Here is a 57671-nt window from a genome sequence, read left to right on the forward strand (position 1 = left end):
ATACCTGGGCTGATGATGTTGCAGATGGGATATTATGTATAAGTGATGAGACGAAAAGACAGTGTGAAATATTTGGCTTTGGCCAAAAAAAAGGCCTTAAAGTTATCCCAACCATTTTGCCGAATGGATTTGAAAAACAAAAAATAAATTGTGACGATGATTCAATCTGCAAAACTGTAATTTTAGCTGCACCTTTCGATGAAAGAAAAGGTCTAAAATTAATACCTGATTTAGTTAATAGTGGTGATTTTACTAAATTGATTATTTTTGGAAGGCCACGCTGTGATCTAAAACTAGTTCAAGATTTTTATGAAAAAATAGATTTGAATGAAATTGAGTGGTGGTTTGATATCTGTACTGAGAAGCAAATAGAACTGTATTCTAGATCACAGCTTCTTATATTTCCATCGATTTCTGAAGGCCTTGGATTACCTATTCTAGAAGCCTATGCATGTGGTGTCTCTACTTTAGTTTCTGATACTCAGCCACTGAATCGATTAGTGTTTGAAGGTGATCTACTAGATAAAGAATTAGTTAAAGCTAGACAGCAAGTGAGGCAAAGATCTAATGAACGTATAGATAAGATTAAGTTTTCAACGCATGCAAAAAAAAGATGGGGCTCGAATAATTTGATTAAATGGGTTGAAGATTATGATATTTGATGTCGGTGCAAATAATGGTTTATTCTGTCTTGAAGTTGCAAGAAAAAAACCTGATATAATACTACACGCATTTGAGCCTAACTCTGAGTTGTATAGGCACCTTTGTACTATAAAAAATAAAGAGAATCTGAGTAACTTACATATCCATAAATTAGCTATTTCAGACTACACCGGTAGCGGCAAACTGAATATAAGTGATTCAGCGGATAAAGGTTGCTCTAGCTTGTTGGATTTCAATGAAATAAATATAAAAAATGATAAATACTGGCGTAGTAGAACTGATTTGAAATATAGTCATACAGAAGAAGTTTCAATAATAACACTTTCGTCATTTATAAAAGAAGAGAGAATAGATGTAATTGATTTTATAAAAATCGATGCTCAAGGACTCGACCTGTCTATTTTGGCCTCTAGTGGTATATACCTTGATATAATAAAAGCTGGAATGCTTGAAGTACCATCTGTAGCATCAAACTCACTGTATGAAAGTGAATCACAAGATATTCATAAAGCATTAAATTTTTTTTCATCCAATGGGTATACTATAAAAGCAATAAAGCCAAATGACATGGCTTGTAATGAATTTAATATATTTTTTACAAAAAATCCTGAAACTTGGTTTGACATGATCAATGAACTTGGATTAGTTGGAATTGATATTTTTGATGGTAAAAATTACTGGCATCACCATAGCCGCTATATGAACTATGATGAAAGTGAGGTTGAGTCTAGATTAAATAAAAGAATTATAAATTTAAATGAAGAAGTTGAAAGATTGAATAATAGAATACTTGAGTTAGATAAAGAGATTCTTAGATTAAGTAGAATATAATTATTTATAAAAATGGTATCATAGAGTTATATTGATTCATTCGTCGATTTCTAAATAATTTTATATTAAAGAGTATGTTATTTATTAATCTCTCCTATGAATTTATTTTTCTAGTTGGAGTTTCTAATTGATTGTATTGTCGCATCGTGGTTACTGGCTAAAAAAAAATGAAAAGAACACCTCTATAGCTTTCGAGCGAAGTTTTTCTTTAGGTTTTGGTGTTGAAATTGATGTTAGAGATTGGAAAGGTAAGTTAGTTATATCACATAACCCTCCATTGAATGAGTGTATGTCATTTCAACAATTTCTCGATATCTATACGAGCTTCGAGGCTAGGCCGAAAATAGCTATTAATATTAAAGCAGATGGCTTGCATGATTTACTTGAAAAACAATTACAGCAATACGAAATAAATAATTATTTTCTCTTTGATATGTCTGTTCCTGACGCTATTTTATATCTGAATAAAGGGATGAATATATATACTAGACAAAGTGAGTACGAAGAAAACCCATCTTTTTTTGATATGTCTAATGGTGTATGGCTTGATGAATTTCATAGGCATTGGATAACTAATCAGTCAATCATTAATCACCTTAATGCAAAAAAAAAGATATGTATTGTCTCACCAGAATTGCATGGTAGAACCTACAAAAGTGAGTGGGAGCATTATAAAGAATTAGAGCTAAGAATTGGTAAGAATAAAATGATGATTTGCACTGACTATCCCGAAAAAGCTGAGGATTTCTTCAATGCCTAAAATTAAAGCTGTTATTTTTGATATGGATGGAGTGCTTATAGAGGCTAAAGATTGGCACTATGAAGCTCTAAATAAAGCTCTCAGTTTATTTGGTATGGAAATTAGTCGTTATGATCACTTAGTTACATACGACGGTCTACCAACAAAGAAAAAGCTTGAAATGTTAACTACCGATAGGGGATTGCCAGCTAAACTGCATAGTTTTATTAATGAGATGAAGCAGGTTTATACTATGGAGCTTGTACATACTAAGTGCAAGCCTAGTTTTCATCATGAATATGCACTAGCTCGATTAAAACAAGAAGGTTATGCTTTATCTGTAGCATCAAATTCGATCAGGAATAGTGTCAAAGTGATGATGGAAAAAGCATCATTACTTCCATATCTTGATTTCTTTTTGTCTAATCAAGATGTTGAGTTTGGTAAACCTGACCCTGAAATCTATACACGTTCTATCCAAAGGCTAAATTTACAACCTGAAGAATGTTTAATAGTAGAAGATAACGATAATGGTAAACAAGCAGCAAAGGCAAGTGGTGCCTGGTTGATGGAAGTAGGTGATGTACGAGAGGTGAACTATCCAAATATTATGAACCATATTATGCGCATACAGGGGTAGATTATATGCTCAATGTTCTAATCCCAATGGCTGGAAAGTCACAGTATTTTCCAGAAAATGAATACCCATTTCCTAAGCCACTGATTGAAATAGGCCATAAAACAATTGTTGAGTGGGTTGTGGAGAATCTTTCTACGGCTTCTAGTAAAGTTCAATTCATTTTTGTGATTAACACTGCTGATTGTGTGAAATTTCACTTGGACAGTACATTAAATATAATCACCAATGGGCAGTGTAAGATTGTTAAAATTGGTGAAGAAACCCGTGGTTCAGCTTGTAGTGCGCTCATGGCTATTGATCATATACCGAGAAATGAACCACTCTTAATAGCTAATAGTGATCAATTGTTTACATTTTCAATTTCAAAGGTTATTGCTGAATTTTATAAATCTGATGCTGGAGTTGTCACATTTGATTCAGTTCATCCTCGTTGGTCATATGTTAGGCTAGATGAAGAACGACGTGTTGTTGAGGCTGCTGAAAAACACCCGTTAAGTCGTCATGCTATTGCAGGATTATACTATTTTCGCTGTGGTGCTGATTTCATAGAAGCTGCAATGCAAATGATTCGTAAGGATGAAAGTGTTAATGGAAGTTACTTTATCGCACCTATTCTCAATCAAATGATACTGTCTGGTAAAGAAATTAAAATGTATAAGATAAGCAATGATACATATCACACTTTTTATACCCCAAAAAAGATAAAAGAGTACGAGAATCTTCAGAAAATACTATAAATAGAAAAACAATATGAAGACTGAAAATCTTGAAAATATGATTAATGGTTGGTTTATAGGTGATTTTGAACCAACATTAATCAAAACAACTGATGTCGAAGTGGCTGTAAAAGAATATTCTAAAGGCGACAATGAAGCCCTGCATCATCATAAAATAGCAACAGAAGTTACGGTAGTTATGACGGGACGTGTGAGAATGAATGGTAAGGAGTATGAGAAAGGAGATATTATAGTTGTTGAACCAATGGAAGCAACTGATTTTGAAGCTCTAGAGGATTCATTAACAACGGTTGTAAAATATCCTGGTGCGACTAACGATAAATATGGAGGGTATCCTAAATGATTAACGTTGTTATACCAATGGCTGGTGCTGGTAGTCGTTTTGTCAATGCTGGGTTTATTAAGCCAAAACCTTTTATTGATGTAAATGGTAAACCTATGATTATCCGTGTTTTAGAAAATATTAACTTACCTAATGCTCGGTATATCCTCATCGCTCAAAGGAAACATTTACAATCTGAAGTTGATGTGGTTAAGGAAATCAAAAAAAGGTTTCAGGCAACATTTGTAGAAATTGATGGGCTTACTGAAGGCACAGTTTGCACAGTTTTGCATTCACGTAAATTGATTGACAATGATACACCTTTGCTAATTGCTAACTCAGATCAGTTAGTTGATTTTGAACCACAAGCTTTCGTTTCTGATTGTATTAGTCGAAATCTTGATGGATCAATACTGACCTTTGTCGATAAAACACAAGATTCAAAATGGTCATTTGCCCGTATTGATCAGGATGGTCTTGTTCAGGAAGTTAAAGAGAAAGAAGCAATTTCAGAGTTTGCAACAGTTGGTATCTACTTCTTTCGTAAAGGTGGTGACTTTATTGATGCTTCTATTTCCATGATATTGCATCAAGATCGTGTAAATGGGGAGTATTATACTTGTCCTACTTATAATTATTTGATTGCTGAAGGTAAACGAACTGGAATATTTAATATTCCACCTGATGCAATGCATGGAATTGGAACTCCTGATGATTTACAAATTTTCTTGAGTAAAACTACTTGATTTACTGATTTTGCTTTTCTCTTCGCAAAGAGCTTCACGACCTTGGTTTTAACAGAATGATAAATATAGATACTGCAGTATTGCTAACTTATTCCATATAACTAAAAAAAGTAACTAAATCTTTATTATGACTACAGCTCTGATCACTGGCATAACAGGTCAAGATGGTGCCTATCTTTCTCAATTTCTCTTACAAAAAGGCTATAGAGTTTACGGCACCTACCGGCGTACATCATCCACTAATTTCTGGAGGCTTGACGATGTTGGTGTTCGTAACCACCCAAATTTAAACCTGCTTGAGTATGATCTCACTGATTTGGGTTCAAGTGTTCGTCTGTTAGAGCAAGCTGAGCCTGATGAAATCTATAATTTGGCTGCACAAAGTTTTGTAGGTGTTTCGTTTGATCAGCCTATTACAACAGCTCAGATTACTGGAATAGGCCCAGTAAACATACTTGATGCAATACGGATAGTTAATCCAAAAATTAAATTCTATCAAGCATCAACTTCTGAAATGTTTGGGCTGGTTCAAGAGGTGCCTCAGTCTGAAATTACTCCGCTTTACCCTCGCAGTCCCTACGGTTGCGCTAAAGTTTATGCACACTGGATGACCATTAACTACAGGGAAAGTTTTGACATTTTTGCAGCTAGCGGAATCTTATTCAATCATGAATCGCCACTACGTGGGCTCGAATTTGTTACCAGAAAAATAACAGATGGTCTTGCGCGTGTTAAGCTCGGCAGGCAGTCGCATATAGAGTTAGGCAATCTAGAGGCAAAGCGAGACTGGGGCTTTGCTAAAGATTATGTTGATGGGATGTGGCGTATGTTGCAGGCAGATGAGCCTGATACTTTTGTGTTGGCTACCGGAAGAACTGAACGTGTTAAGGACTTTGTTGAGTTAACATGCAAAGCACTCGATTATCAAATAGTATGGGAAGGAAATGGTGTTGATGAGGTTGGTCTGGATGCTAATACTGGAAAAACAATAGTCAAAATAAATCCAAAATTTTACAGACCTGCTGAAGTTGATTTGCTGATAGGTAATCCTGATAAAGCAAAGAAAGTTTTAGGCTGGGAGGCTCATACACCATTAGAAAATCTATGTGCAATGATGGTTGAAGCTGATATGAATCGGGTTGAAAAAGGCGTTTCTTTCTAATGCGTACGGCTCTAATAACAGGTATAACCGGGTTTACAGGGAGCTATCTGGCTGCTGAGTTGTCAGCAGCTGGTTTCGATGTATATGGAACCTCTTTCCGTAAAAATAAAGCACTTGATAATAAAATATTTAATGTAGATTTGTGTGATATTGATACATTAAGAGACTTGATTGTTAAAGTATCACCCGACGTAGTAGTACACTTAGCTGCAGTCTCTTTTGTTGATCACAAGAACAAGGAAGAGATATATCGAACTAATATTATAGGGACGCATAATTTACTTACTTCATTGTCTGAAAATAAAAAAAAACCTGATTCCGTATTGTTGGCCAGCAGTGCTAATGTTTATGGTGATAATTCCCTTGGTGAGATTATTGAATCTACACAACCATCACCTATAAATGATTATGCTGTCAGTAAGTTGGCCATGGAATATATGGCTAAACTGTGGTTGGATAAGCTTCCAATTTTTATTGTCAGGCCTTTTAACTACACAGGGATAGGTCAGTCCTCACAATTCTTAATATCCAAGATCGTAGAGCATTACAGAAAGGGTGATGAGGAGATAGAACTTGGCAATATTGATATTTCTCGTGATTTCCTCGATGTAAGAACTGTAGCTGAATACTATCGAAGGCTTATTGAGATGGCACCAGTAGGAGAAACAATCAATGTGTGTTCCGGAAAGTCTATAAGCATAAGAGAGATACTGAAAATTATGGATGATATTACTGGCTATAAAATTAAAGTAAATACCAATAGTTCTTTAATTAGAAGAAAAGATATCAAGTGTTTATGTGGTTCAAATAAATACTTAAATGAACTAGTTGGAGACCATCAGAAAATATCACTTCATGAAACATTACACTGGATGTACCAAGGGAAATAATAATTTATGCGCGTTGGTATAGATGCCAGGTTACTCTCTGAACCATTAACAGGAATAGGACGATACACTAAAGAATTATCAGATAAACTGATGGATTACTCAAGTCAGCTTTACCTTTACTCTGCAAGGGATATCGATTCTCACAAGTGGGAAATAAATAATCCCAAAGTCAGGTCGGCTAACTTTCAGAGTCGTCTTGGGAGAATGTGGTGGTCACAAAGTTACTTACCCTACTGGTCTGCCAAGGATCAGGTTGATGTCTTCTGGGGAGCAACACACAGGATACCCCGTTATCTTCCAAGGAATATTGCACGTGTTGTAACTATTCACGACCTCGTCTGGAAACATGCGGGGAACACTATGCGGCCTTTAAGTTATGTTGCTGAGAAAATGTTGATGCCTGATACTATTTATTCAGCTGACCGTATTATCGCGGACTCCATCAGTACCTCAAAGGCAATTATCGATGAATACCCTGCGGTCTCAAAAAAAGTTCGTATTGTTTATCCGGGCACTTCCAGATTTCCTCCCCACCAAGAGTTCCAATCTTTAATAGTTTTTGGCATTGACCGACCCTATTTTCTTTTTGTAGGAACGCTGGAGCCAAGAAAAAACTTGTCCCGCCTTCTCAGAGCTTTTGCTTCTCTTGATGAAAGTATCAAAAAAAATAATCTACTCGTTATCGCAGGGGGAAAAGGCTGGGGGGGCGTTGATGCAGAAGCCTTAATTCGACGTGAAAATCTACAAGGTCAGGTTAAAGTCGTTGGTTATGTTGATGATGGCTGGCTTGCTACTTTATATAGTCATGCCCGGTTCCTTGCAATGCCCTCACTTTATGAAGGTTTTGGCTTGCCGCTAGTTGAGGCAATGTCATTCGGTGTACCTGTTTTAACTTCTGATACTTCTTCCATGCCCGAAGTTGCAGGTGAGGCCGGAGTTCTTGTTGACCCTTTAGATGTTGAATCGATTGCTTCAGGGCTAACGAAATTTTTTGGTGACAATCATAGAGACTCTCTGGCAAAAAAAGCTGAACAGAGTGCCAGCAGGTTTACCTGGGAACAATCTGCTAAACAGCTATGGGCCATATTTGATGAGGCCAGAAAGGAAAGGTTGGGTTCCTGCTGATGAAAATAGCTGTCATCCATGACTGGTTAGTAACGTATGGTGGAGCTGAGAAAGTTCTCGAACAAATATTAACCATTTTTCCTGAAGCAGATTTATTTTCACTAATTGATTTTGTTGAGAATGAAGAACGAGGATTTATAAAGGAAAAGATTGCAAAAACAACATTTGTTCAATCACTGCCATTGGCAAAGTCAAAATATCGCAACTATCTGCCACTTTTTCCAATTGCAATAAAGCAACATAAGTTGATGAAGTATGATATTGTGATATCCAGCAGTCATTGTGTTGCGAAAAATGTATCAATTTCCTCTGGTCAACTTCATATCTGCTACTGCTATACACCTGCTCGTTATGCTTGGGATTTAGAAAGTCAGTACCTTTCGGAATCTGGAATACACGGAATAAAAAAAATCTTTGTAGAATATTATTTAAAAAAATTCAGGTTGTGGGATAGAGAAGGTTCGAAAGATGTTGATTATTTCGTTGCTTGTTCAAATTATATTTCTGAAAGAATAAGAAATGCTTATGATAAAAATTCTTACACAATATACCCTAATGTTTCAGTCAATGACTTTCAATTATTTGAAGACAAACATAATTACTTTGTTACATGCTCAAGAGCTGTACCTTATAAAAAGATTGATCTAATTGTCAGTGCTTTTTCAAATATGCCAGATAAACGACTAATCGTCATTGGCGACGGCCCTGATTTTACAAAACTCCAAACAATTAAAACCCCAAATATCACCTTAATGGGGCATCAGCCATTCAATGTTCTAAAAGATACTATCCAAAAAGCACGAGCCTTCGTCTTTGCTGCCGAAGAAGATTTCGGCATTGCTCCGGTTGAGGCCATGGCTTGCGGAACGCCTGTGATTGCCTACGGTAAGGGTGGTTTATTAGAAACTGTAGTGAATAAAAAAACGGGAATTTTCTTTTACGAACAAACAGCTGACGCTCTTTCAAAAGCGGTGTTAGAATTTGAACAAACCCAACTGCTTCCACCGGCAGCTATCCGGGAACATGCACTTCAGTTTTCTTCTGAACGATTCAGAAAAGAGTTCTCGGAATTTGTGGCTCAATGCTGGAGTAAACATTGCGCTCTGAAATCTGAGCCTGAAGTTGAATAAAGTAAAGTCCCGTCCGGTCTGAGAATAATAAAAACATGCCCCAAGGATTCTCCCTAAGCCGCTCAAACCTCCCTGCCTTCCTGTTTATCGTCATGGATATCCTGATATCCTACCTGACTGCCAATACCGCTTTCTGGTTGAGGTTTGGATATGTTGAAACCAGCTTCAACTATCAGTCCCTGAGTATCATCCATGTGTTTTTAGTGCTAGGAGCCTCCGGTATCATGGGTGTTTACCAGTCCTGGAGAGGTCGCCCTTTGTCGTTCTACCTTGGCTCTGTCATTTTCAGCTGGCTAATATCTTTCACATTATTAGTCGCTTTTCTGGTCATGACTAAATCTACTGAGCAATACTCCCGCTTATGGCTCGGCTCCTGGATTGTCACATCGATGTCACTGAGTATTCTTTACAGAGTACTGGTTAATGTATTCTTGCGCTCGATTCGTATAAGAGGAAGAAATTCCAAGCGGGTATTAGTGATTGGGCGAGGCCGTAACTATGAGTCAATTATTCAGGATATGGGCCACCGTAACGAATGGGGCTATCGTCTTGATGTCTGCCTTAACTACGATCAGGTTTCAGAGGCCTCTGCACTTGTCGAGAAGCAGCTTCTGAAAGATGATGATTTCGATGAATGCTGGCTTTGTCTCCCGCTGAAGGACAGCGGTATTATAGAAGAAGTTATGTTTGCGTTACGCTTTCACACCATGGATATTCGTTACATGCCCGGTCTCAGGGATGTTGCCCTGCTTAATCACCGTGTTACCCCAATCGCCGGGTTCTATTCTCTGGACCTGAGTTGCTCCCCGTTAAATGAATGGACTTCGGTCATCAAACGTACTGAAGATGTCGTCTTGTCTCTGGTTGCTATACTCATTGCTTCACCGCTTATGCTGGTTATTGCCGGTCTGGTAAAAATTACATCAGATGGCCCTGTATTTTTCAAGCAAAGACGCTTAGGGGTAAATGGTGAACCTATTGATGTGTATAAATTCCGAACGATGCATGTACATAATGAAGTAGATGGAAAGGTAACTCAGGCTGTAAAAAACGACCGACGTCTAACGTCGATTGGTGGTTTTCTACGAAGAAACAGTCTTGATGAGTTGCCACAGTTTCTTAATGTACTGAAGGGGAATATGTCCATAGTGGGGCCAAGGCCTCATGCGCTTGTCCATAATGAGCAATACAAAGAGCTTGTTGATTCTTACATGAAGCGACACAAAGTAAAACCCGGAATTACCGGGCTGGCGCAGGTTAATGGTTTTCGTGGTGAAACAGACACTTTGGTAAAAATGCAGAAACGGGTCGAGATGGACTTAAAGTATATCAACTCGTGGTCAGTGACACTTGATTTAAAGATTATATTGCTGACCGTTTTAAAAGGTTTCTCAGGTACTAGCGCTTACTAAGGGGAGCGGTAAAACAGAACTTACCTCTGCGCTGAAAGTTTTGGGAAGTATAAAAGAGACTACGACTGCAATAAGTCCTGTCAGGATTGTCATTCCTATAATCAGTAACTTCTCCTGAAACAAATTCTCAAAGAGCTGAAATAAGTCTATTTCATCATCTCTGGGGTAAAACTCTTGATCCTGATGCATACTAACTTTCCATTTTAAGCTTTTATTTTTAGCAGATAATAAGCATTTTTTGGTAATTTGGTGTCCATTGTCGTTTATGCCATAAAAATAACAATGGCACAACTGTTTCTAGCGGTGTAGGGCAGCGTAAAGACTGTTGTAACAGCTCCAGCCAATGGCTTTTGATGCTATCCGCTGGAGCAGTTCTGATATTCCCCTGAATCAACACCTACCGACAATAATCCAAAAATGCTTCCTCGGTATTCTCAAACCCGGCTTCCTTAGCAAGCTCCCAGGGGCGTACACACTTTTTGGCCCGTTCACACCAGGAATAGCCTGCCGAACCAATACATCCATGTGCGTCTCTATCGGACCCTGGCATACCTTTAGAAGTGGGTTTGGCGGGCTGATTTGTGCAACACCCGGTAAGAAGAAAACCGGCAACACATAAAATGGAAACGGCCTTAACCATCAAAACATCCTCTTGAGTCAACTTCTCTATGCTTACAACCATGTAAGATCAGCAGCAGATGGTAAACTATATGACTACCAATACACGAGCCTGAGTTTTTATCCGTTCAATGTTATGGGTCCGTTCGGCACGATGCGCCCTGAAGCTGCTATAGTGATGCTTCGTTAAAAAAATAAAATGAACAAATGCAGTTACCTGTAACTCAGAGGCTGGTGCTGAGCCTTCTTTTCTCTACGATACTCGGCATGTTACCAGCAGCAACAGTAGCGAAGCCCTTACCTCCCACGAGTCATCCCTCTCATGGATTATCCCGGTTTGATGAGCTGAAGTACCCATCTGACTTCAAACATTTCGATTACGTTAATCCCAATGCCCCGAAGGGTGGCCAGATCAGCCTGTTTGTCCATGGAACCTTTGATTCCCTGAACCCCTATTCTGCCAAAGGGATAACGCCAGCCCTTGCCCCATCCTACAACTACATGCGCTATGGTTTTTCCGAGTTGAATGAACCCCTTATGGTAGGAACCGGCCAGTACAGCCCGTCAGGGGATGAGATTCAGTCGGCTTATGGTTTAATTGCCCGTTCGGTTGAATACGCTGACGATAATCGCTGGATCATCTTTCACCTGCGTCCTGAAGCCCGTTTTCATGATGGCATACCGGTCACCGCAGACGACGTGGTGTTTTCTTACCATGAGCTGAAAGAGAAGGGGCATCCCCGGTACAGACTGCAATTAGAATCTGTTAAAACGGTAGAAAAACTCGACGATCACAAAGTTCGCTTCACTTTTAAACAGGCCGGGACACGATCACAGCTGCTCAGAGTGGCAGAGCTTCCGGTACTGCCCCGTCATTACTGGAGCAAACACGACATCAGCAAGTCCACGCCGGAACCTGCATTGAACAGTGGACCTTATAAAATTACAGCGGTTAAGCCGGGCGTGTCTGTGACATTCAGTCGGGTTAAGGATTACTGGGGCAAGGATTTACCCGTTAATAAAGGGCGTTACAATTTCGATAAAATTACCCTCTGGTTTCATCGCGATTACCATATCGCGTTCGAATCGTTCAAAGCAGGCGGGCATGATCTGCACCTTGAAGTGATTGCTAAACACTGGAATACCGGTTACAACTTTCCAGCGGTTCGGGAAGGCAAAGTCAGGAAGAGAGTGATTCCTCACCAGATGGCTTATGGCAGTTCGTTTATGTTTTTCAATACCCGCCGCAAGCCATTCAACGACCGGCGGGTACGACAGGCCATCAGCCTGATGTTTGATTTTGAATGGGTCAACAAGTCTATTTTCTACAATGCCTATAAACGCTCACACAGCTATTTCCCCAATTCCCCTATGGCGGCAAAAGGCTTACCGGACAAGGCTGAAATGCAATGGCTTGACCCCTGGAAAGGGAAACTACCGCCTGATTTACTGACCCAGTCCTTTAAGCCCACCCAGACAGTCGGAAACGGCTCCATCCGGACTCAGCAGAAACAGGCATTAGCATTGCTGAAAGAAGCAGGCTGGGAACTCAGGGACAATACCCTCATACACCGGGAAACCGGCAAGCCCATGCGATTCTCCTTTCTGGAACAGGGTGCAGGCTCAGAAACCTATCTGCTACCGCTGAAAAAAAATCTCGGCACCATTGGCATCGAAATGAATCTGGTTCGGGCGGATGCTGCACAATATATCCGACAGGTCAGGGAGCATGATTACGATATGTTACTGCGTATATTGCCTCAGTCCCTGGCTCCGGGCGCTGAGCTGTTTGACTATTTCCATTCAGAACGGGCGGATGCAGAAGGCAGCCATAATTTAGCGGGCATAAAGCATCCGGCCATTGATGCGCTACTGGAAAAAATACCTGAAGCCAGAAGCAGCGCTGAATTAAAATCGTTGACCAGAAGCCTTGACCGAATCCTGCTCTGGGAACATTACGGTATTCCCAAGTGGTATTCTGACTCTATGCGAGTGGCGCACCGGGATGTGTTTGCCTGGCCAGAAAAAGCACCCATCTACACAACGCCTTTCAGTACTTGGTGGCGGAAGGATTTGCCAGTCAAGAATTAACCAAAGCGCAGGTCTTTCAATCGCACACCCAGCTCCAGCCCGGTGGCCAGTGTGGCAAGGCGTTGTGACAGCAAAGCCTGCTCTTTTTGCGCACAGACTTTTCCCGCAGCCCCTTTTGACTCACCCTGCTGAAACACCTGTTCCAGCCCGCCGAACTCCAGCATCAGCCTGGTTGCGCCCTGCTTGCCGACACCGCTGACGCCGGGAATATCGCCATTCCCTGCCATTGCCCAGTAATCAACCAATTGCTCCGGCCTGAACCCCAGCTGCCGGAAAACCGTTTCAGCATTATGATCCTGCTTCTGGAAATGGTCCCTCAGTCGTATTGACGGATGAGCAAGCAGCTGTTGGAAGCTTCGATCCGTTGAGAGGATGGTCACGGCAACACCCACCCCCATCGCCTTGCTGGCTATCGAGGCAATCACATCATCGGCTTCCAGACCTGAACGGCGAAAGGTCTTCACGCCCAGCTGTAAAAAGGCGTTATTAAAATCACCCAGACGATTATTCAGGCTATCAGGCATGGGCTTGCGCTGGCTTTTATAGTCAGGATACAGCTCATGCCGCCAGGTGGGCGGGTTGCCATCAAAAACGACCAGCGCATGGGTTGGCTGGCTGTCGTGCAGCGCTCTTGACAGTGAGGAAATGGTTGAGGAAATGGCGCCATCCACCTGACTGCTCTCATCAGGCGCTCTCACCGCCGCATGTATCCGGCGAATCAGGTTCAGGGCATCAATTAATAACAGGTGAGGGCGCATGGCTCTGGTTCCAAACTATTTGTTCAGTCAGTGTTCAGAAATCAGAAAAGTTTAACACATTGCAGATTGCTACAAATTGACAGTTGGCTGCCGGAATCTACGTAATTCGAGCTGTCAGTTCATCTTGTGTCTTGATGTGGCTGGCAAGTTTTTCGATGAGTTCCTGATTGATGTCAATGCTCATTGTTATTCTCCTCTTTAGGAGTTTTAACGACAAGCGTTTACACAATATGTAGTTCAGTCTCGATGTAGCTCAGTCTCGGCTCCAGCGATTTTGTTCAGTAGATAGGTAGTCAGGTCGTGTTGCACTTTACGCACGTTAACAAAGACGGAAAGAGCCATAATTGAAACGACACCTTGAGAAACCAAAGAAACTGCACGTCCCTTATCAATAAGAGCGGCATCGTTATCGGCAGAAGCCCCCACAGTAGCAGCACCATAAAATATGCCAACCCAACCAGCCAGAAGAACAGCACTTTTTATGGCTGCATTATCAATAGCACTAACCTTATAGCCAAAAGCACTACCAACAGCGTAAGCAGCACTTCCAAAACAAATGCCACCAGCAGCAGGAACAGCACTAGCAGCTACAGCCCCCATAGCAGCACCAATAGAAGCGCCAATAGAAACACCAACAACACCGGATAGTAATGCCCTAACCATTCGTTCACGCAATGACCGGGGGGGCTTAAATGATGATATATCCGCGCGGCAATAGGGGCATTTAGGCTCCTCATCTACCAGAATTTTACTAACGCATCTTCTGCAAAAGACATGCTTCCCCTCACAAGGCAAAGTAATCTTTTCATGTTTATGACTGTCAAAATTCTCATAGCAAACTTCACATTCCTGCTGACGTTGATAACCTATTCTTGTCGCAATACTCTCTATAATTCCCATCATCCAACCCACCTATTAAGTTCCTTCGTTAGATAGGACTAAAAACTCACCGACAAGTTCCAGCGTGGCTGATCGTGCGGTTTGTTGCTTGAATCCAGCCCCGGACGATTATTCAGGCTATCAGGAATGGGCTTGCGCTGGCTTTTATAGTCAGGATATAGCGAACGGGTTGGTTGTTTGTCGGAATCTACGTAATTCGAGCTGTTAATGTCGCAGTAATTTGGTTATGTTAACCATCCTTCGCTTTTGCCGAACGGAGGCTGGTGCGACGGGTCTTTTCTCAAGTACCTCACAGCACGGGCTGTCAGCTCTGACGTCAGGAAATTCCATGAAAGATAACGACAATATGACATCGGATTGGGCCTTTGAAACTCAGGCCATTCGCACAGGATCTATTCGCAGTGGGGAAGGGGAACACAGTGAGGCAATTTATCTGACTTCCAGTTTTGCCTATGAAAGCGCTGCACAGGCACAGGCCGTTTTTGCCGGTGATCAGGAAGGGAATGTTTATTCCCGCTATACCAACCCGTCCGTCAAAATGTTTGAAGACCGTATGGCTGCCCTCGAAGGGGGAGAGATGGCCTGCGCTTCCTCTTCGGGCATGGCAGCGATTCTGGGCATGTGCATGGGGCTGTTGAAAGCTGGCGACCATGTCATCTGTTCCCGCAGTGTATTCGGAACCACCTTTACGATTTTTGCTAAATACCTCGATAAGTTCGGTGTCAAAACCACCTTTGTTGATTTTACGGACTATAAACAGTGGCAAGAGGCTATGCGCCCAGAGACTAAGCTACTGTTTCTGGAAACGCCCTCCAACCCCCGGGGTGAAGTGGTGGATCTGGAAGTTATGGCCGGTATCGCCCATGACAACGCTCTTGGGAGCAGGGCCTGGCTGATGGTAGACAACTGTTTCTGTACTCCGGCTCTGCAGCAGCCATTAAAACTTGGGGCTGATATTGTTGTACATTCTGCCACTAAATACATTGATGGGCAGGGGCGCTGCATGGGAGGCGTTGCTGTGGGTAAGGCAGAACTGATTGAGGAAATGCATCTTTGGCAGAGGGCGGCGGGCGCCTGCCTTAGCCCGTTCAATGCCTGGAATTTTTACAAGGGGCTGGAAACCCTCAGTCTGCGTATGGACGCACATTGTCGCAATGCCATGGCGCTGGCAGAATGGCTTGATAAGCATCCCGCTGTTGAAATGGTTCATTATTCGGGTTTGCCATCCCATCCCGGGCATGAGCTGGCTAAACGACAACAGAAAGCGTTTGGTGGGGTATTGGCCTTTGAAGTCAGGGGAGGACGCAAAGAGGCCTGGACGGTTATTGATCAAGTTCAGGTCATGTCCCGCACTGCCAATCTGGGCGATACCCGAACCACCATTACCCATCCGGCAACGACCACTCACTGTCGCCTGTCTGATGAAGACAAGGCTCGCTCCGGCATCACCGAAAATCTGGTGCGTATTGCCGTCGGCCTGGAAAACATTGATGACCTGAAACGTGATCTTGAAAGGGGATTAAGCCAGCTTTAACCTGAAAAAATTTTCACGGTAAATAGCACCTGCCGATATAAACAGGCAGGTCTGGCCCCTAACCTCCAACAACTAACCTCCAACAACAGGTTCACTTCAATGAATGAGTTGCACCAGTGCGTTCATGGTCTTAATGATCTGATTAAGGGTAAGGAACATGAAGTGCGACTGGCCGTTTGCTGTCTTCTGGCCGGAGGACATCTGCTGGTGGAAGACCTGCCCGGTATGGGCAAAACCACTCTGGCTCATGGACTGGCAAGGGTGATGGGGCTGGATTACCAGCGCATCCAGTTCACCAGTGACCTGTTGCCTGCGGATATAATTGGTGTGTCCGTCTATGAAAAACAGACCGGTTCCTTTCGTTTTCATAAAGGACCGGTGTTTACCCAGCTGATCCTTGCTGACGAGATTAACCGCGCGTCCCCCCGGACCCAGAGTGCCTTGCTGGAAGCGATGGAGGAGCGGCAGGTCACGGTTGAAGGACAAACTCTGACATTGCCATCGCCTTTTTTTGTTATAGCGACTCAGAACCCAGCCGCCCAGGAAGGCACCTTTACCTTGCCAGAGTCACAGCTGGATCGTTTTTTAATGCGCATCCAGTTGGGCTATCCGGATAAAGAGTCAGAACTGTCCCTGCTGAAAGGTGAAGCAGGCCGCAGCCGGATGCATGAATGCCAGCAGGTACTCTCTCCATCCACCCTGAAGAGTGGACAGCTTCAGGTTGAAACGGTTCATGCCAGTGACCATTTTCTGAAGTACCTGCTCAGAGTGGTCACCGCTACCCGCCTTTCCAGTGATTTTGTCACTGGCTTATCGCCCCGTGCCAGCCTCTCGTTGTTGCAGGCCAGCAAAGCCTGGGCGTTATTGCACGACAGAGATTATGTGATACCGGAAGACCTGCAGGCTGTTTTCACCGCTGTGGCTGAGCATCGACTGCTAAGTCGTGGTGCTGGCCTGTCAGCAAAAGAGCTGTTAGCCACTGTTGATGTCACAGGCTGAGGTGATCTGGCATGGCAGGCTTACAATCATTGAAGCAGAAAGCAAGACAGCTGGTTCTGGGCAACATTGCCCCGGCCCGACAGGTAACGTTAAGCCAGAGACGTATTTACATACTTCCCGGCATGGCCGGAATGCTCTGGTTGCTGGTGGCTTTTCTGTTGTTCCTGATGGCGGTGAATTATACCAACAGCCTTGCTTTTGCCATGTCGTTTTTTATGGTCAGCCTGTTTATGCTGGCGATATTGCACACCTGGCGAAACCTCGCGGGGCTGACCATCCGTAGTCTTGGTGGTGAACCTGCGCACGTTGGGCAGCCAGTGCAGGTAAAGCTTGAGATAGATGGCCATAATCGTGAGCGTATTGCCATTAAAGTGGGATGGCCAGATCATGAAAACCTGAATGTCGATACCCGGGGCTCAACACAGATAGACTTACGCATTACCGGACAGAAGCGTGGCTGGCTATCCCCGGGCCTGTTACGCATTGAAAGCCAGTATCCTCTTGGGCTGTGCAAAACCTGGAGTTGGCTCTCCCTGGAAACAGGGGTTCTTGTTTATCCGGCGGTTGATGACAGCCTGCCCCTGCCATTAAGTCAGAATGCCAATGGCACTCAGGCGGGAGCCATGATGCTCGGGCAGGAGGAGTTTTCCGGTGTGCGCCGCTACCAGGCCGGTGATTCTAGTGGGCATGTTGACTGGAAAGGCTTTGCCCGCAGGCACGAACTGAACACGAAAATTTTCGACCAGCCGGTTGGACTGGATTGCATGTTGTCACTGAACGATACGCCGGGTCATGAGCTGGAAGATCAACTCCCGGTACTCACTGCCTGGTGTCTGCGATGTGAACGACAGAAGCGGCCTTACGGCCTGTCACTGCCGGGAGTCACCATTAGTCCCTGCATGGGGCAGCGACATCTGAGTGAGTGTCTGCAGTCTCTGGCCTTGTTTCAGATTAAGAAGCTTCAGGTTAAGACGCTTCAGGTTGAGACGTTTCAGGTTGAGACGGGTGCTTAATATGTCTGACACTCACCAGCTGGAAGAAGGCATCAGCCGTACGTCTGTGATCTGGTTGCTGGTAGTCCAGGTGATGGTGTTACTGCCATTGGGATCTGTTCTGCCGGTGCCGCTGTTAGCCATTGCTTTACTCAGTGTTATATGGCGTCTGACATTGTGGTATGGGCGATCTTTCTGGCCACCCCTCTGGCTGCGTGCTGTGCTGATAGCCATCGCACTGGGAACGGTTGTCATCAGCTTTCAGCCATTACTGACACTGGAGTCAATAGTATCGGTTCTGGCTGTCAGCTATTCATTAAAACTGCTGGAAATGCGCTACCGGCGCGATGCCCTTGTTGTCGTCTATATTGGTTTTTTTGTTGTCACCACCAGTGTCCTGTTTTCCCAGAGTCTGCTACAGGCTGCCTGGCTGGTTCTGTGTCTGGTCGTACTCATTGCGGCTCAACAGGGGCTATACCGGCGAACGGATTTTTTGCCGGTTGCCAGCAGCCTGCGTTATGGTCTTGTGCTGGTGTTGCAGGCGGTACCATTAACCGTTGTTCTGTTTATTCTTGTACCTCGTCTGGATCCATTGTGGTCTGTTCCCCAGCCCGATTACAGCGCAACGACAGGCGTCAGTGATCGTATGGCTCCGGGAGATATTGCCCGCCTGAGCCAGTCCGACGAACTGGCTTTCAGGGCTGTTTTCGATGGCAGTCTGCCCCCGGCCAGTGAACGCTACTGGCGAATGGTGGTGATGGACCAGTTTGACGGAAAAAGCTGGTATCAGTCGGCAACTGCCGATCTGGTCAGCAAGGGTATCGCAGTCACTGACTGGCAGCAGGATCATCATCAGCCTGTTGACTGGTGGTTACAGCAGCCTAACGGCTATCGTTACGAAGTTTTGCTTGAGGCAACCGGTTCTCCCTGGCTGGTAACAATGGGGCCGGCAACAGAGAGTCAGGGACAATATTTGCTATTGCGAACCCTGCGACTGGAAGCAGGAAGCCCGCTCTATGAACGTCAGGTGTATTCTGTTTCCGGCAGTACCCCGGTATTTTCGGACGATTTGCCTGGCTGGCTGCGCAAACTGAATTTGCAACTGCCCAGGGGAAACACTCAGGCACGGCGAACTGCGCGACGATGGATGTTGCAGGCAAAAGGGAAGCCGGAACAGCTGGCTATGCGCATTATGCGGTTTTTTCAGGAACAGGGGTTTGTTTATACCCTGTCACCGCCGTTAATGGCAGGAGAGAGTATCGACCGTTTTCTGTTTTCTGAACAGCAGGGGTTTTGTGCGCATTATGCGGGTGCATTTGTCTTTATGATGCGGTCAGCGGGGGTGCCTGCCAGAGTAGTGTCCGGTTATCAGGGTGGAGAGCTCAAACCTGAACAAAACATGATTCAGGTTCGTCAGTTTGATGCTCACGCCTGGGCGGAAATATGGGTCAGGGGCAAAGGCTGGGTGCGCTATGATCCTACGATGGCTATTGCACCGGAACGCATTTTAGCGGATTTGCAGACTGCACTGGGACTAGAAGGCGGCTTCCTTAATGAGAAGCCACTGTCGTTACTCCGCTACCGTGAGGTGCCTCTGCTGAACCATTTCAGACTGTTTTATGAAAACCTTGAATATCGCTGGCAGCGCACAGTCATTGATTATCAGCGAGAGCAGCAGCAGGCTTTACTGGAGCAGTGGCTTGGCACGGACCAGCTGCAATGGAGGCAGACTACTTTACTGGCAGTGGTTGTATTAATGGTATTGGGGGTAAGTAGCCTGCTGCTGTTATACCGGCGTGACAAGAAAGATGAGCTTAGTCGTTTATATAATCGTTTTCTTGCCAAGCTTCAGCGGTCAGGGGTTCAGTTGCAGGATGGCGAAGGGGAGCTGAGCCTGGCAAGGCGTATAGAGACAGAACATCCTGAACTGTCAGACAGTGTATGGGCATTTATCAGGGAGTATATTCAGTGTCGGTATGCCAGCCATGAAACGGTTGAGGCCCGGCAGATAAAAAGTCTGAAAATCAAACTGAACTCGGTTCGCCAGGAGCCTGTCCGACAGGCTCCCGGGCATCACCAGACGGCTGATTGTAATAAGGTCTGAGCTTGTCATTCAGATCGTTGATAAATTTGCGTGCCAGTGCCTGTTCGTCCGAACTTAAATGCAAAGGGTTCACATCCAGGTTATCTTCAGCCGTATCCAGATAATCGATAAGCTGGTCACTGTCTTCTCCGGGGTCCTGTCCATCCCTGATCAATGCAATAAGGCGATCCACTTCTTCCGTTAGCCACTGCATTCGGGCAGCTACCGGCATACCGCCTTTGATCGGCAGTATGCCATCCAGAGCCTGTTCCAGCTGTCGTTTGGCAATAAGAGGTGAAAGAGTGGCAGTGTGGGGACGGGCATGGCTTGCCGGTGTGTTCATATTGAGCTGATAATGCTCTTCACGAAGCTGTTCACCAATAGCGTTTTCAGGGAATACCAGATATATCTTGGGAGGTTCAGGTTTTGTGTCGGGATGATTCAGGTAGTACTTAATGGCCCGGTGGGCGATCTGAGCTTCGCTGTTTACCGGCAGATTCATATAACGACTGAGTATGGGTATGGCAATACTCTTTGAGCCCTGATTATGAGCCTCCCTGATTGCACTGACATAAGCATTAAACAGGCGGGCTGTTGGCTGGTTGTCCCATTGTTCAGGCAGAATGGTGTGAACAATCTGTTTAAAGCCCAGCTCCGACACCTTACCGGCAGCGGTTACCATGGAATGACCGGATTCCAGAGTCCCTAACTGATCAAGAAGCCTGCGCTGGTTAAGGGCTGGTTCCCTGTTGGCCAGTGTTTCAAGAGTCGGGGTGGTCCGGCGCTGTTCAGAGCGATGAGGGCAGACGATGGCATCAATGCCGGGATGGACCTTGTGGTTGATTCTGGTAATGTCGCCTTTGAACAGATTGACCTGACCATTCCTGAAGCTCAGTACCGACAAGGCTGCTGAAGGTCTGGCAGCCGGCGTGGGCGATGCGTTGCGATGCTCCAGCCTTGTATCAGTGGGAGGAGTGCCGGAACTGGCTTTTGGCATATAGGGCGTCGTGTTGGCGATAGCCCTGTATCGACGCCGGTAGATAGAAAAATTTTGAACTCCCTGGCGCTCCAGATTTTGTTCGATGAAGGTGTCTACCGACAGCCAGTCCCTGCTGTCGACGAGGGCTTTGAGCTGGTTCATCTGCTTCATCAATGGAAGGTTCCGGTTACTGTAACCCTTCATTTTTACGTTAAAAGCTTCACTGGCTATATCAGATGCCAGCTGTTGCAGTGATGCGCTGTTCTCAGCTGATGGGCTGGTCTCTTGCCGTTTGTGGACAGTGAAAGACGAAACGGCTGGGGGATGATCGTGGCGACTTGAATTGCGTTCTCTGATATCAGGCGGGCTACTCCAGTCTGGCGCACTTTGGAGGGAGCGCCCGACATGGCTGGAAAGAATCCGAACAGGTTTGTCTTTAAACCACCCCTTGAATGATTTTTTAAACCACTCTTTGATGGTCTGTAACCTTGGGCGGGCTTTGCTACCAGACAGGGGGTTCATAGTGTTTTCAGGTGATCGTTCAGTCCTTGTGATACTTAAAGTATAAGCCGTTGTATAACCGTCACCGTTGAGGGCGGGCGACATAAAGGCCGGAAAAAGTGGCTATCAATTGACCGTCGCTGATGACTTCCACATCCAGTTTCAGGCGGGCGTTGCGATTTTCCTGCAGGCGACGGTAAAACGCTTCTGGTACCGGGGAGTGACATACCGCGTGCAACCCCGAACGTCCGGGTTTCAGGTACTTCATGGATTGCTCAGCAATAACTGCATCGGGCTTAGAACATTGTATTCGGGCATGCAGCATAGTGAATGCCCAGCCACACAGGGTGGCAATAGTGGCAATACTGCCCCCAAAAGCGGTGCCCTTATCGTTGATATTGGGAGCCAGCGGGCAGCTCAGGCTGAGCTGTCCGTCCCTGAACTCATCCAGAGTCAGCTCCATGGCGGTTAACAGGGGAATTTCCGCCATTACCCAGTCTTTAAAATCCTGCGTCAGTTGTGGTGTCTGCATGTTCAGTGTCCGGGCTGATAAGAAAAACCCCTGACGGGCAGGGGTCTGGATACGTCGTACTTTTGAATCAGCGTACCCTGGCAATGATATCATCAGCTGCTTTCTGGTATAACTCAACCCGGTCAAAGTTCATGTAGCGATAGACTTCAGCAGCCATGGAATCAAGATTTCTGGCAAATTCCATGTACTCTTCTGCGGTCGGGATTTTGCCAAGAATGGCACCCACTGATGCCAGTTCCGCAGAGCAGAGGTAGACATTTGCACCGTCGCCCAGCCGGTTCGGGAAGTTACGGGTCGAGGTAGACAGAACGGTAGCACCAGGTTCTACCCGTGCCTGGTTGCCCATGCACAGGGAGCAGCCGGGGATTTCAGTACGAACATTGCTGGCCTTATAGATGTCATAAAAGCCTTCCTGCTCCAGCTGTGCCTTGTCCATCCTGGTGGGTGGTGACATCCAGAAGCGGGTTTGCAGTGGGTCGCTGTTCTGTTCCAGCAGGCGACCGGCAGCCCGGAAGTGGCCGATATTGGTCATGCAGGAACCCAGGAACACTTCATCGACCTTGTCACCCGCCACATCAGAGAGAGTGCGGGCATCGTCCGGATCATTCGGTGCGCAGAGGATAGGTTCTTTGATGTCGGCCAGGTCGATATCAATCACTTCGGCGTATTCGGCATCCTTGTCTGCACGCATCATGGCCGGGTCGTCCAGCCACTCTTCCATTTTACGGGCGCGACGCTCCAGAGTACGCAGGTCACCATACCCTTCGCTGATCATCCAGCGCAGCATGGTGACATTGGACTTCAGGTATTCCGAGATGGATGCTTCTGACAAAGTGATGGTACAGCCAGCAGCAGAACGCTCTGCAGAGGCATCAGACAGTTCAAAGGCCTGCTCAACGGTGAGGTTTTCAAGACCTTCAATCTCCAGAATTCGGCCGGAGAAAGCGTTCTTCTTGCCCTTCTTCTCAACTGTCAGCAAGCCCTGTTTGATGGCATACAGGGGAATGGCATGAACCAGGTCACGCAGGGTAATGCCAGGCTGCATTTCACCCTTGAAGCGCACCAGTATGGACTCCGGCATATCCAGAGGCATAACACCGGTTGCGGCGGCAAAGGCCACCAGACCCGACCCGGCCGGGAAGGAAATACCCAGTGGGAAACGGGTGTGTGAATCACCGCCGGTTCCCACCGTGTCGGGCAGCAGCATGCGGTTCAGCCAGCTGTGTATAATGCCATCGCCGGGACGCAGTGAAACACCGCCACGATTCATAATGAAATCAGGCAGGGTATGGTGAGTTTCCACGTCAACAGGTTTGGGGTAAGCGGCTGTGTGACAGAAAGACTGCATTACCAGATCGGAAGAGAAGCCCAGACAGGCCAGATCTTTCAGTTCGTCGCGGGTCATGGGACCGGTGGTGTCCTGGGAACCTACGGTGGTCATTTTCGGTTCACAGTAGGTGCCGGGGCGAATGCCTGCCACACCGCAGGCCTTGCCGACCATTTTCTGGGCGAGGGTAAAGCCTCTGTCAGAATCTTCCGGGGCGGCAGGGCGACGGAACGCTTCAGAATGTCCGAGGTCGAGAGCTTCCCTGGCTTTTTCCGTCAGTCCGCGACCGATGATCAGGTTGATCCGGCCGCCTGCCTGCACCTCATCAAAGATAACGTCGGACTTTAAGGCAAACTCAGACAGCACCTCTCCGGATTCGGACAGGATTTTGCCCTCATAGGGACGAATTTCAATGACATCGCCCATATTGAGTTTATCGACAGGCGCTTCAAAGACCAGCGCGCCGGCATCTTCCATGGTGTTAAAGAAGATAGGCGCTACCTTTCCACCGATGCAGATGCCTCCTGCCCGTTTGTTGGGTACGCCGGGAATATCATCACCAAAGAACCACAGAACGGAGTTGGTGGCTGATTTACGGGAAGAGCCGGTACCTACTACGTCGCCAACAAAGGCAACGGGCAGGCCTTTAGACTTAACTGCGTCGACCTGCGCGAGAGGCCCTGTGACGCCATGCTCTTCTGGTTCCAGTCCGTCTCGTGTCATTTTATACATGGCACGGGCATGCAGCGGGATGTCCGGGCGCGACCAGGCATCCGGAGCGGGAGACAGGTCGTCGGTGTTCGTTTCACCGGAGACTTTAAAGACCACCACTTTTATGCTTTCAGGCACGACTTCACGCCGGGTAAACCATTCGGCATCAGCCCAGGATTTAAGAACCGCTACAGCATTGGTGTTGCCCTCTCTGGCTTTTTCTTCAACGTCGTGAAAGGCGTCAAATACCAGCAGGGTTTTCTTCAACTGCTCTGCTGCCAGTTCACCCAGCTCTGTGCTGTCGAGCAGACTGATCAGTGTCTCGATGTTGTAGCCACCAAGCATCATACCCAGCAGCTTCACCGCTTTCTGGTTGTCAATGAGTGGTGATTCTGTCTCTCCCCTGATAATGGCTGACAGGAAACCGGCTTTAACATAAGCGGCTTCATCAACACCGGGAGGAATACGGTTTTCCAGCAGGTCCAGCAGAAATGCTTCTTCACCTGTGGGGGGGCTTTTCAGCAGCTCAATAAGGCCGGTGACTTGTTCGGCACTCAGTGGCTTTGGTGGGACACCTTCTTCAGCACGCTCTTCGACGTGTTGTCTGTAGGCTTCTAGCACGTATATACCCTCTCATCTGTGCTGCCTGATCATAGGATTTCATCAGTGATGAAAGGGGGGCGATCAGATGCAGATGTTCCTGATGAAAATTATGTTCTGCACAGTTACTGCAGATCCTTGTGCAGCTATAAAAAACAGGGATGAGCGCTTCATCCCTTTGCCGGTAGTCCTTGTTATTAGTGGTTGTCGTTGATTGATTTTTGACTGTTTGTAATAGGATCAGGAGCCTGAGCACAGGCACCGGCAGCGCGGGCAGTATATCGGATAGTGCGGTATAAGTTAAGTGGAAACCGAGCCAGGCTATAGCTTCTGGCTTTCACAGGGTCATCAGCTCTTCTGCGCTGTCGCCTTCATGCTCGCCGTTCAATACCGCCAGGGCGCATTGTCGGAAAAGGCGGTGTAAGCCTCGTTTGCTGGTGTCCTGTAGTTTCTGTACTCCCCGGTTGGATAATACGCGCATGCTTCCCACGGGGTTGACCGTGGTGGTGATGGTGTAAACAGAGGTGTGGTTTGTTGTCATATTCGAACACCCGGACTATTTCGGAGACAGGGTTATTATATGGCTATTGCCTGAAATTTATCAGTCTTGACGAATGGCGATTCCTCTGACAGATTCAGAGTTTTTGGGTTGATTATTCAATACCTTATGTCGCTATCTTGTGTAGCACTATCTTTTGTAGCGCTATCTTTTGTAGCACTGCCTTTGTAGCACTATCTTTGTATTTAGCCTTATTCCACGATTTTATTCACAACCGGACATCCTCGTTTCTCATCTTGTTTTTGTCTTAACCCTTTTGTATTCGATGTCCGGAATGTTTATGAGGTGCCTATCATGCCGGTTCAGAAAGTGGCTGATTTTTTAGCTGCTCACCGTGTACCTTACAGGACTCAGCGGCATACACCCGCCTTTACAGCCCAGGAAGTTGCAGAGCAGGCTCATATCAGTGGTCACAGGGTGGCAAAAACCGTCGTCGTCAAGCTGGATGGCAAAATGGCGCTCTGTGTTTTACCCGCCACAGAACGAGTCAATTTCAGTATGTTGCGCCATGTCGCGGGCAGTCATACGGCAGAACTGGCCGCTGAGGAGGAGTTTGCCAGTCATTTCCCTACCTGCGAACCGGGGGCGATGCCGCCTTTTGGCAATCTGTATGGTTTGCCGGTTTATGCTATGGAGACCCTCAAGTCAGGTCAAACTCTGGCTTTTAACAGTGGCGACGCTTCTGAACTGTTGGTGATTGACTGGAAGGACTTTGATGAACTGGTGCATCCCGTGGTACTGACTGACCGGCAGAAGGCAGCGATTGCCTGATGGTGTTGCCTGACGAGGTTTTGCACTCTAATATGTGGGCTGTGAGACGTTGTGATTCAACTCTTAGTCTGTAATCCAGCACAATAATAACAACAGTTGTCCAGAGGATGCAGTGTCGATGTCTGATCATCATGCAAATATTTCCCAGCCCACCGTAACCTGCAACCAGTCATCCGTAGAAGAAAGGGTGATCGTGGTTGATGAACATAACCATATTACAGGCGCAGTCAGCCGCCAGCAGATGCGCAGAGAAAAACTGTGCCATCGGGCCACTTATGTGTTTGTTTTTGATTCGCAAGGGTGTGTGTACGTACAGGAACGTACAATGACCAAAGATCTTTTTCCCGGTTTTTTTGATCCTGCTACTGGCGGTGTTGTCGCCGAAGGGGAAGAGTATGACGAAACCGCTTATCGTGAGCTGGAAGAAGAACTGGGTATCTCAGGCTTGCCTTTAACCGAACACTTTCATTTTTACTTTCACAACGACGACTGTCGGGTATGGGGGAAGGTCTACAGCTGCCAGTACGATGGTGAGCTGATTCTGCAGGAAGATGAAGTGGCTGCGGTTGTCAGGGAAAAGCCGGAACATATTTTGTCCAATCGCTTTCACAGAAACTACACGCCAGACAGTCTGGCGGCTCTGGAGCGGCTTATGAGCCTGCAGCCATTGGAAGGCTGAAGAAAGCTGATGTTAAGATAACATTCTTGTTTTTAGGCAGTAATGAGAACATCAATATGTTTACCGGTATCGTCAAAGGTGTGTTTCCTGTCAGCGCTATTGTGAGGAAAGAACAGTTTGCAACCCTGTCGGTGGCTTTGCCACCAGAGCTTCTGAGTGGTGTTGAAACCGGAGCCAGTATTGCGATTAACGGCATCTGTCTTACGGTAACGGGGTTCAGTGAATCTGAAGTTACCTTTGATGCCATGCAGGAGACACTGCGAGTCACTAACCTCGGAGAGCTTGAGCCGGGAACACTGGTTAATATCGAAAGGGCTGCCCGCTTTGGTGATGAAATCGGCGGCCACCTGTTATCAGGGCATATTCACGATACCGTGGTGATTGACGAGGTGATTAACACCCCTGACAACACGACAGTGTTTTTCCGGTTTGATGCCCGCTGGTCTGATTATATTCTCCCTAAGGGCTATATCGCCCTGAACGGTTCCAGCCTGACCATTGGCGAGGAAGTCAAAGATAATCGCTTCTGTGTCCATCTGATTCCGGAAACCCTGAAACTCACAACGTTTGGCAACTGTCAGCCAGGGGACAGGGTAAATCTTGAAATCGACAGTCAGACGCAGGCTGTCGTTAATACCGTTAAAAGCTATCTGACAAAAGCTATCTGACAAAAGCTATCTGATAAAAACTAACTGAACGCCAGCCATCGTTAAATGAAACCCGTGACGAGGGTTGTCAGGCAGCTGCAGCAATAGCTGCTGCTCTTAGTTTGTCGTAAGATTTTTGCTGCTTCGGCTTCAAGGTTGCTTCGGCTAATCTGAGATGAAAGCGAGCTTCGTGATCTCCCTGACTGCCCGCAATGATCAGTAACTGCACTGCCATATCGAGATTCTGCACAACACCGTGGCTGCCATACAGGCATTTCATGCCCAGGTCTCTGGCAAAAGGCTGCAATGCTTTGATGTCCGGTTTCCTGAGGTGTTTGCTGGCAGCTTCCAGTTGTTGCTGACTGGCCTTATAAACGTCAGGATCACCGGTGTGGAATATCAGGTCTCCGGTTGATCGTCTGTGTTCAATCAGCTTGATGGCCTGTTGCTGTGTTAGTGGGTCAGTTTGTTGAAGTGCCAGTTCGACCAGTCGTGTCATTCCTTTGGTAAAGTCGTGGTGATCCTGTTCTTCTTCCAGACAGATCATTGCCAGTCTGAGCTTGGCAGCCCGGGTTATAACGGCATTGTGAGCGGCATCAAGTTCCTGACTGTGGAAGCTTTCCAGTTGTTCCAGCTCATGGCGTATCGTCCGGTCTCCTGCCTGCCATGCCGCAATCAGGTGTTCAAAGGCGGCATGGACGTCATTGAAGTTGAATGTCCTGCTTTGCTCTGTGAGCAGCAGTTTACCAAGACAGCGATTAGCCAGCGGGTCAGATGGATTTTGTGCAAGCGCTTTTTCATAACACGATTTAGCCAGAAACGCGTTATTGAATCTGGTCTCCAACAGCAGCGCCAGTCCTGTCAGGTTGATGTGTGGATCGGTGTCTGCCTGTTCTATCACCTGTTCTATCCGGTTGATGTCCAGTGGCTGGCCTGCCAGCTGACAGAGCTGGGATGCCTCAATGCAAAGTTCCGGATGTGACAACAGCTTGTCAGCACATTTCAATAGCCCTGGTACCAGCGACTCTTTGACGTCGGGGCGTTCGTTAAACAGTTTTTCAATCGCTTTAATCGGGAACTGTTTTGCCACAAGGTGAACTAATCCCTGCCAGGATGGGTTGTCATGATGTTGCTCTATGATTCCCAGCAGATGGGTGACGGCAGCCGGGTTTCCTGCGTCAATCTGTTTCAGTGCTTTCTCAAGCTCCTCTACGTCAGGCCCGGAAACCACCAGGGCTCCGGTGTTTTGTCTGAGCAGAGAAGACAGAGAAAGGGTTTTTGCATCGGGCTGGATACAGTCAGCAGGCAGAGGCAGGGGGACTTCAATACCAATGGGGGCGGGCAGCTTTAATACTGGCGTACGTTTAAAGGCTGTCCGTATAGATGCCATATCGACAAATTCAGGCGGTTCCATACCATCGCCTTCTGACTCTGCCGGTGTCGGATAAGCGGCTTTAGGGGCTGGCTCACTGACGGCTTCTGTCGTTTTAAATGATTGATAAATGTCGTCTTTATCCAGAACGGTCCGGTGTTCAATGGCGAGTGAAAACTGCAGCAGTTGTTGTTTGTAACGCTGCACCACTTTGTTCAATGCCCAACTGAAAAAACGGTCAATGCGGGATCGGGAAGTAGGAGCCAGTTTGAGATCAACTTTGTCGAGCTGTTTCAAGTCAACCGCACCACCCACAATTTTTAACTGGGCATCACAAGTAAGGCGCTGATGACGGGCGGCTCGCTTGATAAACCACTTGATGATAGGGTTTTTCATGAACCCGGGCAGCTTAACACCACGGGTCGCCCCGGCACTCTTGTCCTGCGACGGTGAGTAAAGCAGCTTTGTGACTGCCCTGAGATTGACTTCGGCTTCGGTAACATGAACCGATCCGAAGTTCTCGCCATCCAGAACCACTTTAACCTGTCCCATGGTGACAGGCCCGGCTTTTAAACGGTCAAAGTTCAGCTCGCCTCTGGATATCACGGGCGTTATGGTTTTAGCCCCGGTTTCCGGGTCTTCGCGAACAAACAGTTTGGGAGAGGTTCTTTCGATCGAGACAGCAGTGCTGAGATCTAGTGGAATGTGTTGACCGTCGACCAGCACTTCCAGCACGTCTTCACTGTTGAGAGTCAGATCGGGTCTGATCGTCATAACGTGTTTGTTGGTTGTTACTGCCACCTTGCCCTTCAGTCCTACATGGCCTTCGGGCAAATGAATACCATTACCATTCCGGGAGAGTTCAAAGGGCTGTGATACATGGGTGTTGAGATCCGGTATCTCTCCCGTGACGGTCAGGTTATCGCCCAGTTTCATGCAGTGGATACTGGCGGGCTTTGTTGCGGTCAGTTTCAGCTTACCTCTGATAAGGGTGTCCTCTCCGAGAGCCTTCTCTATCCCTTTCCCTTCGGGTGTACTGATGTCGACTTTTACGTTGCCAATGTTAACATCAGCATCCAGCCTGGCAGGGCGTATGCTTGAGCCCTGTGGCGATGGCAGGGGTTTTCCATCCGTTAGGGTGACATGGCCGTTTATTCCAGTGGCGGTAACCATGGCATCCAGGTCTCCCTGGTTCTTTACGGACACTTTTTCTACATTGGCTGCTATACGCTCACAGCCAGAGAGACGAGCTTCCCCGGTACCCGCACCCTCAACATTACGAGTCAGGTCAATATTAATGCTGCTGGCTGAAAATTGTGTTTTGCCCGTCAGTGTCATCAGTTCACTGGCTTTGTGCGGCTTTTTTTGAGGAAAAGGGCGTACTTCATCGTCAGGAATTACCGGAGTGTCTGACGGTTGTTCTGAATAAGGCGGTGGTGGGTTATCTGAATAGGGAGGAGGCTGGTTCAGAGGCAAGGCTATATCCTGCCACCGGGCAAATGGGCTGGACGGTGTAAGAACCTCTTTCAACTCGTTGACCACTTCCAGCGCATTATTAATGCTCCCTTCCGCACGGCCACACTGAACGTTCAGGCGTCTTGGAGTCTCCCCCTTTCTGGCAGCAGGCGCGGCTTCTGTATCAGGGATTTTGGGGTGGTAATCCAGATGGATGTCTGAAAAAGCACCGTCAGCCTGCAGCTCCCCTTTAGTAGCAACCGTTACTTTTCCCAGTTTTGCTGACAGCCGGAAATTCAGCTGTCTGAACAGGGCGTCAATGAATGGCTCTGGCGAAGCTTTTACACTCTTGAACAATGAGGCAACGTCAGCTGGGGCAAATTCCGGGAGTTCAACATTGATCTCCTGAGCATTCAGGGAAACAAAATTGGGTGCCTGAGTCACTTGACCGATTTCTTTCAGCAGGCCATAACCAGCAGACAGAGCGTTCGGAGCCGTAATGTAGTTAAACAGCATTTGTCCCATACTGCCTGAGAGACCTGCTTTTATACCGCTGGCGGTTACGCTGGCTTTAATCACCTGACCGTCCGGCATATCAACGGCTGTTGTTGCTTTCAGTTCTGAAATTTTGAAAACAGGACACATCTTGCCGCCCGGGCCTTTGACAAAGTCTATGCCTGCAATGCAGACATTAACATTGTCGAGTACGATTTGCCCTTCCGGGGTATTGAGCGCCAGATGATCCAGAGGAATATCAATACGCACGTTTTCGGGCTTCCCCTGCCCGGGGTGGCTCGCGGCGTAAAAATCTCTGACGGAAGCCAGAAACGTTGAGAGAGGCTCAATTACCTTTTTTCCGTTGGAGGCAAGACTTTCATAGGATTGAACGGCTTTCTCAAATTCACGACAGAGAGCGGCAGCCTGTTCGCGATGTTTAGGGAGTGCCAGTTGCTCTTCTTTCAGTTCTGCTTTTTTTTCCTGAAGCTCTCTGGTTCTGGATGCTTTGAAGAACTTTAGTTGACCCGATCCGTTTTCCAGTTTTTTAATTTTATCTTCAAGTGTCTTAATTTTTTTCTCGGTGTCTACACAGAGATTTCTGGCTTTCTCATACTGTTTCTTAGTCACTTTCTTGAGCTTTTTGCTCACTTCAAGCGCTTTTGTATCCATTAAGTAGCCGGTTGATGTGACAACTTTTTTGGCTATTTTTGAAATCAGGGAAGAAAATACAGAGCTTTTTGACTGGTAGGCCAGCGGTTGTGGCGATTCGGTACTGTTTTGTGTTGCTCTGTCGTCTGGTTGCAGTTCGTGGACGCCGGATTTCTCCGGGCTTTCTTTGGAGGGGGGGCTGTTGTCAGGAGTGCTGGTGTCAGGGGTTTCTACCGCACCCCTGAGCAGATTCATTTCCTGTTCAAGCTTGTCAATCTGACGCTGCTCAAGGTCTGGCATCTGGTCTAATACACCCGCTTTGTCGCGTGTTTTTGACTGGGAGGCAGGCGCTTCTGTATAAGAGACCTCCTGCCCTTTATGTCGACCTTTTTCCGTCGTCTGTTCGCTTCTTTTTGCTTTGGAAGCGGTTTGCAGAGCGTCGGAATGTCCCCCTTTTGGTTCAAGCCTGTTCATGTAACATCCTGTTTCTGACAGTTGTGTTAATTGGATTGTGTTAATTGCGCTTTGTTAATTGAGCTTTGTTAATTGAGCTTTCTGTGGTCTGTTGCTTCCTGCATCCAGTCCGGTGCGGCTTCTGGCACACGGGTATTTCCATGACCACGGTTCAGGTTCGCCCGGACTGGCGTAATGGCAGCCGGAAGCAGACTCTGAAGTGTTTGTTGTCCATCTTGCATCTGTTGTACCAGCAGAGTTGATAGTCGGGCCTGATCATTCAGGGCCTGAAGGTTGTTCAACAGTGTCGCGAAATGATTGATCATCTCCAGCTGGGCAGGTGCAATGTCATCCGTTTCTTTTGCCTGCAACAGCAACGGGCGCATTTCGTGTATTTTGTTAACTAACTCATCGGGTCTAAGGGTCAGGTCGTGGGGTATCGAAAATAGCTGTTGTACGAAACGGTTATAAGGATGATCATCGGGAGTATTAAATGAGTGACAAAATGCTTTTGCTACTTCCGGTTTGTCATGGGTATGTTGCCAGAGTTCATAGAAGGCTTCTTTTCCAGCCTCTTTCATTTCAGCAGGTAATGCCGTGTTGGAAAGCGTTTCAAGCAGCAGGCTGGCGGCATCAATATATCTTGGATAACCGATACTGCCGTCTATGATTTCCCAGCGAACCCTTGCCCTCAGGGCATCCGGGTTGTGGTTATGAATACCCGTTGCCAAAATCTGTTCAGCGGCAAATTCTCCCTGAGTGAGCAGCTGTATTTCAGCGGCAGGTACTGGCAATTTATATCTCTGCATCAGGCTGCTGATTCTGTTGATGAGTTCCGGGGCTTCAGGGTCACTCGCTGACAGATCAGCCAATGGTCTGGTGGGATATTCTCGCAGGATTTGAACCACGGACTCTCCAACGACGCTTTCGATGGCGTCCACCGTTTGTGCAAGCGCTTTTGGTGATCCCTCAAAGCGACCACTTTTGACATGGTCGCAGATCAGTTGAGTGATGACTTCTCCGGGGCAGCGTCCCTCTTTCACCAGACGAAGTAACTGACACATGGCCTCTGAGCCAGCGAACGGGTCAGACTTGTAAGCAAACGACAGCGTATCAATGACCAGCTCGATATTGTCAGGCTCTTCTCGCTCAAAATCCAAAGCCTTTTGCGTCAGCCAGTCCGGGTCTGCAGCTTCAGGCACTTCTGCATAATGTTTTCTTTGTAACAGTGCAGCGAAAATGGCGACGGACTTTGGTGGGTCTACTTCTGTCAGTTCGTGGGCAATTTTATAATATTCAGCCCGCTCAACCGGATCATCGCATTCGAGTATTAACTTTTTGTAAACCGGGGCGGTGATGGCGAGGCTGGCTCTGAGTGCTTCGCGATGGTGTTGGCGCTCCGTTAACTCCTTATGCATCAGGACCAGTTGCCTTGACTGTTCTGGTCTGGTGGGGTCTGTCGCTTTTTCGCGGCTGGCAAGAATACACTGCTGTTCGAGTCGTTTCGGGCAGATCAGAAGCCTTGAGTTAATTAAAGACCAGCCCTGGAGCAGGTCACCACCGATCTGGTCGAACAGCTCGGTCATGACAATGGTTCCATGATCGCCTTCTTTTTCACTACCGGGTATCAGTCCGGGAAGTTGAACTTCAACCTGTGCGCCTACCTGAATGGACGGACCGTTTGCAGTGTGAATAATCCTGGTAAACCGGGAACGAAGCAGTGGGCCGAGTATCAGCTTAATCAGCGGATTGCTGCTTTCAACATCAATATAACCTTTGTCCTGCCGTTCACGGTCAGATAGCGCTTTCAGTTGCGTTTTGGAATGTTTCAGGTCTTTAAGCGCTATGTCACCTCTGCGAACCGGGGCGTGCAGGGATAGTTTTGTTTGCCCGCCCAGTAAAACGCCCATCAGACGTAACAGTAAAGATGAAGACTGTTTTAGATGCTTTGGTTCAAGTGTCAGCTCACAGCTCAGTGAGCCGTTGTGATCTTTGTCCATATCAGACAGGGCAATCTTATTCAGCGCGACGACGGAAGGTCTGTCGCCATCGGGGTCAAAATTAATTTCCATCCCCCCCAGGGTGGTGACGGCTGACTGGTCAGCCTCCTGATGGACGAGATTAATCTTTTTGGAAATCTTCAGATCTTTGAAGGTCGCTGTGCCTTTATCAAATTCGGCCAGCCCCGGGTGTTTGCTGGCCGGGTCTGCATATTCTCCGTCAAGCGCATAAGCGGTATTGGTATTGCTGTACTTTACCTCAAGCTCTGTCAGTGAAACCTGAACAGCTGTGTTGTCGTGGGGCAGGTTTGAGCTGTCTTTACCTTCTCGTAACCAGGTGTAGGCTGACGTGAAGTTAAGAAATTTTCCAATATCCGTTCCCAGATGCACCTGCCCTAAGTTGGTTGCGACTTTCAGGCTGACAGGCTCTTTCTGGTACTCCACAGGAATATCTACATCGCAGCGTACCTGATGGATACTGATGGTTGTCTGGCGTTGCTGATCCTGAATTTCAGTACTTTCGCTACCGGGTGGCTGCAGACAGGCTGACAGGGACAGGTTGGATACAACAAGAGGCCCGTTCTGGGTTTCTATTGTCAGTTTGGGGATTTTAAGGTGTTGATAAATACCTGCTTTGTTGGGGTCGAGATCTTTAAATGCAGTCAGGAGTATATCGGTGAATATTTGCTGCCAGGTTTCATCCGTCATATCAAACGTTACCCCGGCCCATTTTTCCAATAGCTGATATCTGGCCAGATTGGCAGTCCGCTTCTGAGCCTGAGGCACAATAAAGTGTTTAAAGGGCTTGACGATGACCTGATTGGCAACGGGTTTAACAACGCGTTCCGCCAGTGGCTTGACCAGAAAGTCCCTGACAGGGCTGAGGATATAGTTTTTAAGTCCCCGGACGATCCAGTGGGAGCTGGCGGGCTTGTCTGTCCCACCGGTTTTTTCGGTTGCTGGTGTGGCTGTTTTGCTGGTTCCTTCAGCCTGTTCAGGAGGCGCTCCCCAAAACCAGCCAAAGGCACGTTGCAAACGGCCGGACTGTGGTTGCTGGATATCAACCTGCATTTTTTGTATTGGTTTAAAGGAATCAATAGTTCCGTCATCTTTGCGGCTGGGTATTTGCCTGAACACCTGGTTAAGGTCGACCGTGTCTACTTTTCGATGGTCATGCGATGGGTCTGATGAGGAAGTATCAGGATGCGGCAGGCTCTCCAGTGCATCATAAAACGGTAACGAGTCTGTGGATAATGACGGTCTGCTGGGTTCCATGCTTGCCGGGCTTTAAACAGCCTTGTCCTGTGGTAATGAGCACTGTTTAAAGTCTAGCAGTCGTAGTTCTGACTTATTGTTTAGATAAAAGGCTGGCTTTATATGCGTTAACAGTCTCAGGTATTTTTGGACAGAGCCGTGCGCAGGCGTTATAAATATACATGCTCACTCATGTGTCCAAACGGGGGTTGCCCTCGTTCATAGAGCGTAAGAAAAAATCTGTGCCGCCTTATACTGGCGGCACAGTTCGTTTCAGCTTCTGTTTTTCTTTTTCGTTGTTTTGCGTGCTGCTTTTCTCGCAAACATCGCCTGATAGACATCGTTGTAAACGCTCGCGAAATGGACGACCATTCCCGACCGGATGTAGTCAGGCAGCTCGTCGTAATCGCGACGGTTTTCCTCTGGCAGAATCAGTTCTGAAATGCCCTGTCTGCGGGCTGCAATCACTTTCTCGCGAATTCCTCCGACAGCCAGTACCCGACCTGTCAGGGTCAGCTCTCCGGTCATGGCGACAGGTCTGGGCTTTTTCCCCTGTGCCAGTGAGATCAGAGCGGTAGCCATTGTCACACCTGCGCTGGGACCGTCTTTAGGGGTTGCGCCCTCCGGTACGTGCAGGTGGATAAAGGCCTTTTCAAAAAACTTTTCGTCGGCACCGAACTGGCCGGTCTGACTGGAAACGTAGCTATAGGCAATTTCAGCCGATTCTTTCATCACATCGCCCAGCTTACCCGTCAGCTTGAATCCGGCACGGTGACGATGCACCAGCCCCGCTTCCACCGGGAGGGTGGCACCGCCCATGGAGGTCCAGGCCAGCCCGGTCACCACGCCGACGCCGTCAATGGCTTTCTCTTTACGGAAGTAGGGTGCGCCCAGGTATTCCTCAAGGCTTTTGATGGTAACGCTCAGGCTCTTCTGCTTACCTTTCAGCAGTACCACCACGGCTTTGCGAATGATTTTCTGCAGTAGTTTTTCCAGATGACGAACACCCGCTTCACGGGCATAGCCTTCTATCAGCACTTTCAGAGTGGCGTCAGAAATTTTCAGTTGAGCCTTTTTCAGCCCGGCATTCTTCAGTAGTTTTGGCCAGAGGTGATTTCTGGCAATCGCCAGCTTCTCTTCGGTGATGTAACCGGACAGTCGTATGGTGTCCATCCGGTCGAGCAGGGGGCCGGGAATGGTGTCGAGCTGGTTGGCAGTACTGACAAACAGCACCTTGGACAGGTCAATGCGCATATCCAGATAATGATCCAGAAACTCACTGTTCTGTTCCGGGTCAAGAACCTCCAGCAATGCGGAGGCAGGATCACCCCGGTAGGAAGCACCAATCTTGTCAATTTCATCCAGCATAATGACCGGGTTGGCAACATCAACCTCTTTAAGCGCCTGAACCAGTTTGCCCGGCAGGGCGCCAATGTAAGTACGACGATGACCTTTTATTTCCGCTTCGTCCTGCATGCCCCCGAGACTGAAACGGTAGAACTTGCGGCCCAAAGATCTTGCGACTGAACGGCCAATGGATGTTTTGCCAACCCCGGGTGGACCAGCCAGCAACATGATGGAGCCGGAAATTTCTTTCTTGAACGCTCCGACAGCCAGAAATTCAATAATTCGATCCTTGACGTCTTCCAGCCCGTCATGGTCTTCGTCGAGTACCTTGCGGGCAAAGTCCAGATCAAGGTTGTCCTCGGAAAAACGTCCCCAGGGAACAGAAGTGGCCCAGTCCAGATAGTTGCGACAGATGGCATACTCCGGTGAACCGACTTCCAGAATAGACAGCTTCTTCAGCTCGTCGTCAATTTTCTTACGGGCGGTTTCAGGCACTTCAAGTGCTTCAAGACGGGACTCAAACTCTTCTATCTCAGCGGTACGATCATCCTTGGAGATTCCCAGCTCTTTCTGAATAACCTTGAGCTGTTCACGGAGGAAGAACTCTCTCTGGTGTTTGCTGATCTTACGATTGACTTCAGCATTGATTTCACCCTGCAGTCTTGCCACTTCCTGCTCTTTACGGATCAGGACCAGCACTTTTTCCATGCGCCGCTGGACTTTCAGGGTTTCCAGAACATCCTGCAGTTCCTGTCCGGGGGCGGTGGTGATAGCTGCAGCGAAGTCGGCCAGTGGGGAAGGGTCTTTGGGACTGAAGCGGTTCAGATAGTTTTTCAGCTCTTCGCTGTAGAGCGGGTTCAGCGGAATCAACTCTTTAATAGCCTGAATCAATGCCAGGGCATAGGCTTTGATTTCGTCGCTGTCGTCCTGAATATTTTCGGGATATTCCACCTGAACCAGATAAGGAGGACGTCTGCGTAACCATTGCTTGATGCGGAAACGCTGCATGCCCAGGGCGATAAACTGAATCTGGTCACCTTCACCCACTACATTATGAATTTTTACGGTGCAGCCAACCTCCGGAAAATCTTCCGGATCAACCTTACTGCCATCCCCCGGCATACCCGCTACATAGCTCAGACCCACCACCTTATGGGGGCTCTGGCTAACCCGTTGCAGAGTTTCTTCCCAGTCTTCGCTACTGAATACCAGTGGCTGAACCTGTGCAGGGAAGAATGGACGGTTGGATACAGGTATCAGGTAAAGTTTGTCTGGAAGAGCGTGTTCAGGAAGAACCAGTGTGGTGCCTGCTTCTACATCCTGCTCATCAGCAGAAATAACTTCTGGATCGGTAGATTCCTGGTCTGTCATGATGTTCGGTAACCGGTTTGATTTGTTGGAAAGGGTAATGACTATTTGGAGTCATTCTGGATATTTTCAATGGAGACTGAATTTAAGTATGGTTTACTGAATCGTGCTTGCCATCGATAAATGTCATGCCTGAGGGAGGCAAAATAATGAACAGTCAGCAGGTTCTGGATTTCTGGTTTGGCGGCGAAGCCCTTGGAAAGGCACAGCTTAAACGCTGGTGGCATAAAGACAGTGATGTGGATGCAGAAATAACATCCCGGTTTCTGGAGCTGGTTAATGACGTGCATCAGGGGCTTGGCGATAAGTGGTCGGAAAGGGCTGAAGGTCGGTTAGCCGCGATCATCTGCCTTGACCAGTTTCCCCGCAACATGTTTCGTGATCAACCCCGGGCTTTTCAGTACGACCAGAAAGCACTTGAACTGTGTAGGCAAGGTGTTGAAGGTGGTGCTTATCGGGAGCTGCCGTTACTCTGGCAATCTTTCTTTTTTATGCCACTGATGCACAGCGAAAATCTGGCGGATCAGAATGACTGTGTTAAACAGTTTACCCGGCTGGCAGACCAGGCTGACGGGCAACTGAAAGAGTATTTGTCCGGTTCTCTGGATTTTGCCAGACAGCATCGGGATATAGTGCAACAGTTTGGTCGCTACCCTCACCGCAATGCCATTCTCGGCAGAGAGAGTACAGCAGAAGAGCTGGCGTTTCTTCAACAACCCGGTTCATCGTTCTGAGGTTCAGTTTTAACAGGGTAGCGTTGGGTCATTTGAGGGCTGATGCCCTGAAGTTCAACAATGCCTGCCTGACGGGTGCGAAACTCGAGGGCTTCATGAAGGGTACTGAAACTGAACTCTGTGTAACGGCTGCAGCGACAGTAGTCTCTGTATTCGATATAAAGGATGAAACAGGTAGAGACGGTACTTTTGCCTGTTTTAACTTTTGCCTGTGACAACCAGGTATGAAGTGAACAGTTATACCGATTATGCCAGATCTGAAGATTGTATTGATCCAGAGCCCTGGGGGTGTACTCCGGCAACGTGTGTAGCGTGTGGGAGTGAATTGCGGGAATACTGGCTAGGGTATTCATTGAACAGCAGGCAGAAACCTTTCAGAAAATGAACGCCCATTAAATCAGTGTTGTTACTGTTGTACAAGACGGACTTTCCATAGGCTGAGACCGTCATTCACCACCCTATTCAGGAATAAATTTCTTGGTACGTTGAGCCCAAAATAAAAATGATCGTCGATTGCCTCTCCGATATTCCAACCATGTGTTTCTCCGTCCCGTTAACCGACAGCACATGAATCCCATCAAAGCACAGGAAAACCCATCTGCCCGTTGGGTTCTGGGCTGGTTTCTTCTTCATGTCCGGGAACGTTCGGCTCTGCCTTTTCAGTTCATAGCGGATTCGATGCTGAATTGCAGCATAGACCATAAGGCAGAGTGTCATCACCATTAACAGGGCCTCAATACGCTCAGGTTTTTTGAGATACAGTGAAGACACCAGAAAATCAGGGCTCTTCAGGAAGCGAAAACCTCTCTCAACCTGCTGCTGGGATTTATACGTCCTCAGTAGTTCGCCAGCGTCAAGCCGGGCTGTATCTGTATCGTTGGTTGCCAGAACAAAACAACCCAACGATGCTTCTGCATCACGACGAGTCTGTACAGCAACCGCGCAGGAGCCTGTCACATAATATTCATAGTGGTCGGGAACTGTCCCATCAGCAGGACGGCCTTTGGTTTTATAGCAGGGACTCTCGATGATCTCAGGTTCAGCCTGGCAGTATACGGACTGTTTTTGCCATAGCTTGAAAGCTTCCATGGCATCCGATTCGCAACAGAATGGCTTCTTGCCCAATTTCTCAAGTTCCTTGAATTCCTTCAGGGACTTTTTCTGCATACGCCTTGTCAGTGTCTTCTGTTCTGTTTTCTGGCTTTGATTATTTCGAAACAGTACCCAACGTTGTACGACACCTGCATAGTCAGACAGAGTTTCTACAGATTCGTAATGCTCAAACCCTTCAACCTCAACCATTGAGCGCAATGGCGCACTTTGAACCAGTTCTTTGGCTGCACCAATGTTGAGAGGAACTCTGGAGATAAACAACTGATCCTGCTGACTCAGTTCCTGAACGGTTTCAGCCACATACAATGCGGCATCACCGATGAAGTAACGGGCATTAAGTGCCGCTTTGAAGCTCTTTATATGCTCAGAAACCACTTGTTTGAAACTGGTCTTGTCCGTCACATTACCGCTGGCTGCTTTCATAAACATCGGAATGCCTGCCCGGTTTTCGGTCAGCAGGAGCAATATGGCCTGGTTCAGATCAGGACGATGATCTCGGCTGTAGCCCTTGCAAAGCCTGATGCAATTGAGGTCTTCGTCACTGACTTCCTCCTCGCTGTTATAACGGCCATCGACGTGAAATCCTGTGCCATCAAGGTTGAGTGCATCACATGGCAATTTGAGATGCGTAGCCACCTTGATAGCCAGCTCAAAATAGACTTTACTGACACCCAGTTCAAACAGTTCATCCAGTGTTCTTCCAAGAACTTTGTCGTTTATGTGCTCGGGCTCAATCCCCTCTCTGATCAGTTTATCGAGGGGTTTATTGGAGAAGAACTGAGGGAACATGTGGAGAGACTGCCCCGTAAAGCCGAGGCCATTGATAATCATCGCGACAACGGCCTCACCGTGGGAGATGTTCCATTCGTCAGATACTTTGGGCGCGCGCCTGTCGATATGGTCGGCAATGCCCAGCTCTTTGCACATTCCAGCCACTAGACCGAGATGATCCATGACCTGAGAGCGGTATTGAATAGGAGGCATAACAAGGCTTCTTGATATTTGCTTATCTGATAATAGATAGCAGGTATTAGGAAAATGTCATGCTGGGTGGTGAATGTCGGCTGAGAAGTTGAAAACGGACATTTTTTCTAACGATATCAGATGTTTGTCAGAAAAATGACTTGCTGGTTATTTTCCGAATTTTAACGATTTGCGGTTGCGAACTGACCGGCGTTTCTATACATTACGCCTCGTTCGCTGCTGAGGCGAACCACAAAAACGGTGAGGTGTCCGAGTGGCTGAAGGAGCACGCCTGGAAAGCGTGTATACGTTAACGCGTATCGAGGGTTCGAATCCCTCCCTCACCGCCATACAGTTTAATGAACGATGTTTGATAAAAAGTTTTGCGCGCTCGTAGCTCAGCTGGATAGAGTACCTGGCTACGAACCAGGCGGTCGGAGGTTCGAATCCTCCCGAGCGCGCCATATTAGAAGCCCTGCTGATTCGTTAGCAGGGCTTTTTTCGTTTGCCCAGCGAAGCGGGCAAACCCGTCAGGCTGAAAGAAGCCTGAGCCGCCCCGACTGAGGGGAAGGCAATCTGAATGGCAAGGGCGTAACTGGCCAACGGTTGGGTCTGAAGGAAGCCATAGGAAGTCAGAGGTACACAGCGCAAGCGAACCTGATTCGGCAGGTTGGGAGCGGCAAGCGTGCGAAATAGCGCAAAGCCCGATACTCAGTCAGTCCCAACTCTGTGCTTGAGGGTGGCATTTCTGACGGGGAACCGTTTAGTAACTGGGGAAGCCTGGCATCAATCTCTGAATCTCAGGGGCTGTTATCGCAAGAGGAAACTCAAGGGTAACAGTGGTGTGAGGTGGCAGATGATCCTGTAGTAGTGATGAAATTCCGGCCTGTGAAGGCGGGTAACCGTTCGGAGGGCAAAACCGGAATGACTACAGCCAGAGTGACTGTAGGGCATGTGTCGTCAAAAGCGGCAGATGTTGCGAAGGGGTGAAGCATTCTTAAAGAACAGTCAGACCGCAGGAATGACACTGTGAGCGCACAAGCTGCCTGACGAGGCAGGACATCTTCGGCTGGTGAGGTTGGGAACAATCCTGCTAAAAGAAAGAGCCGCGCTCGGGAGTAAAGGACAGGTAGCAGGTAGATTGCCTTGAGCCAGAACGCCTGTGAATGTCCATGAAGAATCCGGCCACAGTAGAAGGATGGCGCAATCTGTCTGTCGTGAGACAGTAACTGATGAGAGTATATTATAGCCTGTATGGGCGCTTGCTGACGATGGAAGCGCTTTACAACGGATTCAAAAAGGTATGGAAAGCGAAAGGTGCGGCCGGAATAGATGGGCAGAGCCTGAGCGACTACGCCTCGAATCTGCGTGGGAATCTTGAACAGTTACTGCTTGAATTGCGGGAAAAGCGCTACAAACCGCTACCGGTAAAGCGTGTAGAAATCGACAAAGAAGACGGTGGAAAGCGTCTGCTGGGAATCCCCGCAGTAAAAGACCGAATCGTCCAACAAGCACTTCTAAATATCCTGACCCCGATCTTTGATCCGGACTTCCACCCGTCCAGCTATGGGTACAGACCGAATCGAAGCTGCCATCAAGCCATTACCAAGGCGACCCTGTTCATACGAAAGTACGACAGACGCTGGGTGGTGGACATGGACTTGTCCAAATGCTTTGACCGACTCGACCACGAGTTAATTCTCAAGGCGTTCAGGCACAAAGTGGCAGATGGAAGCATCCTGAACCTGATCAGAATGTTCCTGAAAAGCGGGGTGATGGTTGGCTATCAACTGGAAGCCACGGAAACAGGCAGTCCACAGGGCGGAGTGATCAGTCCCTTAATCTCAAACGTCTATCTTGATGCGTTTGATCAGGAAATGATGCGACGCAAGCACAGGATTGTCCGCTATGCGGACGATATCCTGATTCTGTGTGGCTCCAAAGCAGCGGCAGAAAACGCTCTGAAAGTGGCGACCAAAGTACTGGAGCAAGACCTGAAACTGACGGTCAACCAGAATAAAACACACATAGCCCATAGCGGCGAGGGTGTGAAATTTCTGGGAGTTGAAATCCTGAGCAGCTATACGCGCATACAGGAAAAGAAGCTCAACGCACTGAAAGCAAAGGTAAAGCGAATCACGAAAAGGAATCGGGGAACGAACCTTGAAGGAGTAATCCGAGAACTGAACCCTGTGATACGAGGATTTGCTAATTACTTCAGGATAGCGAACTGTAGTCGTGAATTAAAACGGCTGACAGGATGGATGAGGCGCAGGCTGAGATGTTTACAACTGAAACAGTGGAAGAAACCAGCGAAGCTGCATCGTCGGCTGAAGCAACTGGGTTACAAGCCACCATTTAAGTACATCAAAATGCGTTCATGGAGAAATGCGTGCAGTCCCCTGTCGCATTTAGCCATGCCGAACAACTGGTTCAATGAGATAAAGTTGTTCAATTTGGAAGGCGTTAAAACGGGCGTTCTTGCCCCTTATTGTTAAGGGATAGAGAGTGCAGGAGCCGTGTACGAGGTCCGTACGCACGGTTCTGTGGGAAGGACGGGGCAATAGCCCCGCCCTACCTAATGTTTATCTCTGTTATGCGGGGCTGGTTTCACGACATGGTGCCTTTCCAGTCAGCAGTTGAATTGCCAGCTGGAAAGGCTGTTATCAGGCGGCTTCTCCAGTGGGCAGTTTTCCTCTGACTGCAGAGAAAATAACATGCTCACGTGGTTCCATTAACCGAACCATACGATAAGTGACGCCATTTTTTGGCTGGACATTATCCGGTGCGCCAATTAATAGTTGCAGCGACTGGTTTTCACACAACTCTTCCAGCGTGGCAAGCGCTCTGGCATCCAGACGTGCTGCTTCATCCAGAAACAGCAGCCGGTTGGCGCAGTGACCTTTCTGGTGGTTGCGCTGGGTGGCAACTTCCCATGAGTGCAGAACCATTGTCAGAACGGCAAGGCCAGTACCAATCGCTTCACCGGTGGAAAGATTGGTCGGGTTGGCGGGTTCAAACTGCGTACTGCCAGCACGCTTGATCAGCACTTTAAGGCGGATGTACTCCCGGTAATCCAGCAGACGCTCACCGGTTATGCTGCCACCGGTCTCTTTTTTAAAGACTTCTGCCAGTGCGTCTTCAATGCTCAGGTCTGACTGTTTGAACAGGTCACCGTAAAAGCGGTTCTGCAGGGCATTTAACACCTTTTCATGGGTTTCAATAACCTCCAGCTCCACTTTAATCGCCCTGATAGTTCCAAAATGGACGCTCGACAGGGCTGAGTTCAGCTGCATAATCTGCCGCCGTTGCATATTTATTTTCTGCTCAATGTTGCGCCCCATGCTGTCGGACTCAGTGAGAAAACGACATTCGGCATCGGCGAGGCGTGTTTCCAGCTTAGTTAGATGCTCTTCCAGTTGATTCAAAGCCTGCAGTGGGTCATCGGCTGTAGCCAGACTTTTATCCATGCGTTCATTGAGCAGCACCTGTGTTGCCGATACCAGGTGGAACAACAGTGGCAGATTGCTGGTTTCTGCGTCACGGATTTGTTGATACAACGTCGAATGACTTTCTGACTTCAATGCATTTTGCAGTGCTGCCCGGGCATTGGCGATGTGGTTAACCAGAAGATCAGCGTCGTTTTCCTGTAAATGCTGTTTATACAGGCGAGTATACAAGCTGGTGTCCTGTGCATGCTGGAGGATCTCTGCCCAGCCCTGACTTGCGGACTGACTTGCAGGCTCAAGGGTTGCCAGTTTTGAGTCATTGACCGAAGCCTGTTCTTCCCGCTGCTTCTGCTGAAGTTTCTGGTCTGCCAGAGTAGTAGAAAGGGTCTGCGCAGAATGATCGTGTTCGTCTTTTCTGCTGAGCAGTTGTTCAAGAGCTTCCTGATGCTCATCTACCAGATTGGGAGACCATTCCAGCGGGATGCCATTTGCCTGATTCTGTTTAAGCAGAATCTGGCCTTCATTACGTTTGATGATCTCTTCGTCAGTCGCAATATTTTTGTCCAGTGCCTGAAGCTGATCACTCAGCTGATCCAGCTCCTGTTGCTGAAAGCGCTTACGGGAATCTTTTTCTTCCCACTCCTGCCGGATTTGCTGTTGCAGGTCGCTGGTTTGATGTTTACGTGACTCAGATTCTTTAAAGCGCAGATAGGGCAGTTTCTGTTCGGTATTTTGCAGCTGGTCTTTCTGCTTGCCCAACAGGCTGATTTTCAGCTGCATGTCGTTGAGTTGCTGACGTAACTGACTGACGTCAGCGACCGGAGGTTTGTCCAGATAAAGTCGCAACTGTTCAAGCTGGTTGAGTGGCTGGTCGAAATGCTTCAACCATTCGCACGCTGTGTTCGCCAGTTCCAGCTGTTCTTCAACCTTCCCGATCTGTTCTTCCAGTTGATCCAGCTCAAGCAGGCTGGCGTCGGACTGGCGATATTCCAGAAACTGAATGACGGGTAGCAGACTGTTTAACTGTTGCTGCAACTGGTTTTGCTGGTGGGTGAGGGAGTGAAGCGTATTTTCAAGTGTCTGGAGCTGTTCTTCCAGCTTGCGCACCGGAGGTTCATTTTTGCCCAGCCAGAGGCCAACGGCTGCCAGCTTATCAAGAATTTCACTGGCCTGTTGTAGCTGTTTACGCCTCACAGCCAGAGCCTGTCGTTTATCCAGTAGTTCTTCTTCCAGATCAATCAGTCGCTGTCGTTCTTTCTTCCTGGCAAGACGACCAATAGTCGGGAACTCTGGTTCTTTACTGATTCGGGCAATATTGTCAGACAGGGTAACCAGTACACAGCCGTCTTCCGGCTGGTTCAGTGGAGCATTGATAAAGTCGTCTTCACTGAAGCTGTTTCCGGGAGCGCCCTGCATCAGCCATACATGTTCCGGGCGCTCTGCTTCGCTGCGAATAATGGCAGCGGCAGCCTCAATATTCCGAACCATCAGAGCCTGTCGCAGCGGTCCCATTTTTGCTTCGAGCCAGGCAGCCTCCTCAATGGAAATATCGTCATCGTCAAAGTAGCGACTGACAATTTCCCCTCCGGTCAACTCAGCAAGTCGTTGCAGTTGTGAGTTGTCTTCTGATTCCAGCTGTTCCAGCCCCCGCAATCGGTTGCGGGTGGTTTTTAACTGTTCTTCCTGTTCTACATCCAGCCGGTTAAGGGTGAGCTGCTCTGAGCTGATGGTCTGGCGGGCATGGGTCAGGTCTTCTGCCCGGGTCAGGGATTGTTCAGGCAGAAGATTCAGGAAAGCGTCACTCAGTTGCTGGACATTCGACCATTGACGATGGTCTTCTATTGCCCGCTTCAGGTCATTACGAAGTTGCATCTCCCGCACGCGATTATCCTGCAACTGAAAGTCACAGGTCTCTTTCAGGGCAGTCTGCTCTGCCTGTTGTTCGCTGGCTTGTGCTAGCGTGGTCAGCCAGCTGTCTGTACTTTTCAGCGAACCTTGCCAGGACTCTGGCAGTCGTTTTATCTCATTGATCAGAGAGTGACGACGCTGGAATTGTTGTTTCAGATTCCGGTGTTGTTGATTATACAGTGGCAGTTTACTGGCAAGTTGTCGTTTTTCCCGACCAGTATTCAACCACTGGTCTGCCGCGTGAGCCACCTTGTCGTCAGTGATGGTCTGTTCGGCGGTATCATCGGAGGAGCATAAAAAGGAACGTAAAATGGCTTGAGCCTGATCAAATCGCTGACGAATAAGTTCCATCTGCTCCAGCATTGGTTTCTGGCTGAAATAGCTGTCCTGCAGGCTTTCACGCTCTGTTGTAATATCCTGTACAAAGCGGGCAAGGTTCTCACTGTCCAGTGAAGGTTCATTTAGCAGCAGGCGGGATTCATCCAGGCTGCGAATGGCTTCCTGATACAGGCCTGCTTTTCGCAGCTCTTCAGAATACGCCTGTTTGGCATCAGACAGTTGTTTTACCAGACCGTTCAGGTCTTCATCCAGCTCGGTAACAACCTTCATCTGACGGGCTTTCTGTTCTTTCAGCAGAGATTGATGGCCGTGCTGTTCTTTCAGGAACTCCCTGAGATTGGTTATTTCATGGGTCAGCTGTTCCTGTTCGCTGTGCAGCCGCTCAAGCTCTCTGGACTGATCCAGTCGGGTTCGGGTTTGATGCTCCTGTTGGCTGAGCTGGTCACGGGTTGTATTCAACTGCTCCAGCTGGTGTTCCAGCGTGTCGATCTGCTGCTGACCGCCTTCCAGTTCAAGCTTCAGTGTCTCCTGTTGCTGCCGGGTATGACGCAACTGCTGCTGTAACCGGGTATGACGCTGCTCTGCCAGTGCCAGTGTATTTTCACCAAGGGTGTAGCTGGATTCGAGAACGTTTTTAATAAACTCCCGCTTGCCACGGCTCGAATCAATCTGCTGTCGTGTATTGCGGGTTTCCTGCAGGGCATTCTGCATGGAACTGACAGAAGTGCGAACATTGCTGTCTGATGGCAGCAGATAATCCCGCAGACTTTTTTGCAGCTCTGAGGACAGGCCGCCATACAGGCTGGTTTCCAGCATGCGATAATAACGCTGGCGATCCTGGCTGCTGTCCATGCGACGGGGCAGTATACGGTTTTCAAACTGCCAGGCCATGTACAATCCCAGCGACTTAAAGTTTTCCAGTGTGCCGCCCAGTCGTGCAATATGGCCTTTCAGTGCCTTGCCTTCGATAGGTTCATAACGACCTTCTCCGGTTGGTTTCATCAACAGGTCGCGGACAGGGATATCATGATCGATACCGTTAATAGCCGAGAGTTTGATCTCTACTCTGGGTTTGCCCAGACGTTTGAGCTGGACGACGGCAATGACCCGTTTGCCGTCATAACGTTCATAATCAACGACGGTGTAACAGACGCCTTGGTCAATACGTCCCCAGACGCCGTTATCGCTGCGGTCGGAGCCGCTGTCGGAATTGTTACGCAGACGAATAAGACGGTTGTCTGGTACCCGGTTAATCAGCAGAGCGCCCATGACGGTGGTTTTGCCTGCACCATTGTGGCCGATCAGGTTACTCATCAGGTGGTGCATGGACAGGGTTTTGAAAAATATACCCTTGAAGTTGACCAGTGTCAGGCTTTTGATTGTTGTGCGTTTATTGCTCTGGCTCATGCATGGGCATCCTCAATGACTTCCTGTTTCTGTTGTGGCTCTGTTGCCTTCTGGTCTGAGTCAGGTTGTTTCTGATTGGGCAATACAGAGTGTTCGTCGTCTGCCATTTCATCGTCCGCTTCAAGGCAGGCGCTGCCAGTGGCCACCAGTTTCTCCAGCGCTTCTTTTGTAATGGCTGCTGAACGTACAGGCTCTATAAAGCGCATCAGCGGGCCTTGAGTCTGAATCTGGTCAGCCCGAATGCCTTCCAGACGGATCATGCCCAGTCTTGCCAGCTGGCGCAGGGTTCGTTTCAGAACCTCCATGCCCTTGTCCCGGTCCAGCTGGGTATCCAGTTTTTTTCGATCCAGCAGCTTTGCCAGTCGTTCTTCGTCAATCAGCATACGAAGCCGTTCATAGATCGCATCGGCCGTTATCCAGCCACTGCCTTCCAGTTGTTCCGGGTCCAGGTGGTAAAGCGCCAGCAGCTGACCTGTTACCATTCCAAGTTCGTCTATTTTTCGGGAACGAATAAGGTTTTTGCTGCCCAGATTGGGGCGCAGGTAATAAAAATCTTCCTGAGCCCTGACCAGGTCGACTCCGTAGCGTCGATAATGAAGGGTCAGCCAGTGTTCACCATTTTGCAGCATTGCGTAAAAATGGGTATGGCGGCTGTCTATGTGTTCACCACGGCGCAGGCGGCTGTCCAGTGCCGCAAACTGGTCGTCATTAATAATGTCAGCCAGATTGTTGTAGGGCGTATTGTTCAGCGTTTCCGTGCTGTGTGTTTCAACAATAGGGTCTTCAGTGTTCAAGGGCGAACTCTCTGTCTTTGTGTTCTGACGTTGTTTTGGTGGGGTGCATATTGCTGTCCAGCGTCAGGCTTTCTACTTCAAAGCCGGTTAGAATTTCATGCCAGACTGTGTCAGGTATTCTTTTGCTGTCCTGCTGGTTTCCCAGCCGGGTCATGGCTTCAAACAGCCAGCCTGCGGACTGATGCAGACGGTAAGCAGGCACCTCGCTGGCCAGCAGGGACATGGCCTCTTCATAACTGGGAAGATAACCTTTGTCGTTTACAAGGGCTTTGAGCCAGCTGATCACTTCTTCTTTCATGGCATCAAGGTCATCCATTTCGGTAATGATGTCGTCTTCATCAATGATGCCTGTGTTGTCCTGCTGGCGGCTGAGGGTTTCAATTTCCCGCAGGCGAGTTAACGGCTCATCATCTGCGCAGCGCAAAAACCAGGGCTGCTGCCCGAAACGCTGCAAGGCGTCCAGTGTTCGCTCCATCAGCGCCTTGCGCTCATCCATATTGATAAACTGACGCAGATACTGGTGGGTGCGCTGATGGAAGTTTTCCCAGTGTTCCAGTCGTTCGCTGCTCCAGTGTTCAATACGGTCAAGATGGTGTTCCAGTCGAACAACAGACTGAACGGCAGGCAGACGCTGCACCTGTTCACAATGCTGACCTATGCTTTCGAGCAGTTGCCGGAGTTCGTGGCAGGAAGCCAATAGTAACTGTTGTAAATCCTGCAGTCGCTCCTGGGTATCAACCAACAGATTTTCACAACGGGACATGGCATTTTGCCAGTCGTGCTTCAGCAGTGATACGACCTCTTTACGGGTCTCAATCGCTTCGGTGTCGAGCTGGCGCTGGCGGTGGTCAATGGCTGTGACCAGCTGCCGGACGGTAACATCCAGTGGGGCTTCAACCTGGAGTTTCCAGAACTGGTCGTTACCGCCAGCTCTGGCTGCGTCACGAATTTCCTTTAAATGCCTGGAAATGGTCATAAATAAAGTGCGCAGAGCCGTTTGCGAGGCATCAAAGCCGATGCAGATGGATTCGACAATCTGCTCAGACACCGGGGGCAGCAGATAAGCGTGTGGGCGTCGTCCTCCACTTTCCAGACAGATCAGCAGATGCTGTCCCAGCAGGCGACGAATTGTGTCGTTGCAGCGTCGCTGACGACTGTCTTCCGGGTTGCCCGTGCCTTGCCGGTCAACGGTCTCAAACACCAGATGCAACTCTTCTTCACTGAACTCGGGCTGGGACTCCTGGTCTTTCCAGAATTTGAGTGCAGCCAGATAGGCAATATCCGCAGGCTGAAGAAGAATTTTCTGACCACTGGCCAGAATTTTGCTGACCAGCGCGGGAATGTCTCGGGTGGGGTTCAATCCTGACTCCGATAATCAGATAAGCCCCATTGTTATAGCGGCTTACGTGGTATGAATGTTGGTTAATAGTTGATTATGAAAAACAGCCATCGAGGCGTAAAGTTTTTTTGTTGTTGTCAGGCTGGAAGGTTGCGTATTAATACAGGGATTCTGAGGAGTTCTGGGGGTATATCTGTGTTGGCTGGTTACTTTTAACTCATCGGGTTGTGGTGTTCTGGCTGATAAACTGGCTCATGCTGTAGCCGTGTATTATTCTCTGCCAGCCCTGTTAGCCAGTTCTTGTACAGAGGTTGCGTAGTTGTCGAGCATTGTTTCCTGGTGCGGACCGTACATCATGTGTCTGGCAAATGTATTATCAATTTTATTTACAAAATTCGGGTCAGTCATTTTTTTTGCGACCATCTGACAAAGCTCGGTGCGTAACCGGGCAGCGGTTTGTCTGTCTATTGTGCTGGTTTTTACTGATTCTTGAATATCGGCCAGAGCCTGTTTAAAGTCATTTGGGGTTTTTGCCATCCCCATCACGGTTTTAAGCGGTCGGTACGTTGCGGGCATTCCCTCCGTCCCTTTCAAAAAGCTCTGCATCCTCAGAGGCATACCCTTGACAATGTTTTTGTAGCGCGAGTCATTGGCTGTGCCTGGTTGCTGGTTAGTCTGAGTAGCTGTAACCGCTTCCTGCCTTTGCTGTTGAGGAGGAGTGGGTCGTTTGCCTGTTTCAGTCTGTTGAGGTTGCTGATTTGTTTTTTCCTGGTTAGCCTTCTGTTGTTCGTTTGCTTTTTTCTGTGCTGTTTTCAGTGTTTTCTGCTCTTTCTTTTGTTGTATCTCCTGCTTCTTTATATTGTCTTCCCGGTGTCTGGCTTCATACAGGTTCTTTTTAGCTCTCTTTAACTCCCTTGTCAGTTGCGGCAGTTTTCTGTTCTTAATATCAGTCTGTATATTCTGCACATCGTTTCTGAATGTATCGCCCATATCGACTTTGTTTTCGTGTGCTTTGTTTTCAGCCTTAATTAACTTGTCCGCATTGTTTAAAGCAGACTTTGCGATGGAAACTTGCTTTTCAAAGAACTTTACGATGACCTTGTGTGCTTTTGATGAAGTTGCATTTGTGTCTATATTAGCTTTTAAATGGTCGAAATCGTGTTGCAAATGTTGGTGTTTTTTACTGAGTTCTGATTGCTGCTTGTTCTTGTAGTTGAAAAATGCCAGTTTTGCTTTTGCATCTTTTAATTTGAATTCTGTTGTTGTCAGAGTATTTCTGGCGGTCAGTGCTTTTCCTTTTGCCCTCATTATTACGTTTTGGGAAACAGGCGGCTGAGTTGTTTCCATCTCCTTGATAAGGCCATGAAGATCGCTAACCGTTGACCTGGCACTTTTAACCTGTGCATTCAGAGTTTTTATCTGGCTTTTGTGTTCAGAGACGGTTTTTTTGTCCTGCACCTCAATGGGCTTTTTATTTATTTGCTCAAGCCGGTTGTTCAGTGCATCTAATTTGCTGGAAAGTTGACGTTCTTGAGATGAGGGCTCAGCGTTTGGCTGAATAGCTGATTGTGGGCGCGGCAATATGGTTTTTACCTGATCATCAGGTAGTTTGGCTGTTTGTCGCTGACTCAGGGTTTTAGGCTCTGTAGAGTCGGGAGGAGGTGGAGCAGGGCGCTTGATGCGTTTGCCTGCTGCAGGCCGCACGTATCGATTTATTGAAGATGCATGAGTATTTTTTACAGGTGAAGGTGATACATCAGGGCTTAAGCCTTGAATGCCCGGCGAAATGCCCCCTGACTGAATGGTTTGTGCCATATTGCTCTATAACTCAATGATATTAAAGATATTCTTTTCAGGCTCTTATATAGGATAGCAACAGGGCTTGACTTGCCCTGTGCATTCAGAAGCTTTTTTCAGCAGTAATCCCTGGCAGGCAGGGGGTTACAGCCCGTCTTTATCCAGGCAGAGGATGGCAATTGTGGAATGTGTACTGGTTCTGACAGTGGTCACAAACAGAGCGCATTTCTGCTCAGGGTCATTGGTCGTTAGTGGGTCAAAAAACGGGAAGGTGGTATCAGAATCAAACTGTGAGGCAGCTGGGGGAACCTCTAGTAAAGCAGGGGTATAGCGTTGGTGAATGATGTTTGATGAAAACTCATTAGCAGTGAAATTTTTGTATAAATCGGTTTTATATAAGAAGAGCTGGCTTCTGTCGCCAGGATTAAACACTCTGGACGGAGCGATGTTGCCGATAAAGTAAAGCTGTTTATTATTGCCGTTAAATGTCTGCAGAGTGTTTTTAGTCCATGGATTATCAAAAACAGACAGAGGCTTGCAGGTCATTCTGCCCCGGGGAGTATCGCACTTCAGGATCACTGAATAAGCGGTACCATTACGTTCTGCAAACATGGCCGGTGCTTGTTTTCTGGCGCTGTTGTCAGGAAATTCGATGCGTGTACGCAGGTGAACCATAGTCAGATCAGGGGTGTTCTCATAGAAAATAATATCCGGCTGAAGAGCTACATAGTTAGTGGAGTCCATAATGCTGTCAGCAAAGGAGGATCTTTCCTGCCAGGTTATAGGGGAAACTTCAAAATCTTTGAATGCTTCTGAAATACTGGCTTTGAACTCACTCAGGGCATGGCTGTTGTGTTTTTGTTCGTTGTAAAGGCTTATTGCACTTTCAATCTGCAGTACCCAGTTGGTCTTTTTCATATACGTTGCGGTACTAACTTCATAGCTTGCTTCGGTGCTGGTCATCTGACGCCATTGGCGCCCTCCTAGCACTAAATGATTACCACGAATTTTCCAGAACACCTCGGGGACAATATCGTCGGATTTTGAGAATGAAATGTCGTCAAGCACTGTCCAGCCGTTTAACTCATCTGATTCCTGATCACTTTTCATGCTCAGCCCGACGCCATTAAATAAGAGCTTGCCGTTATCAGTAGTGCGGGGTTTTCTTCCAATAACGAAGCTGTAGCCTTTGTAGCGGATTAAAACAGGATCTGTCAGTTTGCTGCTGTGAACCCTGGCTGCTTTAAGGTCTTTTTCAAAAGGCTCGGATTCAGAGCTGATCCCGGGGTTTATTTCTGTTGTGACCTCATACGCGTAACCTTTGCCGGCAAACTGGTCTTCCTTGCGTCCCTGAAGATAGTAAATCACTGAACACCGCAGGTGGCCTGTTACTTTGGAAGAAGGTATGCAGTTGATCTGTGCGGCTTGCATATCCTTCACGGGCTCCCTGTTTTCTGAAGACTCTGGAGGGTAGTAGAGAAACCAGTGCTTCTTTATGAGATTCTGATTGATTGTCAGCTTATGGTTCAGAAAATCTTTGTTATTGGTGAACTTTACCTCTGTCTGCCCCCGGGCGCAGATGACATTCAGGGACAGGAACAGGCAAATAATCTGGAGAAGCTTGTTTGGATGATTCATTTCGAAAGCCTGACGTTAATGTGAGCTACTTAATGAGCTATTTAATTAGAACGACCATTGCGTGACCACTTTTCTGGCCAGTCCAGAAGCAGGGAGCGCCTGAGTTCAGCCAGCTCCTCCCAGCTCATCAGAGTGAGTCTCCGGTTCTGTTTTTGTGCCTCGATGCTGTAAAACTGCCGCATCCAGACTGTATTTAAAGGGTTTGGAAGAACAATATAATCGTTGCCAAACTGGGATTCCGCCGCCGCTGCCGATTCTTTCAGGCGTGGGTCAAGTTGCTGCTCAGTGAGGCTGAAGTCCGACAGCAGGTCGCCAATCATCAATACAATGTCATGTTTTTTATTGTCGATATCACCATTCTGGATGGCGGCTCGTTTTAGATCTTTGCTGCAGTGTTTTTTGTGGCGGGCAGGGCAATGTTCTTCCTTCAGCAGAACATGCTGCCGGTCAGCATAGGGAAAATGGTAGTCTGCAAGCTTTTTAATCGTCGCGGTTTCTACTTCAGTGTCTTCATTGTCCGGTATTTTTGAAAGCGGGCGTGAAGAGACGTAAAAAATTTCATAACCCTTCTGGCTGGCAGAATTAAGAAACTCTGCCGCCCCCGGGATCGGTCTGGAATGCTGGTGCTCGGTCAGGAACCAGTTGTGGTCAAACCGGGCAGACCTTTCATCGTGTGGATTGGTAAGGTTCGCCCTGATGGTCGTGAAATCAAGCACCGTTCCGTCAATATCAGCAATGATAGCCGGATTGTTGTAACTGCCTGCGGGCATCTTGTTAATCAGTTGTTCAGCCCTGTTGTAAGCCTGATAACACAGGGCGGTGAAATCGGCAGAAGTGTGTGTCCAGACACTGGCAAGGGTCAGATGCTGGGCATAGTCCTTATCGGTAATGGCATGAAAGCGGCTATCTGTCAGAGCTGCAAGGCGATGTTCATGCTTTTCCTGAGGTGTCATTTTGCTGTAACCGGGTGCCAACGAATCTTCCCAGGCTCCGTAGACCGTGTTGGGGAAAAGATACCAGTCATTGCCAAAACGGGCTTTGTTGTCAATAACCCACTGGCGTCGCAGCCGATAGTCGTTGTCAGGCGCTTCACCGAGATCGGACAGCTGATCGCCAAAGACCATGAGGATATGATAACCACGGTCGCGGATGGACTGTCGCTTTCCTTCTTTGCTGAGGGTTGTGTTAGTGGTTTCCTGTAGCAGAATATGGTCTTTGTCGATGACCGGGAAGCCAAACTCTTTAAGCTTATTAAATGTCACCTCTTTGACTTCATTAAACCGGCCACTGATATAGAAGACTTCAATACCCTGCTTGTGTACATCGTTGAAAAACCGGACGGTTCCCGGCAGCGCAAAGGACGGCTGGTTGCTCCACCACCGGATAGAACGTTCTGTGCTTCGGCTCTGGTCAGTACCCTGAAGGCTGGTGAAATAGATGGTGCCGTCTATCAGGGTGTCGTCAATGTCAGTGACGATCGCAAGCTTCTTACCCTCAGGCGCTTTCTGGAGCGCTGCTGGCAAATTTTGTCGGGCAGTATTGAAGACCTGGTAAAACAGGGCGTCGTATTCCGGGGCATGTTGCTGCCAGTTACCGGCAATAACTATTTCCTCGTTCAGGTCTTTCTGGGAGTATTCGCTGGCTTGAGCAAGGCTTGAAAGGACTATATATAGCAGGAATAAAGGTGCTGTTCTGGAGTTGTGCCTTGTGTTGAGCATGAGAGCCTCGACCGTTTTGATTCGTTTGAGATAAGCATTAGACGAATAAAACTAGTCGAGGGTTCCTGAGTCAGTCAGGTATTCGGTTGATTTTTCTGGTTAACGCTGGGCGTGAAAAGCCTTGCCATTTGCATCCAGACTGTCTTTGCCCATCAGATAAAGGTACAGGGGCATAATATCTTCAGGGGTAGCGTTGTCGTCTGGTGCTTCCGCAGGAAATGCAGAAGCGCGCATGGCGGTTCCTGTAGCGCCGGGGTTCAGGCTGTTGACGCGTACCTGGCTGATGCCATCTTCTTCGTCGGCCATGGTCTGCATCAACCCCTCTGTGGCAAACTTGGAAACACTGTAGGCACCCCAGTTGGCTCGACCTTCATGGCCAACGCTTGAAGAGGTGAAAATGATCGACGCCTGTTCAGCATTGCGCAGTAATGGCAGTAACTCTCTGGTCAGCAGGAAAGGGGCTGTGAGGTTAACCTGCATCACCCGTCGCCAGGTTTCCGCATCATACTGAGCAATCGGCTTAAGCTCGCCAAGCAGGGCGGCATTGTTCAGTAGTCCGTCCAGATGGCCAAACTCCTGCTCCAGTGTGGCAGCAAGATTGGCGTAGTCCTGTTCGCTGGCACCTTCAAGGTTCATCGGGTAAATAGCCGCCTGTGGCCAGCCATTATCTTCGATTTCGTCGTATACGGTTTCCAGTTTGCTGATAGTTCGCCCCAGAAGAATAACCGTAGCGCCGTGTCTGGCATAGGTCAGGGCGGCTGTTCGGCCTATTCCGCTGCCAGCGCCGGTGACCAGTACGACTTTGTTTTGTAATAAGTCAGCAGGAGCGTCGTAATTAAACATCCGTAGTAACTCCGGGGTGGGGTGAACGATGGCGTGGAATGTGCCACTGATGGTTATTCAGCCAGGGCAGCAGCTGGTTGGCCTGTTGGATATCCAGGTCGGCCTGCCAGCTGAACGGTTGCTCCTGAGGCGTGATGTAGCCGTAATGAGCAGTGACGGTAAACATACCCGCACGCCTGCCCGCAATAATGTCCCGTTCGTGGTCCCCTACATAAATAGTGGCTTCCGGTGAGCATTTGGCTTGCTTGCTTGCCAGCAACAGGGCTTCGGGATCTGGTTTGGCCTGGCTGACATTCTCCGGGCAGATCAGGGTGTGGCAGCGCTGCATCAGCAGGCTTTGTTCAACCAGTATGTGGGCGTAGGGTTCGGGCTTGTTGGTAACAATGCCCCAGGGAATGCCTTTGTTATCCAGTGCGTCCAGAAGGGCGGGAATGCCCGGGTACAGCTGTGCCGGGTTACTGCGGTCAGCCTGTTTGATCAGCCGGTCGTAGTAGTCGAGTAACCGGTTGCGCTGAAGCTCGGTTTCTTCAGAGCCCGGCTCCAGCTGATAAGCTAGCTGGACCAGTCGGCGGGAACCGGCTGAGACGTTGTTGCGAATGATACTGGCGTCCAGTAAAGGTTGTTGGTCGTCGGTCTGCATTTGGTGAACAACCGTTACAAAGTCACTGGCGGTGTCCATCAACGTTCCGTCAAGGTCAAATAATACACCTTCAATGGCATATTCGTTGTTTGGCATAGTCTCTCCGGTGTAGTTAGCTACTTCAGTGCATTGATACGCTTCGGGAGCCTGGAGTCAGTGTTGCTGATGTCATTAAGCAGGTTTACTGCCGTAAATCAGGTAGTTAACATCCGTGTCGCCGTCTTTTAACCGATAGGTTTTTGTCAACGGGTTGTACACCATGCCAGTGATATTGTGTAGCTGCAATTGCACTTTTCGCATCCAGGCGTGGAGTTCTGACGGTTTAATAAACTTGCCGTGTTCGTGAGTACCTTTGGGCAGCAGCCTCAGCACGTATTCTGCCCCGACAATGGCAAACAGCCAGGCTTTGGGGGTGCGGTTGATGGTGGCAAAGAAAATCTGGCCACCGGGTTTCAGCAGTTTATTGCAGGCTCGAATGACCGAGCCGGGGTCCGGAACATGCTCCAGCATTTCCAGGCAGGTGACAACATCAAAAGTGCCGGGCATTTCATCGGCCAGCTCTTCCACGGTGACTTTGCGATAGGTAACTGAGACTTCACTTTCCAGGCTGTGCAGGCGTGCCACTGAAAGCGGTGCTTCCCCCATATCGATACCGGTAACGTCAGCACCGCGCAGCACCATGGACTCGCTGAGAATGCCGCCACCGCAGCCAACGTCCAGCACTTTTTTACCAGCCAGCCCCACTCGTTCATCGATGTAATTCAGGCGCAGCGGGTTGATTTCATGCAGTGGTTTGAACTCTCCTTCCCTGTCCCACCAGCGGCTGGCGAGTTCTTCAAACTTGGCGATCTCGGCCGGATCAACGTTGTTTGCAGAACGGCTCGGTGAAGGGGCTTCTGTATTAGCTTTACTTGAA

At 48.1% G+C, this 57671-nt stretch carries 44 protein-coding genes and 2 tRNA genes (2 of these 46 only partly in view); 24 read left to right on the plus strand and 22 right to left on the minus strand.

Annotated elements, in window-relative coordinates:
• From NX722_RS05935 to NX722_RS05990, 12 genes are all read left to right on the plus strand, one after another.
• Positions 1–662, plus strand: the 3' portion of a protein-coding gene (locus tag NX722_RS05935) for a glycosyltransferase (RefSeq protein WP_262567176.1). It extends 493 nt beyond the left edge of the window; the window shows 662 of its 1155 coding nt (coding positions 494–1155); the start codon falls outside the window, past its left edge; its stop codon occupies positions 660–662.
• Positions 652–1494, plus strand: coding sequence for an FkbM family methyltransferase (locus NX722_RS05940; protein WP_262567177.1), 843 nt, complete (start codon positions 652–654; stop codon positions 1492–1494). The genes NX722_RS05935 and NX722_RS05940 overlap by 11 nt, the downstream gene beginning before the upstream one ends.
• 127 nt (positions 1495–1621) lie before the next feature.
• The gene (locus tag NX722_RS05945; protein WP_262567178.1) at positions 1622–2254 is read left to right on the plus strand and encodes a PI-PLC domain-containing protein; all 633 of its coding nucleotides are present in this window, start codon (positions 1622–1624) and stop codon (positions 2252–2254) included.
• Positions 2247–2873 (plus strand): HAD family hydrolase, encoded by a 627-nt coding sequence (locus NX722_RS05950; protein ID WP_262567179.1) that lies wholly within the window; start codon positions 2247–2249, stop codon positions 2871–2873. The genes NX722_RS05945 and NX722_RS05950 overlap by 8 nt, the downstream gene beginning before the upstream one ends.
• A gap of 5 nt (positions 2874–2878) precedes the next feature.
• On the plus strand, positions 2879–3610 hold the full coding sequence (locus tag NX722_RS05955; RefSeq protein WP_262567180.1) for a glycosyltransferase family 2 protein: 732 nt from the start codon (positions 2879–2881) through the stop codon (positions 3608–3610).
• A gap of 13 nt (positions 3611–3623) precedes the next feature.
• Positions 3624–3953, plus strand: coding sequence for a hypothetical protein (locus NX722_RS05960; RefSeq protein ID WP_262567181.1), 330 nt, complete (start codon positions 3624–3626; stop codon positions 3951–3953).
• Complete coding sequence (locus tag NX722_RS05965; protein WP_262567182.1) at positions 3950–4678, plus strand: glycosyltransferase family 2 protein; 729 nt, start codon at positions 3950–3952, stop codon at positions 4676–4678. The genes NX722_RS05960 and NX722_RS05965 overlap by 4 nt, the downstream gene beginning before the upstream one ends.
• Positions 4679–4805: 127 nt before the next feature.
• Complete coding sequence (gene gmd / locus NX722_RS05970) at positions 4806–5840, plus strand: GDP-mannose 4,6-dehydratase (RefSeq protein ID WP_262567183.1); 1035 nt, start codon at positions 4806–4808, stop codon at positions 5838–5840.
• A complete protein-coding gene (locus NX722_RS05975) occupies positions 5840–6730 on the plus strand; it encodes a GDP-mannose 4,6-dehydratase (RefSeq protein WP_262567184.1) in 891 nt (296 codons plus the stop codon). Before gmd ends, NX722_RS05975 begins: the two co-directional genes overlap by 1 nt.
• Before the next feature lie 6 nt (positions 6731–6736).
• Positions 6737–7855: a glycosyltransferase family 4 protein gene (locus tag NX722_RS05980; RefSeq protein WP_262567185.1), complete on the plus strand. Its 1119-nt coding sequence runs from the start codon at positions 6737–6739 to the stop codon at positions 7853–7855.
• Positions 7855–8985, plus strand: a complete 1131-nt coding sequence (locus tag NX722_RS05985) for a glycosyltransferase (RefSeq protein WP_262567186.1) — start codon at positions 7855–7857, stop codon at positions 8983–8985. The genes NX722_RS05980 and NX722_RS05985 overlap by 1 nt, the downstream gene beginning before the upstream one ends.
• Positions 8986–9020: 35 nt before the next feature.
• On the plus strand, positions 9021–10397 hold the full coding sequence (locus tag NX722_RS05990; RefSeq protein ID WP_262567187.1) for an undecaprenyl-phosphate glucose phosphotransferase: 1377 nt from the start codon (positions 9021–9023) through the stop codon (positions 10395–10397).
• On the opposite strand, the gene NX722_RS28790 is transcribed toward NX722_RS05990, so the two are convergent.
• Positions 10377–10586 carry a Wzz/FepE/Etk N-terminal domain-containing protein gene (locus NX722_RS28790; RefSeq protein ID WP_407647960.1) on the minus strand — a complete coding sequence of 70 codons (210 nt, stop codon included), beginning with the start codon at positions 10584–10586 and terminating at the stop codon, positions 10377–10379. The genes NX722_RS05990 and NX722_RS28790 overlap by 21 nt on opposite strands.
• A 696-nt stretch (positions 10587–11282) precedes the next feature.
• Here NX722_RS28790 and NX722_RS05995 point away from each other — a divergent pair.
• Positions 11283–13106, plus strand: coding sequence for an extracellular solute-binding protein (locus NX722_RS05995; protein WP_262567188.1), 1824 nt, complete (start codon positions 11283–11285; stop codon positions 13104–13106).
• On the opposite strand, the gene NX722_RS06000 is transcribed toward NX722_RS05995, so the two are convergent.
• Both NX722_RS06000 and NX722_RS06005 read right to left on the minus strand, forming a co-directional pair.
• Positions 13103–13864: a 5'-3' exonuclease H3TH domain-containing protein gene (locus NX722_RS06000; RefSeq protein WP_262567189.1), complete on the minus strand. Its 762-nt coding sequence runs from the start codon at positions 13862–13864 to the stop codon at positions 13103–13105. The two genes, NX722_RS05995 and NX722_RS06000, sit on opposite strands and share 4 nt — an antisense overlap.
• A gap of 237 nt (positions 13865–14101) precedes the next feature.
• Positions 14102–14767: an RING-HC finger protein gene (locus NX722_RS06005; RefSeq protein WP_262567190.1), complete on the minus strand. Its 666-nt coding sequence runs from the start codon at positions 14765–14767 to the stop codon at positions 14102–14104.
• 325 nt (positions 14768–15092) lie between these two features.
• Between NX722_RS06005 and NX722_RS06010 the strand changes: the two genes are divergently transcribed.
• The 4 genes from NX722_RS06010 (at position 15093) to NX722_RS06025 (ending at position 20393) form a co-directional block, all read left to right on the plus strand.
• Positions 15093–16298 (plus strand): O-succinylhomoserine sulfhydrylase, encoded by a 1206-nt coding sequence (locus NX722_RS06010; protein ID WP_262567191.1) that lies wholly within the window; start codon positions 15093–15095, stop codon positions 16296–16298.
• A gap of 99 nt (positions 16299–16397) precedes the next feature.
• Complete coding sequence (locus tag NX722_RS06015; RefSeq protein ID WP_262567192.1) at positions 16398–17297, plus strand: AAA family ATPase; 900 nt, start codon at positions 16398–16400, stop codon at positions 17295–17297.
• Between the two features lie 11 nt (positions 17298–17308).
• A complete protein-coding gene (locus tag NX722_RS06020; RefSeq protein WP_262567193.1) occupies positions 17309–18310 on the plus strand; it encodes a DUF58 domain-containing protein in 1002 nt (333 codons plus the stop codon).
• A gap of 1 nt (position 18311) precedes the next feature.
• The gene (locus NX722_RS06025) at positions 18312–20393 is read left to right on the plus strand and encodes a transglutaminase TgpA family protein (protein WP_262567194.1); all 2082 of its coding nucleotides are present in this window, start codon (positions 18312–18314) and stop codon (positions 20391–20393) included.
• Here the strand turns inward: NX722_RS06025 and NX722_RS06030 are convergent.
• The 4 genes from NX722_RS06030 to NX722_RS06045 all read right to left on the minus strand — a co-directional run bounded on the left by NX722_RS06030 (position 20314) and on the right by NX722_RS06045 (position 25563).
• Complete coding sequence (locus tag NX722_RS06030; RefSeq protein WP_262567195.1) at positions 20314–21873, minus strand: macro domain-containing protein; 1560 nt, start codon at positions 21871–21873, stop codon at positions 20314–20316. The two genes, NX722_RS06025 and NX722_RS06030, sit on opposite strands and share 80 nt — an antisense overlap.
• Positions 21874–21934: 61 nt before the next feature.
• Positions 21935–22477 carry a thioesterase domain-containing protein gene (locus NX722_RS06035; RefSeq protein WP_262567196.1) on the minus strand — a complete coding sequence of 181 codons (543 nt, stop codon included), beginning with the start codon at positions 22475–22477 and terminating at the stop codon, positions 21935–21937.
• Positions 22452–25043 (minus strand): bifunctional aconitate hydratase 2/2-methylisocitrate dehydratase, encoded by a 2592-nt coding sequence (acnB, locus tag NX722_RS06040; RefSeq protein ID WP_262567197.1) that lies wholly within the window; start codon positions 25041–25043, stop codon positions 22452–22454. Before acnB ends, NX722_RS06035 begins: the two co-directional genes overlap by 26 nt.
• Before the next feature lie 316 nt (positions 25044–25359).
• Positions 25360–25563, minus strand: coding sequence for a pyrimidine/purine nucleosidase domain-containing protein (locus tag NX722_RS06045; protein ID WP_262567198.1), 204 nt, complete (start codon positions 25561–25563; stop codon positions 25360–25362).
• A gap of 312 nt (positions 25564–25875) precedes the next feature.
• Between NX722_RS06045 and NX722_RS06050 the strand changes: the two genes are divergently transcribed.
• From NX722_RS06050 to NX722_RS06060, 3 genes are all read left to right on the plus strand, one after another.
• Positions 25876–26352 carry an aminoacyl-tRNA deacylase gene (locus tag NX722_RS06050; protein WP_262567199.1) on the plus strand — a complete coding sequence of 159 codons (477 nt, stop codon included), beginning with the start codon at positions 25876–25878 and terminating at the stop codon, positions 26350–26352.
• A gap of 118 nt (positions 26353–26470) precedes the next feature.
• Positions 26471–27031, plus strand: a complete 561-nt coding sequence (yfcD, locus tag NX722_RS06055) for an NUDIX hydrolase YfcD (protein ID WP_262567200.1) — start codon at positions 26471–26473, stop codon at positions 27029–27031.
• A 26-nt stretch (positions 27032–27057) separates the two neighbouring features.
• Entirely contained in the window at positions 27058–27699 is a 642-nt protein-coding gene (locus tag NX722_RS06060) for a riboflavin synthase subunit alpha (protein WP_322740913.1), read from the plus strand.
• A 67-nt stretch (positions 27700–27766) separates the two neighbouring features.
• Here the strand turns inward: NX722_RS06060 and NX722_RS06065 are convergent, their stop codons facing one another.
• The 3 genes from NX722_RS06065 to lon all read right to left on the minus strand — a co-directional run bounded on the left by NX722_RS06065 (position 27767) and on the right by lon (position 38076).
• On the minus strand, positions 27767–32125 hold the full coding sequence (locus tag NX722_RS06065; protein ID WP_262567201.1) for a hypothetical protein: 4359 nt from the start codon (positions 32123–32125) through the stop codon (positions 27767–27769).
• Positions 32126–32193: 68 nt separating this feature from the next.
• The gene (locus NX722_RS06070; protein ID WP_262567202.1) at positions 32194–35379 is read right to left on the minus strand and encodes a hypothetical protein; all 3186 of its coding nucleotides are present in this window, start codon (positions 35377–35379) and stop codon (positions 32194–32196) included.
• 252 nt (positions 35380–35631) lie between these two features.
• Positions 35632–38076 (minus strand): endopeptidase La, encoded by a 2445-nt coding sequence (gene lon, locus NX722_RS06075; RefSeq protein WP_262567203.1) that lies wholly within the window; start codon positions 38074–38076, stop codon positions 35632–35634.
• Positions 38077–38222: 146 nt separating this feature from the next.
• Here lon and NX722_RS06080 point away from each other — a divergent pair, with 146 nt between their 5' ends.
• Entirely contained in the window at positions 38223–38807 is a 585-nt protein-coding gene (locus NX722_RS06080) for a DUF924 family protein (RefSeq protein ID WP_262567204.1), read from the plus strand.
• On the opposite strand, the gene NX722_RS06085 is transcribed toward NX722_RS06080, so the two are convergent.
• Together NX722_RS06085 and NX722_RS06090 are read right to left on the minus strand one after the other, a co-directional pair.
• Positions 38783–39160, minus strand: a complete 378-nt coding sequence (locus NX722_RS06085) for a hypothetical protein (RefSeq protein ID WP_262567205.1) — start codon at positions 39158–39160, stop codon at positions 38783–38785. The two genes, NX722_RS06080 and NX722_RS06085, sit on opposite strands and share 25 nt — an antisense overlap.
• A gap of 109 nt (positions 39161–39269) precedes the next feature.
• Complete coding sequence (locus NX722_RS06090; RefSeq protein ID WP_262563869.1) at positions 39270–40904, minus strand: IS1634 family transposase; 1635 nt, start codon at positions 40902–40904, stop codon at positions 39270–39272.
• Positions 40905–41143: 239 nt separating this feature from the next.
• On the opposite strand from NX722_RS06090, the gene NX722_RS06095 reads away from it, so the two are divergent.
• Positions 41144–41233 (plus strand) — tRNA-Ser (locus tag NX722_RS06095).
• Positions 41234–41270: 37 nt separating this feature from the next.
• Positions 41271–41347: transfer RNA gene (locus NX722_RS06100), tRNA-Arg, on the plus strand.
• Positions 41348–41369: 22 nt separating this feature from the next.
• Here the strand turns inward: NX722_RS06100 and NX722_RS06105 are convergent.
• A complete protein-coding gene (locus NX722_RS06105; RefSeq protein WP_262567206.1) occupies positions 41370–41534 on the minus strand; it encodes a hypothetical protein in 165 nt (54 codons plus the stop codon).
• Between the two features lie 581 nt (positions 41535–42115).
• Here NX722_RS06105 and ltrA point away from each other — a divergent pair.
• On the plus strand, positions 42116–43381 hold the full coding sequence (ltrA, locus tag NX722_RS06110; protein WP_262563619.1) for a group II intron reverse transcriptase/maturase: 1266 nt from the start codon (positions 42116–42118) through the stop codon (positions 43379–43381).
• Between the two features lie 168 nt (positions 43382–43549).
• On the opposite strand, the gene mukB is transcribed toward ltrA, so the two are convergent.
• The 9 genes from mukB to ubiG all read right to left on the minus strand — a co-directional run.
• Complete coding sequence (gene mukB / locus NX722_RS06115; RefSeq protein WP_262567207.1) at positions 43550–47986, minus strand: chromosome partition protein MukB; 4437 nt, start codon at positions 47984–47986, stop codon at positions 43550–43552.
• On the minus strand, positions 47983–48780 hold the full coding sequence (locus NX722_RS06120) for a chromosome partition protein MukE (RefSeq protein ID WP_262567208.1): 798 nt from the start codon (positions 48778–48780) through the stop codon (positions 47983–47985). Before NX722_RS06120 ends, mukB begins: the two co-directional genes overlap by 4 nt.
• Positions 48770–50140: a hypothetical protein gene (locus NX722_RS06125; RefSeq protein ID WP_262567209.1), complete on the minus strand. Its 1371-nt coding sequence runs from the start codon at positions 50138–50140 to the stop codon at positions 48770–48772. Before NX722_RS06125 ends, NX722_RS06120 begins: the two co-directional genes overlap by 11 nt.
• A 249-nt stretch (positions 50141–50389) precedes the next feature.
• Complete coding sequence (locus NX722_RS06130; RefSeq protein ID WP_262567210.1) at positions 50390–51934, minus strand: hypothetical protein; 1545 nt, start codon at positions 51932–51934, stop codon at positions 50390–50392.
• Between the two features lie 126 nt (positions 51935–52060).
• Complete coding sequence (locus tag NX722_RS06135; RefSeq protein WP_262567211.1) at positions 52061–53554, minus strand: hypothetical protein; 1494 nt, start codon at positions 53552–53554, stop codon at positions 52061–52063.
• A 41-nt stretch (positions 53555–53595) separates the two neighbouring features.
• Complete coding sequence (locus NX722_RS06140) at positions 53596–55272, minus strand: HAD family acid phosphatase (RefSeq protein ID WP_262567212.1); 1677 nt, start codon at positions 55270–55272, stop codon at positions 53596–53598.
• A gap of 99 nt (positions 55273–55371) precedes the next feature.
• Positions 55372–56115, minus strand: a complete 744-nt coding sequence (locus NX722_RS06145) for a YciK family oxidoreductase (RefSeq protein ID WP_262567213.1) — start codon at positions 56113–56115, stop codon at positions 55372–55374.
• A complete protein-coding gene (locus tag NX722_RS06150) occupies positions 56108–56851 on the minus strand; it encodes an HAD family hydrolase (RefSeq protein WP_262567214.1) in 744 nt (247 codons plus the stop codon). The genes NX722_RS06145 and NX722_RS06150 overlap by 8 nt, the downstream gene beginning before the upstream one ends.
• Before the next feature lie 75 nt (positions 56852–56926).
• On the minus strand, positions 56927–57671 hold the 3' portion of the coding sequence (ubiG, locus tag NX722_RS06155) for a bifunctional 2-polyprenyl-6-hydroxyphenol methylase/3-demethylubiquinol 3-O-methyltransferase UbiG (RefSeq protein ID WP_262568618.1). Its footprint extends 14 nt past the window's final position; 745 of the gene's 759 nt are visible here — the last part of the coding sequence; its start codon lies beyond the right edge, outside the window; its stop codon occupies positions 56927–56929.

Origin of the sequence: Endozoicomonas gorgoniicola (assembly GCF_025562715.2) — a bacterium.
Taxonomy (GTDB): Bacteria; Pseudomonadota; Gammaproteobacteria; order Pseudomonadales; family Endozoicomonadaceae; genus Endozoicomonas_A; species Endozoicomonas_A gorgoniicola.

Excerpts from the sequence above, each read along its gene's own strand:
- NX722_RS05940 (WP_262567177.1), top strand. The coding sequence starts at position 652 with ATGATATTTGATGTCGGTGCAAATAATGGTTTATTCTGTCTTGAAGTT.
- NX722_RS05950 (WP_262567179.1), top strand. The coding sequence starts at position 2,247 with ATGCCTAAAATTAAAGCTGTTATTTTTGATATGGATGGAGTGCTTATA.
- NX722_RS05955 (WP_262567180.1), top strand. The coding sequence starts at position 2,879 with ATGCTCAATGTTCTAATCCCAATGGCTGGAAAGTCACAGTATTTTCCA.
- NX722_RS05960 (WP_262567181.1), top strand. The coding sequence starts at position 3,624 with ATGAAGACTGAAAATCTTGAAAATATGATTAATGGTTGGTTTATAGGT.
- NX722_RS05965 (WP_262567182.1), top strand. The coding sequence starts at position 3,950 with ATGATTAACGTTGTTATACCAATGGCTGGTGCTGGTAGTCGTTTTGTC.
- gmd (WP_262567183.1), top strand. The coding sequence starts at position 4,806 with ATGACTACAGCTCTGATCACTGGCATAACAGGTCAAGATGGTGCCTAT.
- NX722_RS05975 (WP_262567184.1), top strand. The coding sequence starts at position 5,840 with ATGCGTACGGCTCTAATAACAGGTATAACCGGGTTTACAGGGAGCTAT.
- NX722_RS05980 (WP_262567185.1), top strand. The coding sequence starts at position 6,737 with ATGCGCGTTGGTATAGATGCCAGGTTACTCTCTGAACCATTAACAGGA.
- NX722_RS05985 (WP_262567186.1), top strand. The coding sequence starts at position 7,855 with ATGAAAATAGCTGTCATCCATGACTGGTTAGTAACGTATGGTGGAGCT.
- NX722_RS05990 (WP_262567187.1), top strand. The coding sequence starts at position 9,021 with ATGCCCCAAGGATTCTCCCTAAGCCGCTCAAACCTCCCTGCCTTCCTG.
- NX722_RS28790 (WP_407647960.1), bottom strand. The coding sequence starts at position 10,586 with ATGCATCAGGATCAAGAGTTTTACCCCAGAGATGATGAAATAGACTTA.
- NX722_RS05995 (WP_262567188.1), top strand. The coding sequence starts at position 11,283 with ATGTTACCAGCAGCAACAGTAGCGAAGCCCTTACCTCCCACGAGTCAT.
- NX722_RS06000 (WP_262567189.1), bottom strand. The coding sequence starts at position 13,864 with ATGCGCCCTCACCTGTTATTAATTGATGCCCTGAACCTGATTCGCCGG.
- NX722_RS06005 (WP_262567190.1), bottom strand. The coding sequence starts at position 14,767 with ATGATGGGAATTATAGAGAGTATTGCGACAAGAATAGGTTATCAACGT.
- NX722_RS06010 (WP_262567191.1), top strand. The coding sequence starts at position 15,093 with ATGAAAGATAACGACAATATGACATCGGATTGGGCCTTTGAAACTCAG.
- NX722_RS06015 (WP_262567192.1), top strand. The coding sequence starts at position 16,398 with ATGAATGAGTTGCACCAGTGCGTTCATGGTCTTAATGATCTGATTAAG.
- NX722_RS06020 (WP_262567193.1), top strand. The coding sequence starts at position 17,309 with ATGGCAGGCTTACAATCATTGAAGCAGAAAGCAAGACAGCTGGTTCTG.
- NX722_RS06025 (WP_262567194.1), top strand. The coding sequence starts at position 18,312 with ATGTCTGACACTCACCAGCTGGAAGAAGGCATCAGCCGTACGTCTGTG.
- NX722_RS06030 (WP_262567195.1), bottom strand. The coding sequence starts at position 21,873 with ATGAACCCCCTGTCTGGTAGCAAAGCCCGCCCAAGGTTACAGACCATC.
- NX722_RS06035 (WP_262567196.1), bottom strand. The coding sequence starts at position 22,477 with ATGATATCATTGCCAGGGTACGCTGATTCAAAAGTACGACGTATCCAG.
- NX722_RS06045 (WP_262567198.1), bottom strand. The coding sequence starts at position 25,563 with ATGACAACAAACCACACCTCTGTTTACACCATCACCACCACGGTCAAC.
- NX722_RS06050 (WP_262567199.1), top strand. The coding sequence starts at position 25,876 with ATGCCGGTTCAGAAAGTGGCTGATTTTTTAGCTGCTCACCGTGTACCT.
- yfcD (WP_262567200.1), top strand. The coding sequence starts at position 26,471 with ATGTCTGATCATCATGCAAATATTTCCCAGCCCACCGTAACCTGCAAC.
- NX722_RS06065 (WP_262567201.1), bottom strand. The coding sequence starts at position 32,125 with ATGAACAGGCTTGAACCAAAAGGGGGACATTCCGACGCTCTGCAAACC.
- NX722_RS06070 (WP_262567202.1), bottom strand. The coding sequence starts at position 35,379 with ATGGAACCCAGCAGACCGTCATTATCCACAGACTCGTTACCGTTTTAT.
- lon (WP_262567203.1), bottom strand. The coding sequence starts at position 38,076 with ATGACAGACCAGGAATCTACCGATCCAGAAGTTATTTCTGCTGATGAG.
- NX722_RS06080 (WP_262567204.1), top strand. The coding sequence starts at position 38,223 with ATGAACAGTCAGCAGGTTCTGGATTTCTGGTTTGGCGGCGAAGCCCTT.
- NX722_RS06085 (WP_262567205.1), bottom strand. The coding sequence starts at position 39,160 with ATGAATACCCTAGCCAGTATTCCCGCAATTCACTCCCACACGCTACAC.
- NX722_RS06090 (WP_262563869.1), bottom strand. The coding sequence starts at position 40,904 with ATGCCTCCTATTCAATACCGCTCTCAGGTCATGGATCATCTCGGTCTA.
- ltrA (WP_262563619.1), top strand. The coding sequence starts at position 42,116 with ATGAGAGTATATTATAGCCTGTATGGGCGCTTGCTGACGATGGAAGCG.
- mukB (WP_262567207.1), bottom strand. The coding sequence starts at position 47,986 with ATGAGCCAGAGCAATAAACGCACAACAATCAAAAGCCTGACACTGGTC.
- NX722_RS06130 (WP_262567210.1), bottom strand. The coding sequence starts at position 51,934 with ATGGCACAAACCATTCAGTCAGGGGGCATTTCGCCGGGCATTCAAGGC.
- NX722_RS06135 (WP_262567211.1), bottom strand. The coding sequence starts at position 53,554 with ATGAATCATCCAAACAAGCTTCTCCAGATTATTTGCCTGTTCCTGTCC.
- NX722_RS06140 (WP_262567212.1), bottom strand. The coding sequence starts at position 55,272 with ATGCTCAACACAAGGCACAACTCCAGAACAGCACCTTTATTCCTGCTA.
- NX722_RS06145 (WP_262567213.1), bottom strand. The coding sequence starts at position 56,115 with ATGTTTAATTACGACGCTCCTGCTGACTTATTACAAAACAAAGTCGTA.
- NX722_RS06150 (WP_262567214.1), bottom strand. The coding sequence starts at position 56,851 with ATGCCAAACAACGAATATGCCATTGAAGGTGTATTATTTGACCTTGAC.